We start from the raw sequence: 55,663 nt of genomic DNA, 5'->3' as shown, positions 1-55,663 counted from the left end.
GCTCCCGGTTCGAGACCTACCTGATCGCCGGCGAACGCGGCAGCGGCGTCATCGGGGTGAACGGCGCGGCGGCCCACCTGGCCGAGGTCGGCGACACCGTCATCGTCATCTCCTACGCCCAGCTCGACGACGCGGAGGCCCGCACGTTCGAGCCCACGGTGGTGCACGTCGACGGCGCCAACCGCATCGTCGCGATCGGTGCCGACCCCGCGGAGGCGCTCGCCGAGGGCGTCAGCGCGCCCCCGTTCGCGGTGCCGGCGGCGGCCGGCGGAGCAGCACCCGTCACCGCCGGTCCCGCGTGACCTACCGCGCCACCGAGCGCCTCCACCCCATCGAGGGGCAGCGCATCGAGCTGGAGGCCGAGGTGCCGTTCGCGACGCTGCGCGCCGCCTTCGAAGCGGAGGTCCCCGAGCTCGACCACGACCTCCTGCGCCGCCTGCTCGACTCGGGGGCCGACTGGACGACGCTCGCACGCTCGCTCGCCGGCCCGGGATCGCACGGGTTGGTGCGCTTCTGGCGTGGTGAAGTGACCGCGGTAATGCGTGTGGGCGGGGTCGACCTCCCGGGCGTCGGCTACCTCGTCGGCGACTACGCGACGGCCGCGCGGATGTACCGTCACGACGCGGGCACCACGCTCTACACGCCGTTCCGCGTCGAGCTGCACGCGTCGGGGGAGGGACGGACGGTGCTGAGCGCCGACCAGCCCAGCGCGCCGCTGCGGGGCTTCGGCAACAACAAGATCACGCAGGCCGGCTACGAGCTCGATCGCATGCTCGGCGACCTCCTCGAAGACCTCGGGCTTCCGCGCCCGAGCGTGCTGCGGCGGTAGCAGGATCCGGTCCTGGCAGGATCGGAGCATGGAGATCGCGGCGCTGCAAGACGAGGTGGAGGCGGTGTCGGCGTTCTATGCGGAGCGCCACGACATCGCCCGGACGGACGACTGGTTCCTGCTCAAACTCGGCGAGGAGGTCGGCGAGCTGATGCAGGCGTACCTTGCGAGGTCGGGTCGGGCGCGCGACAAGGGTCGCAGCGAGCCGCAGGTCGAGGAGGACTTCCGTGCCGAGCTGTCCGATGTGCTGGCGCAGGTGCTGCTGATCGCCCGGCGGTTCGACGTCGACCTCGAAGCGGAGGTCGCTCGCAAGTGGCTGGTCTGGAAGCCGGAGCAGTCCGGCGCCTGATCTGAGTGCGCCGCACGGGCCTCAGGGCTCGCGGAGGCCCCAGCGCTGGCCGTAGCCGCCGTCGGCCTCCGAGCGCTCCATGAGCTCCAGGAACGGGCGGGCGGGGAAGGCCTCGGGGCCGCGGACACCGGAGCCCGACCAGGTGCCGTTCGCGAGGAGCTCCAGCGCGATGACCGGGTTGAGCTCGGTCTGCCAGACGACGCACTGCGCGTCGTACTCGCGCATCGTCCACTCGTTGTCGCTCACGTGGTACAGGTACACGCTGCGGGGGAGCCCGTCTTTGCCGGTGCCGGTCACCCAGACACCGGCGCAGGTCTTGCCGGTCATCCGCGGGCCGATGGTCGCCGGGTCGGGGAGGGCGGCCGCGACGACATCGCGCGGGGCGACCTCCACGGGGCCGGAGGCCGAGCGCACCCGGAGCGGCACGGTCGAGTCGAGGCCGAGCAGATGGAGGGTGCGCAGCACGCCGATGAACTCCTCGCCGAGGCCGTACTTGAAGGTGACGCGCTTGGCATCCAGCCAGCGCGGCATGAGGAGGACCTCCTCGTGCTCGACGTTGACGCACTCGACCGGGCCGATGCCCTCCGGGAAGTCGAAGACCTCCGGCTCGCTGAACGGCGGCGTCGTGTACCAGCCGCCGTCCTCCTCGCCGACCCGCGACTTGTCGAAGATCACCGGAGGGTTCAGACACTCCTCGATCGTCGTCCAGATGCTGAAGGAGGGCGCGAAGATCTCGTTGCCGTCGTCGTCGCGCACGACGAGGTTGGCGCCGTCGCGGGTGCCGAGCTCGTCGATCTCCGAGAAGAGCTCGTCGGCGGCGTACCGGGCGAAGACGTCGGAGAGGCCGGGCTCGACGCCCATGCCCACGAGGGCGAGGCGGCCGGCGGCCTCCCACCGCTGATTCTCGGCGAACTGGGCGTCGCCGAGCTTGATGCCGGGTCGGCTGTACGGGTCGGTCTCGTGCGGGTGCGACAGGCTCATGGCCATGTCGAGGTAGTCGGCCCCGGCGGACAGAGCGCCGGCGAAGATCGACTCGACGAACTTCGGTTCGACCGCGTTCATGACGTGGGTCGCCCGGTGCTCGCGGGCGACCGCGGCGACCGAGCTCGGGTCGGAGGCGTCGATGCGGGTCGCCGTGAAGCGGGCGGCGACGTGCTCGCCGTGCCGTGCCCGGATCCACTCGACGGCGGCCTCCGCCCTGGCCTGGTCGTAGTCGCTGACGACGAACGCCTCGTAGAAGGAGCGGCGGGCGGCGATCTTCGCGATGGCGTTTCCGACGCCACCGGCGCCGATCAGCAGGATGCGCATGGTGCTCATTGTGCTCGGTTCGGGCGCGCGGCGGCAGTGCGCTGCCGACGGCATCACCCCGGCCTATCCGCCCCCGTCGATGACGCCGACCCGATTGACCAGTATCCTTGATGAATGGAACTCCGTCAGCTCGAGCACTTCGTCACCGTCGCCGAAGAACGGCACTTCACCCGGGCGGCCGAACTGCTGCAGATCTCGCAGTCCGGTCTATCGGCCTCCATCAGGTCGCTCGAGCAGGAGCTCGGCACCTCCCTCTTCATCCGCAGCACGCGCCGGGTCGAGCTGACGACGGCCGGCCAGGCGCTGCTCGCCGACTCGGTGCGCACGCTCGCGAGCGCGGCCGCCGCGCGCAACGCCGTCGCCGCCGTGCGCGGACTGCTGCGCGGCCGGCTGACCATCGGCGCCGAGCCGTGCCTCGGCTCGGTCGACCTGCCCGCCGAGCTCGCCTCGTTCCGCACGGCGAACCCGGGCGTGGAGGTGCGGCTGCGGTACTCGGGTTCGGAGGAACTGGTGGACGCGGTCGCCGGCGGCCGCGCCGACGTCGCCGTGGTCGTCGACACCGGGCATGTGCCGAACGGCGTGCGGCTGCGCGCGCTGAGCACGCAGCAGCTGCTGGTCCTCTGCCACCCCGACCACCGCTTCGCGGCCGAGGCCAGCATCCCGATCGATGCCCTGCGTGGCGAGCCGCTCGTCGGCTTCCAGGACGGCTGGGGAGCGCAGGCGCTCGCCCGCCGGGCGTTCGCGGCGGCCGGATTCGACTACCGCGCGGCGATGGAGGTCAACGACGTCCATCCGCTGCTCGACCTCGTCGGCTACAACCTCGGTGTGGCGGTCGTGCCGCAGAGCTTCGCCCGCAAGCGCCCGGACCAGCTGCGCGCCGTCGCGCTGAGCGGGGACGTGCCGGAGTGGACGGTGGCCGTGGCCGTCTCCGACGAGCCGAGCCCGGCCGCCGCGGCGTTCCTGCGTCAGCTGGCGCGCGTCGAGACGCCGGCGCCGCCCGCGCCCGCCTCCGCCTCCGCCGAGCCGACCCCGCAACCCGCCTAACGCGCCTCTGGCGACGACGAAGGGCACGTCGTTGTCACTTTTCATCGGGGAAAGTGACAACAACGTGCCCTTCGGTGTCAGGCGGCGTTGAGGCGATCGAGCTCCTCGGGGGTGAGCTCGACGTCCACGGCCGTGACGGAGTCCAGGATGGTCTCCGGCCGAGACGAGCCCGGGATCGGGATGACGTGCGGGCTCTGCGCGAGATGCCAGGCCAGCGCGACGACCTGCGGGCTGATCCCGCGTGCGGACGCGATCTCGGCGAAGGGAGCGAACCGGTCGCCGAGGTCACCGGCATGGCTGATGCCGCCGAGCGGGCTCCACGGCAGGAAGGCGATGCCGAGCTCGTCGGCGAGCCGCAGTTCGGGCTCGCTGGAGCGGAACGCCGGCGAGAACTGGTTCTGCACCGATGCCAGCCGGCCGCCGAGGATGTCCTGCGCCTGCCGGATCTGCTCCGGGTTCGCGTTGGAGATTCCGGCCAGCCGGATGACGCCCTCGTCGAGGAGGTCGCGGATGGCGCCGACCGAGTCCTCGTACGGCACCGACGGGTCGGGGCGGTGGAACTGGTAGAGGCCCAGCGCGTCGCCGCCGAGGCGGGCGAGGGAGGCCTTGGCGGCCTCCTTGAGGTACTCGGGGCGGCCGTCGACGTACCAGCTGCCGTCGCCCGGGCGCAGGTGGCCGCCCTTGGTGGCGACCAGCACGGTGGAGGCGTCGCCGCTCCAGGTGCGGAGCGCCTCCGCGAAGAGCTCCTCGTTGTGGCCGACCTCGTCGGCGTGGAGGTGGTAGGCGTCGGCCGTGTCGAGCAGCGTCACGCCGGCGTCGAGCGCGGCGTGGAGCGTGTCGATGGAGCGCTTGCGGTCGGGTCGCCCCTCGATGGACATGGGCATGCCGCCCAGGCCGATCGCGGAGACCTCCACATCGCCGATTCTGCGGTTCTTCACTCGCGGTCCTTTCGTTACCAGGCGTAGTGCTCGGGCGCTGTCTTGTGGCCCGGGAAGATCTCATCGAGACGGGAGAGCGCGGCGTCGTCCAGCCGGACGTCGAGCGCGCGGATGCCGGCCTCCAGCTGCTCGCGGGTGCGCGGGCCGATGATCGGGCCGGTCACCCCCGGTCGGCCGAGCAGCCAGGCGAGCGCGACGTCACCGGGCTCGTGGCCGAGGTCGGCGGCGAACGCCTCGTAGGCCTCGATCGCGTCGCGGTGGGTGGCGAGCGTTTCCGCCGCGCGGCCCTCCAGCCGGCGCCGGCCCTCGTTCTGCTTGCGCAGCACTCCGCCGAGCAGTCCGCCGTGGAGGGGCGACCAGGCGATCACGCCGACGCCGTTGGCCTGCGCGGCGGGCAGCACCTCCAGCTCGACCTGCCGGGTGAGGAGGTTGTAGATGGACTGCTCGCTCACGAGACCGAGGAAGTCGCGCTTGCGGGCCTCCGCCTGCGCCGTGGCGATGTGCCAGCCGGCGAAGTTGCTCGAGCCGGCGTACAGGATCTTGCCCTGCGCGACAGCCACCTCGATCGCCTGCCAGATCTCGTCCCACGGGGTGTCCCTGTCGACGTGATGGAACTGGTAGATGTCGATGTAGTCGGTCTGCAACCGCTTCAGGCTGGCGTCGAGCGCGCGGCGGATGTTGAGCGCCGACAGCTTGCCCTCGTTAGGCCAGTCGCCCATGGCGCCGTAGAGCTTGGTGGCGAGCACCGTGCGGTCGCGCCGTCCGTCGCCCTTCGCGAACCAGTCGCCGATGATCGTCTCGGTGGCGCCGTGGCCCTTGCTGCGTCCGTAGACGTTGGCGGTGTCGAAGTAGTTGATACCCGCTGCGTGGGCGGCGTCCATGATCTCGAAGGAGTCCTCGGCCGTGGTCTCCGGCCCGAAGTTCATCGTGCCGAGCACCAGCCGCGACACCGACAAGCCGGACCGGCCCAGGTGGGTGTACTGCATGTCTGTCATGGCGCCAGCCTCCGCCCGAACCGTCGAGAAGTCCAACAGGAGGTCGTGATGGGATTGTGCGGTTCTGGTGATGGGTCGCGTCGTGGGACGGCGCCGTGTCTCAGAGAGCGAGGAACCGCCCGGCGTCGCGGATCACGTCGGCGGCGATCCCGAGGTCCGGGCCGCCCATGAAGCCGTGCGCGGCTCCGGGGACGATGCGGAGACGTGCCGGAACGCCCGTGCTCTCGGCGGCGCTCACCAGCCGACGGGCATCGGGGAGGAGCGAGTCGTCCGCGCCGACGGCGACGAAGAGCGGCGGCAGGCCGCGAGTGTCGGCCGCGAGATCGGGGGCGTCAGCAATCGTCCCGCCGCCGGCCCAGCGGGCGAACGACCACTCGGACAGTTCGCGACCCGGTCCTCCCGGGGCGTCGTCGTCGTAGGAGGCGAGGGACAGGTCGACGGTGGGGTTGGTCAGCACCAGCGCGTCTGCGCGGGCGTCCCGGGCGGCGGCCAGGGCGACGGTACCTCCCGCGGAGTCGCCCCAGAGCACGAGCCGTTCGAGACCGGACGCGCGAAGTGCCTCCGCCCCCGCGACCGCGTCGGCCGCCGACTCGGCGAGCGTGACCTCCGGTGCCAGGCGATACGCGACGGAGAGCACGGTGATGCCGAGCGTGCCGGCGATGCGGCGGCAGTAGCCGTCCTGCAGCTCCAGGTCGCCGAAGAGGCCGTAGCCGCCGTGGAGGAAGACGACGCCGGCCCCGGATGCGATGAGCGCGGGCTCGTACCAGCGTGCCGGGAGCCCGGCCTCCCCGAGTGTGCTGTCGCGCACCCTGCCGTCGAACGGGACGCGCGGCCGCGTGAGCGCGCGCTCGTGGGCTTCGCGACGCAACTCGTCGATGTCAGGAGGCTGCACGCGGACTAGCATCCCACTCATGCGCGAAGTGATCCCGGGCGTCCACCGGTTGACCTCGACCCGTGGCGGCAACGCCTACCTGATCGAGGAGGGTGACCGGGCCGTCCTGGTCGACACAGGGCTGCGTTCGAGCGCGGAGGCCGTGGTGGCGGAGCTGGCCGCCGCGCGCATCCCGAAGCTCACCGACGTCGTGCTCACCCACTACGACCCCGACCACGTCGGAGGCGCGGCCGCCGTCCAGCGGGCGACCGGCGCCCGGGTCTGGCTCGGCGCCGCCGACATCCGCATCCTGCGCGGTGAGCAGGAGCCGCCGACGCGGACGCGCCGCGCGATGTTCCGATCGGGGTGGCTGGGGCGCGCGGAGCTTCCGGAGCTGATCGCGCTGCCCGACGACGCCGACCAGGAGATCGCTCCGGCGGTGGTCGCGCTGCCCGCTCCCGGTCACACGCCGGGCCATCACATCGTGCGCTGGCGCGGGGTCGCGTTCATCGGCGATGCCGCCCGGGTCGCGAAGGGCAGGCTGGTGCACCTCCCGGGCTTCCTCATCAGCGACCGCGCTGCTGCCGACGCGACGCTCGCGGCGATCGCAGCCTCGACGCCGAGGCTCGGCTGCCCGGGCCACGGCTCTCCCGCGCGCCTGGGCGAAAGCTAGACCGCCAGCGCGGCCTCGAGCTCGGCGTCGCTCGGCTCGACGAGGTGGCGGCCGTCGGGGAACACGATCACCGGGATGTTGGTGCGGCCGCTGATCGCCTGGGCGCGGTCGGCCTCTTCGGGGCGCGCGACGAGGTCGATGTACTCGTATTCGGTGCCGAGACGCTCGAGGAGGGCCTTGGAGCGGATGCAGTCACGGCACCAGTCGGCGCCGAACATGGTGACGGTATCGATGGAGGAAGTCATTGCTCCAGCCTAAGCAGCGGCGACTGGGAGTCCGCCGTCCACGACCAGTGCGGCGATCGCGGCCGTCGGCTCGATGAGGAGGGCGTTCGCGCCGTCGACGTCCGTCGCCCACGCCCGGGCGGCCTCCGGGGTGCGGCCGTGCCGGACATGTCTTTCGACGAGCCTCCGCAGCCGTTCCTCCTCCGGTGTCGCGACGAACCAGCTCTCGGCCAGCAGGCTCCGGATGCGCGCCCACGGCTCGGCGGCCGCCAGGAGGTAGTTGCCTTCGGCGACGACGAGCCGGACCTCGGGACCGATCGCGATGCTGCCGGCGATCGGCTCGCCGACCGCGCGGTCGAACGCCGGTGCGTACACGGTGTGGTCGCGTTCGGTGCGCACGCGTTCCAGCAGCGCGACGAAGCCCCAGCCGTCGAACGTGTCGATCGCGCCCTTGCGCTCGCTGCGACCCAGAGCCTCCAAGGTCGCGTCGGAGAGATGGAAGCCGTCCATCGGGAGGTAGGCCGTGACCGCCGCGCCGGCCTGTTCGTTCGCGGCCGCGACGACCGCGTGGGCCAGCGTCGTCTTACCAGAGCCCGGGCTTCCTGCGATGCCGACGATCGCCCGCCCCGCTGCCGGGTCGAGGGCCGCGGCGAGGGCGAGCGCTCGGCGAGCGAGGGCGGCCGGGTCTGTGCGCGAGCGGTCGGAGTCCATGTCGACCATTCTCCGTGCAGATCGTCGCCGACTCGACTTCCCTCTCTATAGTGTCCTGACGACAGTAGATGTTATGCTCGCGACAACAGATCGTCGTTCGAAGGAGAACCGACCCATGTCCGAGCTCGACCAGCACCGCGGACCGCTGCAGGACCCGCCCATCGAGTTCCGCCCCGAACTGCGCTGGTGGCTGGCGGAGGGCCTCCACACCGACCGCACCCTGCGGTTCGAGATCGACGCCGCGCACCGCCTCGGCTTCGGCGGCATGGAGTTCCTGGCGATGGACGAGGAGGCGATCGACCACTCCCGGTACGGCTGGGGCTCCGAGGAATGGGTGCACGACTCGCAGATCGTGGTGGAGGAGACGACCGCCCGCGGGATGTCGGTGAGCTTCACCTCCGGGACGAACTGGTCAAACGCGAACCTGCCGACGATCGACCCCGACCACCCCGCGGCGGCCCGGGAGCTGAACTACGTCGTGGAGGACGTGCAGGCGGCGACCGGACGTCACGGCGTCCTCCCGCGCATCGAGCTCGACGCCGAGCGCGAGGAGAGCCTGCTGCCCGGGCACCGGATCGCACCCAAGACGCAGGAGTTCGTTGCCGCGGTGGCCGTCCCCGTCGTCGAGCAGGGGGCGGAGGGCGCGGCGCCGGTGCTCGACGCGGACGCAGTCCTCGAGCTGACCTCCCACGTCGTCGACGGCGCGCTCGACTGGGCGCCCGACGACGACCGCGCCTGGAAGCTCTTCGTGTTCTGGTCGCACGGCACCGGGCAGACGGCTTCCCCATCGGCCAGTGTCAACTACACCGTGAACTACCTCGACCGCGCGGGCGTCGACGCGGTCATCGACTACTGGGGCTCGACCGTGCTCACGCCCGAGCTGCGCGCGCTCATCGCCCGCAACCCGCGCGCGCAGATGTACATGGACTCGCTCGAGCTCAACACCTGGGGCGAGGGCGGTCTGTTCTGGGGCGCGTCGGTCGCGCGCGACTTCCGAGAGCGCCGCGGCTACGACATCACCCCGTGGCTGCCGTTCCTCACGCGCAGCGTGCTGCTGATGGCCTCCGCCACCACCTACCGCTACGAGCCGACCGCCGCGCAGCGGCTCACCGTCGAGAAGGTGCGCCACGACTACGTCGAGACGCTGACCGACCTCTACATCGAGAACATGCTGCGGCCGTTCGCCGCGTTCCTGCACGAGAACGGGATTCTGCTGCGCTCGGAGATCAGCTACGGGCTGCCGTTCGAGCTGACCCGGCCGGGCCCGGAGGTCGACGGCATCGAGACCGAGTCCCTCGAGTTCGGCTCGCAGATCGACGCCTACCGCCTGCTCGCCGGGCCGGCCCACCTGTTCGGCAAGCAGTACTCCTCCGAGACCGGCGCCACGACGCGCAACCACATGCTCGATCACCGGTTCTACGACCAGATCATCGCGACGCAGCTGGCCGCCGGCATCACCAAGACCGTACTGCACGGCTGGGCGAGCACCGCGGGGGCGGAGGGCGCGACCGAGTGGCCAGGGCACGAGGGCATGTGGCCCGGCTTCTCCGAGCGGTTCGACCTCCGCCAGCCGGCCAGCGAGTTCTACCCGCAGTGGAACGCGGCGATCGGCCGCATCCAGTACCTGCTGCGACAGGGGCGCCCGCGGGTCGACGTCGGCATCCTGCGCACCGACCATTTCGTCGACAACATGTCCGGGATGTACTTCCTCGACCACGACGGCAGCCGCATCCCCGACGAGGTCGCCTACGGCACGATGTGGATGCGGAACCGCGAGAACCACTGGTGGCAGGACCTCGGCATGCAGGACGCCGGATGGAGCTACGAATTCTTCGACGGTTCGCTGCTGCAGCACGAGGACGTGTCGTTCGCCGACGGCCTCGTGCAGCCCGACGGCCCCGGCTACCAGGCGCTGATCGTCTACCAGGAGGCGTTGAACGCGGACGTCGCGCGCCTGCTGCTCGACGGGGCGCGGGCCGGCCTCCGCGTGCTCATCGTCAACGGCGCCCGCGAGCTGAAGCTGCTGATGACCGGCGAGCACATCCTGAACACGCACGCCGCCTCCCGCACCCCTGGCCTCGACGGGCGCGACGACGAGCTCGCAGCGACGATGGCCGAACTGCGTGCGCAGCCGACGGTGGCGGAGGTCGACGACCCCGCCGAGACCGTCGCCGCGCTGCGCGGCCTGGGCGTGACCGGCCGCGCCGAGTTCGCGACCGAGAACCGCACCGTGCTCGGCTACCTCCGCGAGGAGGGCGAGCTGCTTCACGTGTACCTCTACAACTTCCTCTACGAGACCGGCGAGGACACCGTCGTGGAGGTCGCCCTCCCGGGCCTCGGAACGCCCTACCGCATCGACCCGTGGAGCGGCGCCGTCGCCGAGCACCGGGGCGTGCACATCGAGGGCCATCGCACGCTCGTGTCCGTCGCGCTCGCTCCGGGCGAGATCGCGCTGCTCACCGTGGACCGGTCGCAGCGGCCCGAGTCGTCGGATCCCGCCGAGCGCGAGGTCGTTCAGGAGGTCGACGGCTGGAGCATCACGGTCGAGAGCTGGGATGCCGGGGAGAACGAGCTGATCGTCGAAGACCGCGGCCTCGGCTACGAGAGCCGGGAGGTGCGACCGACGACCGCGGTGACCACGATCGCCGTCGAGGGCTCCGAGCTGCGGCCGTGGACCGAACTCGCGGGCGTCGGCGCGGAGGTGTCGGGTGTCGCGGAGTACCGCGCGTCGGTGGAGCTCGACCGGGCCGCGGAGCCCGGCACGCGCCTCCTGCTCCACCTCGGCTCGACGGCGGGCGGACTCGGTTCAGTGGTCGTCAACGACGCGGACGCGCGCGGCTTCGACACCTCGCGGCCGGTCGTGGACATCACCGACCTGGCCCGCACCGGGCACAACACGATCGTGGTCCGGGTCGCCAGCTCGTTGAACAACCGGCTCATCGCGCGCGGCTACTACGATGACATCCCCGACATGGGCACGATGCTGGTGGGTCGCCAGGAGGCGCACGTGACGGTGGTGCGGCCGCACGGCCTCCTGGGTCCGGTGACGATCGTCAGCGAGCGCTGAGCCGGCGCCGGTGGATACGGCGCGCCTGAGATACTGAGCAGCACGCCGAACAGAGGAGGTGGCAGCGTGTCGGACGACCCCGACCTCTCGCCGGTGATCGAGCAGGACCCGCTCGACCTCAGGCTGTCGATCGCGTCGATCGTGCACTGGGCGGACAGCCGCGAGGTTCGGGTGCGGGTGATGGAGAAGATCGGGTTCCCGGTGGACGACATCCCGATGTTCGTGGTCGTCAACCAGCTCGCCTACCGTGGCGCCCTGCGCCCGACCGACCTGGCGGCGACGCTCGGAACGGGCAAGGCCAACATCTCGAAGATCGTGCGACGGCTGGAGGAGATCGACCTCGTCGAACGGGTGCCCGCACCGCGCGACGAGCGCAGCGTGCTGGTCGCGCTCACCGCCGGCGGCCGCGCGCTCGGCGAACGCATCATGGAGGTCGCCCAGGCGCAGGTCGACGAGGTCACCCTCGGCTGGGACCCGCAGGAGGTCGAGAACCTGCGGCGCTATGTCGCGCGCTTCGCCCGCCACGCGTTCGCGGGGCTGGCGATGACGCCGGGGCTGCGGGAGCGGTAGGGGTCAGTCCGTGGGGAGGTCGTACGCCCGCTCGGCCGAGCGGGTGAGCACGTCGTCCCGCTCGGCTGGCGACAGGCCCGCGAGCAGTTCCTCCGTCGTCGCCCAGGTCTCCGCGTAGGGGCCCGCGAGCGTCGACACCGGCCAGTCGCCTCCGTACAGCACGCGCGACGCGCCGAACACGTCGAGCGCGTGCTCGACGTACGGTCGCAGCCGAGTCGCGTCCGCGCCGCCGCCGAGCGTCGTCAAGCCGGAGAGTTTGACGAAGACGTTCGGGCGGCGAGCGAGCTCGGAGAGCAAGCCCGACCACGGTTCGGCGGATGGGGCGCCCACCGGCGGGGTGCCGAGATGGTCGACGACGAGGCGCAGAGAAGGCAGCTCGTCCGCCAGGGCCACCGCGTGCTCCAGATGCCGCGGGAGCACCCCGATCACATCGAAGCTCAACCCCCGCTCCGCGAGCAGCCCGAGCGACTCGTGAACCTCGGCTCGGCCGAGCCAGTCGGGGTCGGGCTCGTCGTGGATGAGGTGCCGCACGCCGACGAACGACGGGTGCGCAGCCCACTCCTCCAGCTGGCGGGAGGCCGCGGCCGGGTCGAGCAGGTCGACCCAGGCCACGACTCCGGCCACCAGTGGGGAGGACACGGCGAACATTGCCGCCGAGTCCTCCACCGAGTTCGCAGCCTGCACCAGGACGACCCTGTCGACGCCCGCCCGCTCCAGCTGGGGCTGCGCCTCCGCGAACGTGAAGGTCCGGTTGATCGGCGCCAGCGCGTCGGTCAGCCACGGGTACGCGACCCCCTCCAGGTTCCAGAGGTGGAGGTGGGCGTCGATCGTCATCGTCAGGCCGCCAGGTCGAAGCGGATCAGGGTCGGGCCGGCGACCGCGGGCTCCGGCACGGTGACCGCGAGGGCGTCGCCGTCGCGGGAGACCGCGATCGGCGTGCCGTCGGCGAGCCGGGCGCTCGCCGCATCCACCCCCGCGGAGGCGGCGATGCGCACCGGACCCGTCGCGTCCACGAACGCGTTCGCGGTGTCGCCGGTGCGCGTCCAGCGCACCCACGGTTCGTCGGATGCCGGTGCGATCGACGTGTCGAGCGTGGTCGAGGCGAAGACGGCGTCGCCGTTCACGGCGTTCCAGGCGGCGAGGTGCTCGAGCGTCCTGCGCTGCAGGTCGGGAACGGTTCCGCGTGCGGTGAGGCCAACGTTGAGGAGCAGGTTGCCCCCGCGCGAGACGATGTCGACGAACGACTTCACGGCGTCCGGACCATTCAGCAGATGGGACTCGTCCTCGACCTGGTTGTAGCCGAACGAGAAGCCGATGCCGCGGCAGTTCTCCCAGGCGCCGGAGGCCTCCACGTCGGTGCCCTGCTGGTACTCGCTGGTGCGGAAGTCCCAGTGCGTCTCGCCCCAGCGGTCGTTCGAGACGCCGTCCGGACGCGCCGCGTAGAACTTCTCGAACAGCTTCTCCATGCTGAACGGGCCCGAGGGCTTGCCGGCATCGGGCCACTCGATGTCGCCCCAGAGGATGTCGGGGGAGTAGCGCTCGATCAGGTCGTCGACGTGCCGGTAGGCGTACTCCGCGTAGGCCGCGTCGACGGGGCGGCCGAACGCCTGGCCTTCGGAGGTGATCGGCGGCAGCTGCGAGAAGTGCCAGTCGAGGCCTCCCGAGTAGTAGACGCCGAAGCGGAGGCCCGCGTCGCGGGTAGCCTTCTCGAACGCGCCGACCAGGTCGCGGCGCGGTCCGCGCGCGACGGTGTTGCGGTCGTCGGTGCCGGGCGCGTCCCACAGGGTCACGCCGTCGTGGTGCTTTGTGGTCGGCACGAAGTAGCCGGCGCCGGTGCTCTTCACGAGGGCGATGAACTCGTCCGGGTCGAACTCGGCCGGGTCCCACTGGTCGAGGAAGTCGTCGTACGGCGCTCCTCCGTAGACCTCGCGCTGGTGCTCGGCCGCCGGGCTGTCCTCGATGCGGATGGTGTTGTAGTACCACTCGGCGTACGGGTTGTGCTTGAACCAGTACTCCTTCTCGATGGTCCCGAGTTCGCCGATCGGCTCCGCCCAGGCGGGCACGGAGTACGGCCCCCAGTGCACGAAGATGCCCAACTTGGCGTCGCCGAACCACTGCGGCACATCGCGCTCGAACCGGCGATAGTTCTCGGGGCGGACGGGGTCGTCTTTGAACATGGCCACGCTGAGCTTCTCCTTCTTCTTTGAACGGATGAGGTCGACGGAACGATTGTGGATCGACCAGACACCACATATCCTATAGGCAATAGGCATTCGCTGAAAAGATCCGCGACCCACTCGAAGGAGAGTTCGTTCCGTGACCCCCACACTCACCACTGTGCCCGACTCTTTCGCGCGCACCGACCTCGTCCGGCTGCCGGGCGGCGAATGGTTCACCGGAGCAGGCTTCGGTCTGTTCGTGCACTGGGACCACGCCAGCCAGCAGGGCATCGAGATCTCGTGGCCGCTGGTCGGTCGTTCCATCATCCCGGGTTCCGACGGGGTGGAGGACACTGTGACCGTCGAGCAGTACCAGTCGACCGCGGCGACGTTCGATCCCGTCGAGTGGGACGCCGTCGCTCTGGCCGCGCTGGCCAAGCGGGCCGGAGCGCGCTACGTGGTCTTCACGGCCCGCCACCACGCGGGCTACTCGATGTTCCACACCGCGCACTCCGACTTCGGCATCCAGAACTCGCCGTTCGGTCGTGACATCACGCGCGAGTTCGTGGAGGCGATCCGCGCGGAGGGCATCCGCGTCGGCATCTACTACAGCCTCCCGGACTGGAACCACCCCGACTACCCGGCGTTCGAGATGAGCGATCGCCCCTACCCGCTCGAGCACTGGCCGGCGGCGGGCGATCCCGCCAACGCGGGCACCCCGGTCGCCGACGACCGGCACCGCCGTCCGACGCCCGAGCAATGGGCGCGCTACCAGGAGTACCTGCGGGGGCAGCTGACCGAGCTGCTCACCGGCTACGGCACCATCGACCTGCTCTGGTTCGACGGGGAGTGGGAGCGCTCAGAAGACGAGTGGGACAGCGCCGGTCTGCGGGCGCTCATCAAGTCGCTGCAGCCCGACGTCGTCATCAACGACCGGCTGCTCGGCCAGGGCGACTACAAGACGCCGGAGCAGGGCTTCCCGGTGACGGCGCCCGAAGGTCCGTGGGAGCTCTGCCTCACCATCGGTCAGATGTGGGCGTGGCGGCCGGGCGACACGAAGAGCAAGAGCACGGTGTCGCTGCTCACCACCCTGATCGAGGTCGCCAGCCGCGGCGGCAACCTCCTGCTCAACATCGGGCCGAAGGGCGACGGGAGCCTCAACGAGTCGCAGGTGCGCACGCTGGAGGAGATCGGCGCGTGGATGGATACGCACGCCGAGAGCGTCGTCGGCGTCTCGCCCACCACGGGCGTCGACTACTACGGGCCGTCCACCGCACGGGAGGGCACCCTGTACCTGCATCTCGTGATGCGGCCGATCGAGCAGATCGTCGTGCGCGGCATCCCGGTCGGCCGGGTGCGCGCGGTGCGGCTTCTCGCGACCGGCGACGAGCTGCCGTTCGAGGTCAACGTGGAAGTCCACGAGCAGGCGGAGCAGGGCGGCGAGGAGCTCGGCGAGCTGCGGATCCCGGCGCCGGCGGCATCCGGAGCGGCGATCGATGTGATCGCGATCGACTTCGAGCCGGGCTCCGGCGACTAGACCGCTTCGACTACTTGAAACCTATATCAAACACCCTATAGGATCCAGCCACACGGCGATCACCTTGATGAATCCAATGGAGGAGGCACAGCAAGTGACACCACGAACCAAGCGCGCGGCGGTACGGGCCGGTACAGCCATTCTGCTGGCAGGAGCGCTCACCGCGCTCGCCGGTTGTGCGGGCGGAGGAGGCGGCAACGCCTCCGGCGGCCCGATCACCATGTACACCTGGGTCAGCAGCCAGAGCGACCGCGACCAGTGGCAGGGGTTCATCGACCTCGGCAAGAAGGTCGACCCCAAGCTCGACGTGACGATCGAAGGCCCGAGCTTCAACGACTACTGGACCAAGGTCAAGACCCGGCTGAGCGGATCCAACCCGCCCTGCCTGCTCACCACTCAGGCCGCCCGGGCGCAGGAGCTCTCGGGGCTGCTGATGCCGCTGACCGACCTGATCAAGAAGTACAAGCTCGACACCTCGAAGTTCGACGCGTCCATGCTCAAGGGCATGACGGTGGACGGCAGCATCCGCGCCATCCCCTACGACGCCGAGCCGATCGTCCTCTACTACAACGCGGACGCGTTCCAGAAGGCCGGGCTCGCACTTCCGAGCGCGACCTACACCCGTGAACAGTTCCTCTCCGACGCGAAGAAGCTGACAACGGGCGACCACAAGGCTCTCGCGATCGAGCCGGGCTTCTTCATCCCGAACGCCTGGGCCATCGCCGACGGCGCCGAGGCGGTCAAGGGCGGAAAGCTCGACCTGACGAACTCCAAGCTCGTCGACTCGGTGCAGTCGTACTTCGACCTGGTGTCGAAGGAGGGCATCGCCAAGGCGCCGGAGGCCGCCGACGGCTCCGACGTCGGCCAATCGGCGTTCACCTCCGGCGCGAGCGACATGCTGATCGAGGGCCCGTGGATGTACGGCACCTTCGCCGCGGCGGCCAAGTTCAAGCTGGGCGTCACGATCGTCCCGACCGAGTCGGGCGACGCCAAGGGCATGACGGCCGGCTCGGGCTTCGGCATCGCGAAGAACTGCAAGGACCCGGACAGCGCGTTCAAGGCGATCATGGCCATGACCGACACCAGCGTGCTGAAGGGTCAGGCCGAGAAGCGCGGCATCGTCCCGTCCCGTCCCGACGCCCAGTCGGCCTGGGCCGAGGGCAAGTCCGCCGAGGCCTACACCGCCGTGCAGGCGCTCCTCAAGGACGCGAAGGCGCAGCTGACCACTCCGACGTGGAACCAGGTCGAGACGCTGTTCACCCAGTACGGAGTCGAAGGCTACCGGGGTGACAAGACCGCCAAGGACGTGCTGACCACGATCCAGAACTCGGTGGGGCAGTAGGCGGATGTCCTCGCCACTGATCACGGGCGCCGTCGTCTCGGAGGAGACGGCGGCGCCCGCCGCGCCCCCGACCCGCCCGTTCCACGTCCCGCATCCGTCGCCGCCGCGCGGCGCGAAGAAGCGCAAGGGCGACGGCCTGGCGGCACTCGCCTACCTGTGGCCCGGGCTCGCCGGCTTCACCTTCTTCATCCTGGTGCCGCTGCTCGGCTCGCTGGTCATCAGCCTCTTCGAGTGGCCGCTGTTCGGCTCGCCGACGTTCGTCGGCTTCGCCAACTACGCCAAGCTGTTCAGCGACCCGACCTTCTACACGGTCCTGCTCAACACGGTGATCTTCGCCTTCGTCTACACGGCGCTCAACCTCGCGCTCGCGCTCGTCGTGTCGCTGTGGCTGAACACGCGCGTCAAGGGCGCCGGCTTCTGGCGGGTCATCTTCTTCCTGCCGGCGATCACGCCGATGGTCGCGAACGCCCTGGTGTGGAGGCTGCTGCTGAGCGACAACGGCATCGTCAACTCCGCGCTTCACTCGATCGGCATCGACGGCCCGAGCTGGCTCTCCGACTCCCGGTTCGCGCTCGCGTCGGTGATCGCGATGTCGGTGTGGCAGTCGTTCGGCTATAACGTCATCGTGCTCTCGGCGGGCATCGCCGGCATCCCGAAGGAGCTGCTGGAGGCCTCTCGGATGGACGGCACGAATGCCTGGCAGCGGATGCGCTCGATCATCCTCCCGATGATCTCGCCCGCGCTGTTCTTCACCATGACCATGACGATGATCGGCGCCTTCCAGGTGTTCGTGCAGCCGCAGATCCTCACGCAGGGCGGCCCGGGGGAGTCCACGAACACGTTCGTGCTCTACCTGTACCGCAACGGCTTCGTGTTCGACCGACTCGGCTACGCATCCGCTCTGGCGTGGATGCTCTTCATCGTCGTGATGCTCATCACCGCGCTGCAGTTCGCGGGACAGAAGAGGTGGGTCAACTATGACAAGTGATGTGCAGACCAGAGGCGCGACAGCCGCCAGGCGTCCCCGGCCCCGGCTGCGCCCGGCGCAGAAGGTGACCGTCGCCAAGACCTGGCTGAACACCGGAGCGGTCGCCGTCGTCGCGCTGCTGTTCACGTTCCCGTTCATCTGGATGTTCTTCTCGGCGCTCAAGCCCGAGTCGGAGGTCTTCTCGCCGACGCCGTCGTTCATCGGCTCCGAGGTCAAGTGGTCGAACTTCGTCGACGCGTGGACTCTGGTCCCGTTCGGCCGGTTCATCTTCAACGGCTTCTTCGTCGCGATCTGCGGAGCGCTGCTCTCGGTGATCGTCGCCGTGCTGTCGGCCTACGCGTTCTCGCGGCTGCGGTTCAAGTACCGCGACCGGCTGTTCCTGCTCTACGTGCTCACGCTCGTGCTGCCGCAGGAGGTGCTGGTCGTGCCGCTGTTCATCATGATGAACCAGCTCGGGCTCGTCGACACGTACGTCGCGCTCATCATCCCGTTCGCCTTCACGGCGTTCGGCACGTTCCTGCTGCGGCAGTTCTTCCTGACCATCCCGATCGAGTTCGAGGAGGCCGCCATCATCGACGGCGCCTCCCGGTTCCGCACGCTGTGGTCGGTGCTGCTGCCGCAGCTCGCCGCACCGATCTCGGTGCTCGGCGTCTTCTCGTTCGTCGGGTACTACAACTCGTACCTCTGGCCGCTCATCATCATCAACAGCCAGGACCTGGCGACCGTGCCGCTCGGCCTCTCGATGTTCACGGGGGAGCACGGCACGCAGTGGAGCCTGATGATGGCGGCCTCCACCATCGCCATCATCCCGTCGCTGATCATCGTCGCCGTGCTCCAGCGCCAGCTCATCAAGGGCGTCGCGCTCGGCGGCTTCGGCGGGCGCTGACCCACAGCAACCGCGTCCCTCACCGGCACCACGGCCTCCACCAGAAAGCAGGACCTCCATGACTCTCGCCCCGCCCACCTCCCGCACCGCCGTCGACGGCACGATCGTCAGCGCCGAGGCGTGGCTGAGCGACCTCGAGGTCGAGACCGTCCGCACCGACGCCGTGCAGTCGTTCCTCAAGCAGGAGACGATCTTCGTCCGGATCCGCACCGCGGGCGGCGTGGAGGGCCTCGGCTACAGCTACACGATCGGCACCGGCGGCGAGGCTGTGCTCAGCCTGCTGCGCACGTGCCTGCTCGACGTCCTGGTCGGTATGGACGCCAATCGTCCGGAGGCCGTGTGGCGCGCTCTCTTCTCGGCAACGCGGGCGACAACAGTCGGCGCGATCACGTCGCTGGCGCTCGCTGCCGTGGACACCGCCGTGTGGGATGCGCGCTGCACGGCCTCCGGGCTTCCTCTCTGGGTCGCCGCCGGCGGCTCACGGCCGAGCATCCCGCTCTACGACACCGAGGGAGGCTGGCTGCACTTCGACACCGACGACCTGGTCGCCCAGGCCGTCGAGTCGCAGCGACGCGGGCTGAACGGCGTCAAGATCAAGGTCGGCAAGACGCGCGGCCACGAGGACGCCGAGCGTCTCGCGGCGGTGCGTGCCGCGGTCGGCCCTGGCATGGACATCATGGTCGACGCCAACCAGTCGATGACGGCGGCCGAGGCGATCCGCCGGGCGGCGCTGTTCGAGCCGCTGGACATCTTCTGGTTCGAGGAGCCGCTGCCGGCGGAGGACGTCGCGGGCCACCGCCGGCTGGCCGAGTCGACGACGCTGCCCGTCGCGGTGGGCGAGTCGATGTACTCGGTCGGGCACTTCCGGGAGTACCTGCAGGCCGGCGCGGCCTCCATCGTCCAGGTCGATGTCGCCCGGGTCGGCGGCATCACCCCGTGGCTGAAGGTCGCGCATCTCGCGGAGTCGTTCAACGTGGCGGTGGCGCCGCACTTCCTGATGGAGCTGCACGTGTCGCTCTGCTGCGCGGTGCCGAACGCGCTCTACCTCGAGCACATCCCGCAGCTGCGCGCGGTGACGAAGCGCGAGCTGGTCATCCGGGACGGCCACGGCGTCGCGCCCGACGCGCCGGGGCTCGGGATCGACTGGGACCTCGACGCGATCGACGACCGGCGGGTGGCATGATGACGACCGCTCCCGGAGGCCCGGCGCAGCGCGGCCCGATCGGTTACGGGGTCGCGGCGCTCGGCAATCTGTACAGCGCGCGGCCCGACGACGTCTGGCCCGCGATCGTTCCCGCGGCGTGGGAGGCCGGGATCCGGTACTTCGACACCGCGCCGCACTACGGGCTGGGCCTCGCGGAGGAGCGGCTCGGCGAAGGCCTGCGCGGCCTCCCGCGCGACGAGTACGTCGTGTCGACGAAGGTCGGCCGCCTCCTGGAGCCGAACCCCGACTACCGGCCGGGCGACACCGACATCGCGAACCTCTTCGACGTGCCGTCGACGCGGCGGCGCCGGTTCGACCTCTCGCGCGACGGCGTGCTCCGGTCGGTCGAGGATTCGCTGACCCGCCTCGGCCTCGACCGGATCGACATCCTGTTCGTCCATGACCCCGACGAACACGAACGCGAGGCGTTGGAGGGCGCTTTCCCCGCGCTGGAGGAGCTGCGCTCGCAGGGAGTGATCCGGTCGTACGGCGCCGGGATGAACCAATCGGCCATGCTGACCCGGTTCGTGCGCGAGACCGACCTCGACATCGTGATGTGCGCGGGCAGGTACACGCTGCTGGACGGCGCGGCTGCCTCCGATCTGCTGCCCGCCGCGCAGGAGCGCGGGGTGGAGGTCGTGGTCGCAGCGGTCTTCAACTCCGGCATCCTCGCCACCGACCGCCCGGCGGCCGGCGCGACCTTCGACTACGGGGCCGCCCCGGCCGCGCTGATCGAACGCGCGGGCAGAATCGCCGACGTCGCGGCTCCCTACGGCGTCACTCTGCCGCAGCTGGCCGTGCAGTTCCCGCTGCGGCATCCCGTGGTCTCCACCGTCGTGCTCGGCGCCGACAGCCCCGAGCAGATCGTCCGCAACGCGGGACTGGCCGCTCCCGTGGTTCCCGATGCGCTGTGGGCGGAGCTGGAGGCGGAGGGTCTGACGCCGCACGGCGATCCTGCATCCTCTTTCCTCTTTTCAGCGGACTCGCAAGCCTAGGATGTGCACATGAGCATCGAACCTTCCCTCGGCGAACACTTCCTGCCCGCTCGGCGGGCACTGGCCGACGACGTCTACGACGCCGTGCTCGGTCTGCTGATGGACCAGGTGATCGAGCCGGGCAGCCGGGCCAGCATCGACGGCATCGCCCGCCAGCTCGGCGTCTCGCCGACGCCGGTGCGCGAGGCGCTCGCGCGCCTGGAATCCGAGGGCCTGGTCGTCAAGAAGGCGCTCAAGGGCTACACCGCGGCCCCGCTGCTCGACAGCGAGGGGCTCCGGGAGCTGTTCGAGATGCGGCGCCTGCTGGAGCCCTACGCCGCCAGCCACGCCGCCGGCGAGATCGACGCCGCGACGCTGGATCAGCTCGAGCGGCTCTGCGAGGACATGCATCGCAGCGGCGAGGCGTCGCAGACCGGCGACGACCGGTTCAAGGACTACAAGGACTTCGCCAACCAGGACGCCGAGTTCCACCGCTTGATCGCCGTGCACTCCGGCAACGGGCTGCTGGCGGACGCCATCGTGCGACTGCGCCCGCACATGCACCAGTACCGCATCTACTTCAAGCACGGCGTTGTCGACGAGACCTCCGGCGAGCACGAGGCCGTGCTGGAGGCGCTGCGGGCCGGGGATGCCACCCGGGCCGAGAAGGCGATGCTCGACCACATCACCAAGTCGTACAAGCGCATCTCGTCGAGCCTGGAGTAAGCGGGCGAAATAGTCCCCCGCTGTTCGCGGTTCCGAACGAGGAGACGCCCACGTGCCTGACCACGTGGGCGTCTTCGCGTCTCCGGATCTCCGTGTCTTCGGAGGCCGTTCGACTGGCGCGACCCTGGCTATATCCAATAGGATGTTGCCTATGAGTACCGTGATCGGCTTCGAGACCCTGGACGTGCGCTTCGAGACGTCGGCGCTCCTCGACGGCTCCGACGCGATGAATCCCGACCCGGACTACTCCGCCGCCTACCTCCGCGTGAGCACCGACGCTCCGGACGGGCTGGAGGGCCACGCCTTCGTATTCACGATCGGCCGCGGCAACGACGTGCAGGTCGCGGCCATCGAGGCCGTCGCCCACCGCGTGATCGGTCGCGACGTGGAGGCGATCCTCGACGATCTCGGCGGCTTCTGGCGCGAGTTCGTGTACGACTCCCAGCTGCGCTGGCTCGGCCCCGAGAAGGGCGTCATGCACATGGCGATCGGGGCCGTGGTCAACGCCTTCTGGGATCTGAAGGCCAAGCGCGCCGGCCTCCCGCTGTGGCAGCTCCTCGCGCGCATGACGCCGGAGGAACTGGTCGACCTGGTCGACTTCCGCTACCTGACCGACGCCCTGACGCGCGAGGACGCCCTCGCGATGCTGCGAGCCGCGGAGCCCGGCCGGGCCGCTCGCGAGGCCGAGCTCCTGGCGACCGGCTATCCCGGTTACACCACCACGCCCGGCTGGCTCGGCTACTCCGACGACAAGCTGCGGCGGCTTGCGCGGGAGGCCGTCGACGAGGGCTTCCAGCAGATCAAGCTCAAGGTCGGCGACCGGCTGGAGGACGACCTCCGTCGCCTGCGGATCGCCCGCGACGCGGTCGGCCCCGACATCCGGATCGCCATCGACGCCAACCAGCGCTGGGACCGCGATCAGGCCATCGAATGGATTCGCGCGCTCGAGCCCTTCGACCTCGCGTGGGTCGAGGAGCCGACCAGCCCCGACGACGTGCTCGCCCACGCGGCCATCGCGCGCGCGGTGGCGCCGGTGCGCATCGCGACGGGGGAGCACGGGATGAGCCGGGTGCTGTTCAAGCAGCTCCTGCAGGCCGATGCCGCGGCTATCGTGCAGATCGACTCGACGCGCGTCGCCGGGGTCAACGAGAACATCGCCATCCTGCTGCTCGCCGCGAAGTTCGGCGTGCCGGTGTGCCCGCACGCGGGCGGTGTCGGCCTCTGCGAGGCGGTGCAGCACTTCTCGATGTTCGACTTCGTGGCGGTCTCCGGCAGCCGGGAGGGCCGGATGATCGAGTACACCAAGCACCTCCACGAGCACTTCGTGGCGCCGGTCGAACTGGTCGGCGGCCGCTACCGCGCCCCGCTCGCGCCGGGCATCGGCATGGAGATGCTGCCCGAGTCGCTCTACGCGCACCGGTACGAGCCGGCGCTCGTCGTTCCCACTCCCTGACGGAGAACGCCGAAGGGCACGTAACCGCCCCTAAAACTCAGTTTTAGGGGCGGTAACGTGCCCTTCGGCTGTTGCGTGGTGCGCTACCGGCGCGGGCGGAGGGAGTACATCCCGCCGTCGACGGCGAGGATGACGCCGTTCGTGGAGGCCGACCGCGGCGACGCCAGGTAGGCGACCGCGTCCGCGACCTCCTGCGGCTGCACCAGCCGGCCGCTCGGCTGGCGGGCCTCCAGGGCGGCGCGCTCGGCGTCGGGATCGGCGGCGCTGTCGAGCAGCCTGCCCACCCACGGGGTGTTCGCCGTGCCGGGTGCGACCGCGTTGACGCGGATGCCGAGCGGGAGGCAGTCGGCGGCGATCGCGAGGGTCATCGCCGAGATCGCGCCCTTGGAGGCCGAGTAGAGCACGCGCTGCGGGAGGCCGGCCCACGCGGCGATCGAGCTCGTGAAGACGATGGCGGGCGAGGGCGACGCCTTCAGGTGCGGCAGCGCATGCCGGACGGTCCGGGCTGAGCCGATGACGTTGACGTTCAGGACGCGCATCCATTCGGCGTCGTCGTTGGCCTCCACGTCGCCCTGCGCGCCGATGCCCGCGTTGGCGATCACGATGTCGAGGCGGCCGGCGTCGGCGAGCACCTCCGCCATCGCCGAGCGCACGCTCTCGTCGTCGCCGATGTCACAGCGGATGCCGGTGTGCGGTGCGGCGACGGCCTCCACGTTCAGGTCGAGCGCATAGACGCGGGCGCCGCGACCCGCGAGCTCGTCGGCGATCGCCTTGCCGAGGCCGGATGCCCCGCCCGTGACCGCGGCCACGAGCCCTTCGAAATCGGACAACGTCGTCTCCTTCTCGTCTTGTCGGATGGGTTGCTTGTGGGGCGCTCAGTGCGCAGGACGAACGGTGGACGCCTGTTCACCGAGACCGTCGATCCCCAGGCGCACCTCGTCGCCGGCGCCCAGATACGGGAACCGGCCGGAGAGCCCGACGCCCTCCGGCGTGCCGGTGTTGATGAGGTCGCCCGGCTCGAGGACGGTGAACTGGCTGAGCCGGTAGACGATCTCGGCGACGCCGAAGATCAGGTCGGAGGTGGAGGAGTCCTGGCGCAGCTCGCCGTTGACCGTCGACCAGATGCGCAGACCTGAACCGTCGCCGACCTCCGCCGTGGGCACGAGCCAGGGGCCCAGCGGGTTGAACGTCTCGAAGCTCTTGCCCTTGCTCCACTGGCCCAGCGAGCGCTGCAGCTGATACTCGCGCTCCGATACGTCGTTCGCGACGGCGAAGCCCGCGATGTGCTCCAGTGCCTCCTCGGGCGACGAGAGGTAGCGCGCGCGACGGCCGATGACCGCGGCGAGCTCGACCTCCCAGTCGGTCGTGGTCGAGCCGGGCGGAAGCAGGATGTCGTCGTTCGGCCCGACGACCGTGTTGGGGTGCTTGTAGAAGACGACGATGTCGCTCGGCGGCTCGGAGCCGGACTCCCGGGCGTGCGCGGCGTAGTTCATCCCGATGCAGATGACCGCCTGCGGGCGCGCGATCGGAGCGCCGATGCGCAACCCTGTCGTGTCGACCGTCGGCAGCTCGCCCGCGAGCACGGCCGCCTCCGCTCGGGTCAGCCCGTCGGACGCGAGGAAGGCTCCGTCGATGTCCGGGGTGAGCGGGAGCAGGCTCCAGGAGGTCTCGCCGTCGCTGACGACAGGGATCTCCGTGCCGACGGCGCCGAGTCGCAGGAATCGCATGGGGGTCCTTTCGCAGAGGCTTTCAGCCTATTACTATTTCCTATAGGAATCCAAGATCGATCCGGGAAGGAACGCCGATGCGCGTCGCCCTGCACTCCGTCCTCCGCGACGGCCACGAAGCGGCCTACGACGAGGCGCACACCGTCATTCCTGACGACCTCGCATCGTCGTTCGAGCGGCTCGGCATCCACGACTGGTCGATCTGGCGGAGCGGTCGCGACCTCTTCCACCTGGTCGAGTGCGACGACTTCGCGGCGGCCATGCGTGCGCTCGACGACGATCCCGCCAACCAGCGGTGGCAGGCGTTCATCAACACGCACGTCGACCACTTCGTCACCACCGCCGACGGCCCGGACGGGATGGTGCTCGGCGAGGTCTGGCGGCTGAAGGCGCAGCGCGAGCGGGCCTGAACAGGCTCACCGCGGCGTCGTGCTCGCCCGGACGACGAGTTCGGGCTGATAGCGGATGTGCCGGGGCTCGAGCGACCGGTCGTCCGCCTCCTCGAGGAGGATCTGGACGGCTGTCTCGCCGATGAGGTGGCTCGGCTGGCGCACCGAGGTGAGCGGCACGACGGAGGCCCCGGCGAAGAGGATGTCGTCGTAGCCGACGAGGGCGATCTCGTCGGGCACGGCCAGCTTGCCGTCGATCAGCAGCGATTGCAGGAGGCCGATGGCCAGCAGGTCGTTGGCGGCGAAGACCGCGTCCGGGCGGTCGGCGGCTGCGCGGTCGGCGACGGCCTGGCCGATCCTGCGGCCCTCGAGCACGGTGAGCGCGTCGCCGAACACGACCTCCAAGGTCACGCCGGGGTGCTGGTCGACGACCGACCGGGCGCCCGCGAGGCGGTCGCTCACCTGCTGGATGGCGGCGGGGCCTCCCGCGAACAGCAGGCGTGTGCGCCCGGTGTCGATGAGGTGCTGGGCAGCGAGCGCGCCTCCCGCGACGTCGTCGACGGACACCGAGCTGAACGAGCTGTCGGTGCTCTCGCGGTCGACCAGCACGATCGGGATGTCGCGGTCGCGCATCCGGCGCAGGCGCGGCGCCACGTCGCCGACGGGGGCGAGCAGGACACCGCGCACCCGGAGCTCCTCGAACAGGTTGAGGTAGCCGGCCTCGCGCTCGCTGCGCTCGTTGCTGTTGCCCACGATGACCTCGTAACCCGCCTCGGAGGCCGCATTCTCGGCGGCCACGGCCACATCGGTGAAGAACGGGTTGGCGCCGCTGAGCGAGATCAGACCGATGGCCTGGCTGTGCCCGAGGCGCAGCTGGCGGGCCGCCTCGTTGCGCACGTACGAGAGCTTCTCCATCGCGAGATGCACGCGCTCGACGGTCTCGGGGGAGACGATGTCCGGCCGGTTGAGCACGTTCGACACCGTCCCGACCGACACCTGAGCCAGCGCGGCGACGTCTTTGACGCTTGCAGAAGCCATGTGGTGATCCCTCCCGCGGGACATCGTAATCGATGCGTGCGTTGAAACGAAACAATTTTCAATCGATCCGGACGGTTCGAGAACTCTCACGAATCAATGTCGCAGAAAATAGCTGATCAAATACCGTTTCTTAAAGAACGAGGAGCGCCGATCGCAATTGAACGGACGATTCACCGGCCTCTTGACGGCTCGTTACTGAATCGACACAATTTGTTCTTGACGTACTCCGCCAGAGGACTTATCTTCATGTGAAGCGTTTCAAAACACCCCACGCACCCAGGGGCGGAAACGTCCCGAATACAAGGAGGTATTTGATGTTCTCTCGCAGGACGACGACCAAGGTCGTCGCCACACTCGGCGGCATCGCCATCGCGGCGCTCGCGCTCGCCGGTTGCAGCTCGTCGGGCGGCAACTCGAACGGCCCGGTCACCATCTCGCTGCTCGCCGCCGGCAACGACCCCGCCAGCACCAAGTTCGCGAACGATCTCTCGACCGCGTTCCACAAGGCCAACCCGAAGATCACCGTCAAGGTCGAGACCCGTCCGACGGGCACCGACGGCGACAACCTCATCAAGACGCGCCTCTCCACGGGCGAGATGAACGATGTGTTCCTCTACAACTCCGGATCGCTCTTCCAGGCGCTGCACCCGGACACGCAGCTCCAGCCGCTCACCGACGAGTCGTGGGTGAAGGACATCACCTCCGACTTCAAGAAGACCGTCAGCACCGACAAGGGCACCTACGGCGCCCCGACCGGCACGACGTTCGACGGCGGCATCATGTACAACAAGAAGGTCTACGAGAAGCTCGGCCTGTCCGTGCCGAAGACCTGGAGCGAGTTCATCTCCAATAGCGAGAAGATCAAGGCCGCCGGAATCGTCCCGGTCATTCAGTCCTACGGCGACACCTGGACCAGCCAGCTGTTCGTCCTCGGCGACTTCGCCAACGTCAACGCCGCCGACTCCAAGTGGGCCGACGACTACACGGCGAACAAGTCGAACGCTAAGTACTCGAAGGAGCCGGCTCTGGCGGGCTTCACGCACACGCAGGAGGTCTTCGACAAGGGTCTGATGAACAAGGACTACGCGTCGCTTACCAACGTCAACGCGCTCAAGATGCTGGCCACCGGCCAAGGCGCGCAGTACCCGATGATCACCACCGTGATCAGCAACGTTCTGCAGTCCAACCCCGACCAGATCAACGACATCGGCTACTTCGCGATGCCGACCGACTCGGGTGAGCCGCACGCGACCGTCTGGGAGCCGGGTGGCGCGTACGTCCCGAAGACGACCACCGGAGACAAGCTGGCCGCGGCCAAGAAGCTCGTCGCCTTCATCAACTCGCCCACTGGTTGCGACATCCAGAACAGCGCAGGCACCCCCGCCGGCCCGTTCGCGATCAGCACCTGCAAGGTCCCCTCGAACGCCCCGGCGCTCGTGCAGGACGAGCTGAAGTACCAGGACGACAAGAAGACGGGCCTCGCGCTCGAGTTCCTGTCGCCGATCAAGGGCCCGAACCTGGAGAAGATCCTGATCCAGGTCGGCTCGGGCATCTCCACCGCACAGCAGGGCGCAGCCCTGTACGACCAGGATGTGAAGGCCCAGGCCCAGCAGCTCGGTATCAAGGGCTGGTGAGCCCGCGCCTGGGCCGGCGTTCCCCCCGCCGGCCCGGGCGGAACCTCACCTCAGGAAGACTCGACGAGGAGCAGACAATGTCGACGGCCACACCCGCGGCCGCTGTCCAGGCGGCCGACATCATCACCGAGGGCCGAAGCCCCGGTAGCACCAAGCCCAGGAAATCGCGGATGCGGTCGCACTACCCGACCTGGTTCTTCATCCCCGCGCTCGTCCTCTACGCGATCTTCTTCGCGGTCCCGACGATCTCGTCGTTCTACTTCTCGCTGACGCGGTGGTCGCTGTTCGACTCGACCTTCATCGGGTTCCAGAACTACGTCCAGTTCTTCCAGGACCCGCAGCTCTACACCAGCTTCATCCACACGCTCATCTACGCGGTGCTCACCTCGGGCGCCAAGGTGATCATCGGCTTCCTGCTGGCTCTGCTGCTGACGGCGCCGGTCGTCGGACGCGGTTACCTGCGAGCGGTCGTGTTCTTCCCGGTGCTGCTGTCGACCATCGGCGTCGGCATCCTCTGGAAGTCGCTGCTCGACCCGTTCCACGGCATGGTGAACGCGGTGCTCGGCTTCTTCCACCTCCCGCAGCCGGGCTGGTTCACCGACCCGAACCTCGCGCTCTACACGATCGCCGGCGTGGACATCTGGAAGGGCGTCGGCATCGCCACCCTGATCTTCATGGCCGGTATCGTCGCCATCCCGAACGAGTACTACGAGGCGGCCCGTATCGACGGCGCCGGGTACATGCAGATCCTGCGGCGCATCACGATCCCGCTCAGCCGCGGCGCGACCGCGACGGTGATCATCCTGTCGCTGATCGGCGGCCTCCGCTCGTTCGACATCATCTGGGCCACCACCGGAGGCGGCCCCGGCTTCACCAGCGATGTGCTGGCCTCCGTGATCTACAAGCAGTACCAGGCCGGCTTCTACGGTCTCTCGACCGCGGGCAACGTCGTCCTGTTCCTCGTGGTGACGGTCATCATGGTGCCGCTGTCGTTCGTCCTCAACAGAAAGCAGGTGGAGCTGTGACCCGCGCCAAGACCCGCGCCTGGATCGTCGGTGTCATCGCGATCCTCATCTCCGTCGTCATCTTCCTCGTGCCCCTCGCCTTCGTCGTGCTGCAGGCCGCGAAGACTCCCGACGAAGCCTCCAGCCTCGCCTTCTCCTGGCCGAAGGAATGGCACTTCTTCGACAACCTGATCGCCGTGCTTCAGAGCGGCGACGGCCTGATCTGGAGGGCGTTCCTCAACTCCTTCATCCTCACGCTCGGGTCGGTGATCCTCATGGTCGTGCTGTCGGCGATGGCCGGCTATGTGCTCGCTCGCAAGCGGAGCAAGTGGGGCCCCGTGGTCAACTTCTTCGTGCTCGCCGGACTGATCGTTCCGCCGGCCGTGGTGCCCACCATCTGGGTGCTGCAGGGCGTCGGGCTCTACAAGACGATGCCGGGCATGATCCTGATCGAGACGACCTTCGGCCTCTCCTTCTGCATCCTGCTGTTCCGGGCGTTCTTCAACACGGTGCCGCGGGAGCTCGACGAGGCGGCGGTGCTCGACGGCGCCGGCCGGGTGCGGCTGTTCTTCCAGGTCATCCTGCCGCTGCTGCGGCCGGTGATCGTGACCGTGATCGTCGTGCAGTCGGTGTTCGTCTTCAACGACTTCGCCGGACCGCTGTACTTCCTCCCCGGCTCCGACAACGCCACCGTGCAGACCACGCTCTACACGTTCTCCGGGCAGAACCTGAGCTTCTACAACCTGCTCTTCATGGACATCCTGCTCATCACCATCCCGCCGCTGGTCGCTTACATCTTCTTCAACCGGCAGATCGTCGCGGGCATGACCAGCGGCGCCGTCAAGGGCTGACGCAGACCGCTGCCCGCATCGACCGCACACATCGAACACGAAGACCGAACGAAACGAAACCGGAGACGGAAACTATGACTTGGCACGCCCAGATGATCGCCGCGGACGAGGACTTCGCCGGGGCTCCGCTGCTGCGGAGGGAGTTCTCGCTCGAGGACGGCCACGGCGCCGTCACCCGAGCCACCCTCGCACTCAGCGCCCAGGGGGTGGTGGAGGCCTGGCTGAACGGCCGCGCCGTCTCCGACGACGTGCTCACGCCGGGCTGGAGCAGCTACGAGTGGCGCCTGCGCTACGCGACCTACGACGTCACCGCGCTGGTGGAGGCGAGCGCCGGTGAGGGCTCGACCGTGCTCGGCATCGCGCTCGGCAAGGGCTGGTTCGGCGGCCGTCTCGGCTGGTCGGGCGGCGGCTCCTGGTACGGCGACGCGATCGGCGCTTTCGCACAGCTGGAGGTCGAATTCGCCGACGGCAGCACTCAGCTCGTCGTCACCGACGACAGCTGGGCTAGCGGTCCGAGCGCCGTGCTCGCGAACGACCTGTACGACGGCGAGACGATCGACGCCCGCCTCCGGGACGACGCGTGGAAGAAGCCCGGCTTCTCCGGCGAGGGCTGGACCGGCGCGCACGCGCTCGAGTTCGACGCCGCGAAGCTGGAGCCGTACATCGGCCCGTCCGTGAAGCGCTGGGCGAGCCTCCCCGTGCAGGAGATCAGCACCTCCCCGTCGGGCAAGACGCTCGTCGACTTCGGGCAGAACCTCGTCGGCTGGATCAAGGTGCGCGTGCAGGGCCCGGCGGGCACGGAGGTGACCATCCGGCACGCGGAGGTGCTCGAGCACGGCGAACTGGGCGTGCGGCCGCTGCGCTCCGCGAAGGCCACCGACCGCTACATCCTGAGCGGAGGCACGGACGAGTTCGAGCCCACGTTCACCTTCCACGGCTTCCGCTACGCGGAGGTCTCGGGCTGGCCGGGCGAGCTGAAGGCCGAGGACCTGACGGCGATCGCGGTCGGTTCGGAGCTGACCCGCATCGGCGAGTTCAGCACCTCCGATCCTCTGCTCAACCAGTTCCACGAGAACGTGGTCTGGGGGATGCGCGGCAACTTCCTCGACGTGCCCACCGACTGCCCGCAGCGCGACGAGCGCCTGGGCTGGACCGGCGACATCGCGGCGTTCGCGCCGACGGCGGCGTTCCTGTACGACGTGGACGCGTTCCTCTCCGACTGGCTGGTCGATCTCGACCTCGAGCAGCAGCACCACGACGGGATCGTCGGCTTCGTCATCCCGGATGTGCTCAAGTACCACGACCGCGACCGCTCGTCGGAGTTCGGCGAGCCGGACTCGACGGCGATCTGGTCGGACGCCGCGGTGTGGGTGCCGTGGACGCTCTACCAGGCGTACGGCGACACCGCGGTGCTCGAACGGCAGTTCGGGTCGATGACCTCGCACGTCCGCCGCGTGAAGTCGCTGCTCTCGCCGAGCGGCGTGTGGGACGCGAACTTCCAGTTCGGCGACTGGCTCGATCCGGACGCCCCGCCGGAGAACCCCGCCGCCGCGAAGGCCGACAAGGGCGTCGTGGCGACCGCGTGCGCCTACTACTCCGCGCGGGTCGTGGCGGACACGGCCGCACTGCTCGGCCGCCCTGACGAGGAGGCGGAGTTCCGCGCCATCGCCGATGGCCTCCGGGAGGCCTTCGACCGCGAGTACGTGCGGGACGGAATCGTGAAGAGCGACTGCACAACGGTGTACGCGCTGGCGATCCAGTTCGGGCTGCTCGACGCGGCCGACGAGGAGGTCGCGGGCGACCGGCTCGCGGAGCTCGCGGCCGAAGCCGGCTACCGCATCTCGACGGGCTTCGCCGGCACGCCGTTCATCGCGGACGCGCTCACGAAGACCGGCCGCACCGACGTCGCCTACCGGCTGCTGCTGGAGAAGGAGTGCCCGTCGTGGCTCTACCCGGTCACCATGGGCGCGACCACGGTCTGGGAGCGCTGGGACTCGATGCTGCCGGACGGCACCATCAATCCGGGTGAGATGACCTCGTTCAACCACTACGCGCTCGGTGCGGTCGCCGACTGGATGCACCGCGTCGTCGGCGGGCTCGCCCCGCTGAAGCCGGGCTACGCGTCGGTGCTCGTCGCCCCGCAGCCCGGAGGAGGTCTGACCGAGGCGGCCACCTCGCTCGAGACCCCGCACGGGCGGGTCTCGGTGCGCTGGAGTCTCGACGGCGACCTCCTGACGGTCGACGCCGAGCTCCCGGAGGGCGTGGAGGGCATCCTGCGGCTGCCCGGGCGCGAAGACCAGCAGTTGAGCGGTGGGCCGGTCTCAGTCACCGCGGAGATTCCCGCATCCATCGGCGCGATGCGCTGAGCGATCGGGAGGTGATCGGCATGCGGCGCGGACGTCTCTGCTCGACGACCGCGCCGCGTGCTGCTTCGCACACTGTGTTATCCTTTGAATCGATTCATCTTGAATCGATTCAGAACGACGAGGGAGTTGACGTGGAACGGGTCTGCTTCACGATGCGGCTGAAGCCGGAGCGCGTGGACGACTACCTGGCCGCGCACGAGACCGTCTGGCCGGAGATGCTCGATGCGCTCCGCGAGAGCGGCTGGTCGAACTACTCGCTCTTCGTCGATCCGGAGGCGGCACTGGTCGTCGGCGTCGTGGAGACCGACGACTTCGAGGGCGCGATCGCCGCGATGAACGAGCACGAGGTCAACGCGCGCTGGCAGGCGACCATGGTCGGCTACTTCGCCGAGGAGGCCGCTCCCGACTCCACCATGAAGCGGCTGACCGAATACTTCCACCTCCACTGAGCGGCCTCGCACGCCGCCCCACATGCATCAGGACAACGACGAAAGGGAGACCATGACCCTCACCGACGACATCCGCTCGCAGCTCGCGCTGCAGGCGATCGAGCTCCCTTCGTGGGCGTTCGGCAACTCCGGCACGCGCTTCCGCGTGTTCGGCACGCCGGGCACGGCCCGCGACCCGTACGAGAAGATCTCGGACGCCGCCCAGGTGCACAAGCACACCGGGCTGGCGCCCACGGTCGCCCTGCACATCCCGTGGGACAAGGTCGACTCCTACGCCGATCTGCGCAAGCACGCCCAGGACAACGGGGTCGAGCTCGGCACGGTGAACTCGAACACGTTCCAGGACGACGACTACAAGTTCGGCTCGGTCACCCACTGGGACGACCGCATCCGTCAGAAGGCGATCGATCACCACTTCGAGTGCATCGACATCATGAACGAGACCGGGTCGCGCGACCTGAAGATCTGGCTCGCCGACGGCACGAACTACCCGGGCCAGGACTCGATGCGCGCCCGGCAGGACCGCCTGGCCGACAGCCTCCAGAAGATCTACGAGCGCATCGGCGAGGGCCAGCGGCTGGTGCTGGAGTACAAGTTCTTCGAGCCGGCGTTCTACCACACCGATGTTCCGGACTGGGGGACCAGCTACGTGCAGACCGCAGCTCTGGGCGACCGTGCGGTCGTGTGCCTCGACACCGGTCACCACGCGCCGGGCACCAACATCGAGTTCATCGTCATGCAGCTGCTGCGCCTGGGCAAGCTCGGCTCGTTCGACTTCAACAGCCGCTTCTACGCCGACGACGACCTGATCGTGGGCGCCGCCGACCCCTTCCAGCTGTTCCGGATCATCTTCGAGGTGATCCAGGGCGGCGGCTACGCCAACCCGGACGTCGCGTTCATGCTCGACCAGTGCCACAATCTGGAGGCGAAGATCCCGGGCCAGATCCGCTCGGTGCTCAACGTCCAGGAGGCCACCGCCAAGGCGCTGCTGGTCGACACGGAGGCCTTGGCCGCCGCCCAGGTCGCCGGCGACGTGCTCGCCGCCAACACCGTGTTCATGGACGCGTTCAACACCGACGTGCGCGCCGACCTGGCCGCCTTCCGTGAGTCGCGCGGCCTCCCGGCCGACCCGATGGCCGCCTACAAGGCCTCCGGCTACCAGCAGAAGATCGAGACCGAGCGCGTCGGCGGCACCCAGGCCGGCTGGGGCGCCTGAGCGCCGACCATCACCGAAGGACACACGCAGAATGACGAACGAGACCGTCGCGGCCCTCCTGGCCCGGTCGAACCGCCTCGGCGCCGACCCGAAGAACACGAACTACGCCGGGGGCAACACCTCCGCCAAGGGCACCGAGACCGACCCGGTGACCGGTGAGCCGGTCGAGCTGCTGTGGGTCAAGGGCTCAGGAGGCGATCTCGGCACCCTGACGGAGGCCGGGCTCGCCGTGCTGCGGCTCGACCGCCTGCGCGCCCTCCAGAACGTGTACCCGGGCGTGGAGCGCGAGGACGAGATGGTCGCCGCGTTCGATTACACGCTGCACGGCAAGGGCGGAGCCGCACCGTCGATCGACACGGCCATGCACGGCCTGGTCGACGCCGCGCACGTCGACCACCTGCACCCGGACTCGGGCATCGCGATCGCGACGGCCGCCGACGGGGAGGCGCTGACCGAGAAGGTGTTCGGCGGCAAAGTGGTGTGGGTGCCGTGGCGTCGTCCGGGCTTCCAGCTAGGCCTCGACATCGCCGCGATCAAGGCGGCGAACCCGGACGCGATCGGCACCGTGCTCGGCGGGCACGGCATCACGGCGTGGGGCGACACCTCCGAGGAGGCCGAGGCCAACTCGCTGTGGATCATCCAGACGGCCGCCGACTACATCGAGGAACACGGGCGTCCCGAGCCGTTCGGCCCGCGCATCGCGGCCAACGAACCCCTCGCCGCCGCCGAGCGCCGCGCGAAGGCCGCCGCGCTGGCGCCGACGATCCGCGGGCTGGCGTCCACGGACAAGCCGCAGGTCGGCTCGTTCACCGACGACGACGTCGTGCTCGACTTCCTCGCCTCGGAGGAGCACTCGCGGCTCGGCGCGCTCGGCACCTCCTGCCCGGACCACTTCCTGCGCACGAAGGTCAAGCCGTTGATCCTCGACCTGCCGGCCGACGCCTCCGTGGAGGAGTCGATCGAGCGGCTGCAGGTGCTGCACGAGCAGTACCGTGCCGAGTACACCGCCTACTACGAGCAGTACGCGACGCCCGAGTCGCCCGCGATGCGCGGCGCCGACCCGGCGATCGTGCTGATCCCGGGCGTCGGGATGTTCTCCTACGGCAAGGACAAGCAGACGGCCCGCGTCGCCGGCGAGTTCTACATCAATGCCATCAACGTGATGCGCCGCGCGGAGGCGCTGTCGACCTACGCTCCGATCTCCGACGCGGAGAAGTTCAACATCGAGTACTGGTCGCTCGAGGAGGCCAAGCTGCAGCGGATGCCGAAGCCCAAGTCGCACGCGGGCCGCATCGCGCTCGTCACCGGCGCGGCTTCCGGCATCGGCAAGGCCATCGCCACCCGGCTCGCGGCCGAGGGCGCCTGCGTGGTCATCGCCGACCTCGACCTCGAGAAGGCGCAGGCCGCCGCGGCCGAGCTCGGCAGCACAGACGTCGCGATCGGCGTGGCGGCGAACGTCACCAGCGAGAAGGACATCGCCGACGGCATCCAGGAGGCGCTGCTGCAGTTCGGCGGCCTCGACCTGATCGTCAACAACGCCGGTCTTTCGATCTCCAAGCCGCTGCTGGAGACGACCGAGGCGGACTGGGACCTCCAGCACGACGTCATGGCCAAGGGCTCGTTCCTCGTCTCGAAGGCGGCCGCGAAAGTCCTCATCGAGCAGGGCCTCGGCGGCGACATCGTCTACATCTCCTCCAAGAACTCGGTCTTCGCCGGCCCGAACAACATCGCCTACTCCGCCACCAAGGCCGACCAGGCCCACCAGGTGCGGCTGCTGGCCGCCGAGCTCGGCGATTACGGCGTCAAGGTCAACGGCATCAACCCCGACGGCGTCGTGCGCGGCTCCGGCATCTTCGCCGGTGGCTGGGGCGCCAAGCGCGCCGCCGTCTACGGCGTGCCCGAGGAGGAGCTGGGTAAGTACTACGCGCAGCGCACCCTGCTGAAGCGGGAGGTGCTGCCCGAGAACGTCGCCAACGCGGTCGCCGTGCTCACCTCCAGCGACCTCGACCACACCACCGGCCTCCACATCCCCGTCGACGCGGGCGTCGCGGCGGCCTTCCTCCGATGAACGGGACCGTGCGATGAGTGCCGGAGCTTCCGCGTCGGGCGCGGTCGCCGCGGTCGACCTCGGCGCGACCAGCGGGCGCGTCATGCACGCCCGCGTCGGGGCGAACACCCTCGAGCTCACCGAGGCGGCACGCTTCGTCAACACACCCGTGCGGCTGTGGGAGGGGGGCCGTGCGGCTCTGCACTGGGATCTGACCGGGCTGTTCTCCCGCGTGCTGGAGGGGCTGGGCGCGGTCGCCCGGTCCGAGCCGGGCCTCGCGAGCGTCGGCGTCGACGCGTGGGCGGTCGACTACGGGCTGCTGCGCGCCGGCCGGCTGTTGGGTGAGCCGTACCACTACCGCGACGAGCGCACAGAGGAGGGCGTCGCGCTGGTGCACGACCGGGTGTCGCCGGAGGAGCTGTACCGGGAGGGCGGCCTCCAGTTCCTCCCCTTCAACTCGCTGTACCAGTTGGCGCACGACCAGGAGACCGGGGTGTCGGAGGCGGCCGACGGGTTCCTGCTCGTCCCCGACCTCGTCACCTACTGGCTGAGCGGGCAGGCGATCGCCGAGCGCTCCAACGCCTCCACGACCGGGCTGCTCACCGCGGACGGGACGTGGAACGACCCCCTCATCTCGCGGCTGGGGCTGCGGCGCTCGCTGTTCGCGCCGCTGGTCGACGCCGGAACGGCCGTCGGCTCGCTGCTGCCGGCGCTCGACCTCCCGTTCGGCGGCGCCGGCCCCGCGGTCACCGCGGTCGGATCGCACGACACTGCCTCGGCCGTCGTCGCCGTGCCGATGGAGGCCTCCCGCGCCGCCTACATCTCGTGCGGAACCTGGGGCCTGGTGGGCGTCGAGCTGTCGCATCGGGTCGTCAGCGACGAAGGCCGCGCCGCCAACTTCACGAACGAGGGCGGCGTGGACGGCCGCATCCGCTACCTCCACAACGTGATGGGGCTGTGGTTGCTGAGCGAGTCCATCCGCGAGTGGCAGCGGCGCGGCCTCCACGTGAGTCTGGAGAGCCTGCTCGCCGAGGCATCCGAGCTACCGCGTCCGTCGGAGCTGTTCGACGCCGACGACCCGCGTTTCCTGGCGCCGGGCGACCTCCCGTCGCGTATCGGAGGCTGGTTCGCCGAGCGCGGCCTCCGTGCCCCGGCGAGCCCGGCCGGCATGGTGCGGGTGATCATCGAGAGCCTGGCGGAGGCGTTCGCCGCTTCGGTGCGCACCGCGTCCGAGCTGTCGGGTGTGCCGGTGGAGACGGTGCACATCGTCGGAGGGGGAGCGCGCAACGCGCTGCTCTGCCAGGCGACGGCCGACCGCAGCGGGCTGCCGGTACTGGCCGGGCCCGTGGAGGCGACCGCCCTCGGCAACGCCCTCGTGCAGGCGCGATCCGCAGGCCTGCTCTCCGGCGACCTGGAGACGCTCCGAGCCCTGGTCGCGCGCAACTACGCGCCGGTGCGGTACGAGCCCGCGCACGTGAGCGTGCGCTGATGGAGCATCACGAGCGGGCGATCGCCCGCTATGTCGCCGACGTGTCGGCCGACCCCGAGGTGCTCGCCGTCATCGTCAGCGGCTCGGTCGCGCGCGGAGCGGAGCGCCCGGATTCGGACGTCGACCTCTACCTCGTGGTCACCGAGGAGCGCTGGAGCGAAGCGTACGCGGCGCGGCGGCTGATGTTCACGAGCACCGACGGCATCGGCTACGACGAGGGCTACTTCGACATCAAGCTGGCGACGCTCTCCTACCTCGACGACGCCGCCGAGCGCGGCGACGACCCGGTGCGCGACTCCTTCGCGTCGGCGCGTGTGGTGTTCAGCCGGGTGCCCGACCTGGAGGCGCGTCTCGCGCGGGTCGTCGAGCTGCCGGCCTCCGACTGGGAGGACCGCGTCGCCGGCTTCGTGGCGCAATGCCGGCTGCACGGCGGCTACTTCCTCCAGCAGGCGTACGAGCACGGCGACCCATTGCTGCTCGCGCACGCGTCGGTGCACCTGGTGACCTCGGCGGCGCGGGCGCTGCTCGCGCGGGAACGGGTGTTCTTCCCCGGGCCGAAGTACCTGCGCGCGCGGGTGGAGGGGCTGGCGTCGGCGCCTCCCGGGTTCGCGGCGCTGCTGGACGCGGTGATCGCGTCGCCGTCGCCATCGACGGCGGGCGCACTCCTCGCCGCGGTGGAGGCCGCGGTCGGCGACGCGCTGCCGCACGACGAGACGCTGTCGCGCTTCGTGCTCGACAACGAGCTCGCCTGGCGCTACCGCACCGGGCCCCCCGAGTACTCGTAGCGCTCCTAGCGCTCCTAGCCCCGGGGCGCTGAGATTTCCGCCGAATGCGGCGATACAGCGTGCACAACGCATCATTTGCGGCAAATGTCGGAGAGGCACTAAGCTCGCGCACGGTTCGAAACCACCGGAGGAGGTGAGCACAGTGATCGCACACACGCACGGGTGCTCCCCGTCCCCTGAACTATCGCGCGACTGACCGACGTCGCCGGGAGCGCCGCTCAGGCTTCTTCCGAAAGGCGACATCATGAACCTCTTCACCGATGATTCCACCGACGACGGCGTGCGCCGTCGCGGCTTCCTCGTGGACGGCGTCCCCGGCGTCCTCTGGACCTCACCCTCACCCACGCCCGGCGCGCCGCTGATCCTCTCGGGGCATGGCGGCGGCCTCCACAAGGAGGCCGCAGGGCTCGTCGCCCGCGCGCACAAGCTGGTCCGCGACCTCGGCTATGCCGTCGCCGCGATCGACGCGCCTGGCCACGGCGACAGACCGCGGTCGGCACGCGATCAGCAGTGGGTCGACGAGATGCTCGGCGCGCGCGACCGCGGCGAGCCCCTCGACCCCGTCATCGCCGAGTACAACGGCTCGCTCGCCGACCGTGCGGTGCCCGAGTGGCGGGCGACGCTCGATGCGCTGCAGCAGTGCGACGAAATCGGCGCCGGCCCGGTCGGCTACACCGGGATGACGCTGGCGTCGGCCATCGGCATCCCCCTCGCCGCTGCCGAGCCGCGCATCGGCGCTGCCAGCTTCGGCGGCATCGGCGCCCACCCCTTCGTGCTGGAGGCCGCCCGGCAGGTGACGATCCCGCTCGAGTTCCTGTTCCCGATAGATGACCCGGAGATCTCACGCGCCGACCAGCTCGCACTGTTCGACGCGTTCGCGTCCACGGAGAAGGCGCTGCTCGGGTTCCCCGGCAGCCATTTCCGCGTGCCCGCCGAGCGCTTGGACACGCGGCTCTTCCCGCGCACCTTCGGGTAGCGGAGGCGTCGCCAACGGAGGAGACCGGCCCGCCAGCGGCGTGGATCTCCTCCGTTGACGGCCGACGCGCCGTCGCAGCCGAAGAACATCCTCCGTTGCCGGCGCGCCCGCCGCGGAGTAAGTTCACGCCGCGGAGTACGTTCGCGCCACGGGAGAGGAGGGAAATGCCCGAGACCGTCACCTATGAGGTGCGCCCCCTCGACCCCTCCACGTGGGAGGCGTTCGTCGCACTGTGCGATCGGCATGGCGGCGGCGGCTTCGGCGGCTGCTACTGCACGTGGTTCCACCGCGAGACGCACTCGGCGCCGGAGTCGGCGCCGGAGCGGCCGGCCGACTTCACCAAGGAGTTCAAGCACGACCTGGTCGAGCGCGGTGAGGCGCACGCCGCGCTCGTCTTCGACGGCGACCGGGCAGTCGGCTGGGCGCAGTACGGCAGCCCGGAGGAGCTCCCCGGCATCTACCACCGCAAGCAGTATCTCGAGACCGCGGAGGCCCTCCCGGACTACCGCATCACGTGCATCTTCGTCGACCGCGCCTACCGTGGTCGGGGCGTCGCGCGCATCGCTATCGCGGGCGCGCTCGAGCTGATCGCGGAGGCCGGGGGAGGGACGGTCGAGAGCTATCCGCGGCAGACGGACAAGCGCATCTCGCCCTCCTTCCTCTACAGCATGACGCGCACGGTGTTCGAGGAGGCCGGGTTCGAGTACGACCGCCCGAAGGGCACGGTCAACTGCGTGATGCGCACGACGGTCGCGGCCCGCTGACCCGCCGCCGCGCGCGTCGCCAAGGGAGGAGAACCTGCACGAGGGAGGCCGGATATCCTCCCGCAACTGCCGACACGCCGTCGGCGCCCCCGCATCTCCTCCGTTGCCGGCAGCACCCGCGCCCACGCACAGCCGGTCAGCTGGCCCGCGTCGCGGTCGCCTCGGCCTCCTCCAGCTCCTCCCGGGCCTCCTCGCGCGGCGTGAGCACCACGCGCGGCCGCAGCCCGGTGAAGCGCACGCGCATCCCGCGGTACTTCACGAGGTAGAAGACGCCGACGAGGGCAGCCGCGAATCCGCTCGCCGCCCCGACGCCCATCGCCCAGCGCGGGCCGAACGCGTCGGCGACCCAGCCGACGATCGGCGCGCCGATGGGCGTGCCGCCCATGAAGATCGCCATGTAGATCGCCATCACGCGTCCTCGCAGCACCGGGTCGGTCGTCATCTGCACCGTGCCGTTCGCCGTGGTCATCAACGTCTGCGACGAGATGCCGATGATGATGAGCGCGATCGCGAACAGCCAGTACGTCGGCATGACCGCGGCGATCGCGCAGCCCGCACCGAAGAAGGCTGCGCCGGCGAACAGCATCGAGACCCGCGGCCGCTCACGGCGGGCGGAGAGCAGCGCACCGGCCACCGAGCCGATCGCCATGATCGATGAGAGGAGGCCGTACTCGCCCGCGCCCTGGTGGAAGACGCTCACCGACATCGTCGAGATGAAGATCGGGAAGTTGAGACCGAAGGTTCCGATCAGGAACACCATGACCAGGATGACCACGAGGTCGGGCCGCCGCCGCACATACCGGAAGCCGTCGACCAGGCCGCCGCGGGACCGCTTGGCGCGCTCGGATCGATACAGCTTCTCCTTACGCAGTGTCATCAGCGACAGCAGCACGGCCCCGAAGGTGGCGGCGTTGATGAGGAAGACCCACCCAGCGCCGACCGCGGCGACGAGGAGGCCCGCGACGGCCGGTCCGAGAAGCCGCGCGGCATTGAACGACGCCGAGTTCAGGGCGACCGCATTCGACAGGTTCGGGCCTGCGACCAGCTCGGACACGAAGGTCTGTCGCGCGGGCGCGTCGAACGCCGCCACGACACCGAGCGCCAGCGCGAACAGGTAGACGTGCCACAGCTGCACGGACCCGCTGACGGTGAGGACGCCGAGCCCGAGCCCGAGCAGCCCCATCAGCCCCTGCGTCAGCATCAGCAGGCACCGACGGTCGAGGTGGTCGGCCGCCCATCCCGTCACCGGCAGCAGGAGCAGCTGCGGCGCGAACTGCAGCGCCATCACGATGCCGACGGCCGAGGCGTTGTTGTGGGTGAGCTGAGTGAGGACGATCCAGTCCTGCGCCGTGCGCTGCATCCAGGTGCCGACGTTGGAGACCAGCGCCCCCGCCGCCCAGATGCGGTAGTTGACGCCGGCGAGCGATCGGAACATCGCGCTCACGAGTCGGCGAGCTCTCGGATGATCGCGGCGGCCTCGGCGAGGGTCTCGCGCTGCTCGGGGGTCAGCGTGCGCAGCCGCTGGTGCAGCCAGGCATCGCGGCGGCGCCGCGTCTCGGTGACGAGCCGCAGGCCCGACTCGGTGGGGACGACGACCACCTTGCGTCCGTCGACCGCGTCCGCGGTGCGGCGCACATAGCCGGCCTCCTCGAGGCGGTTGACGGTGCGGTTCATGGAGGGCGGGGTGACGCGCTCGTGCTCGCTCAGCCTCCCGATCGTGCCGGACCCCTCGCGCACGAGGAACGCCAGCGTGGAGGTCTGGGTGTCGCTCAGCTCGTCGTCCGCCTTCTCGGCGCGCAGGCGGCGTGAGAGACGGGCGACGGCGATGCGCAGCGCGCTGCTGAGGTCGTGCGTCGAGAGTCGTCCCATAGATAGTTAGCCTAACAAATTAGGCTGGCTAAATAAACTCCATTCGCTCTCCGCGTACGCCAGAATGAGCGCGTGCAGCGAGAGTTCAGCGCCGACGACGGCCTCCGTATCTTCTTCGACGTGTACCCGGTCGACCGGCCGCGAGCGGCGGTGCAGATCGCGCACGGTGTGGGGGAGCATGCCGGGCGCTACCGCGAGCTCGCCGAGCACTTGGTGGCCGAGGGGTACCTCGTCTATGCCGACGACCACCGCGGCCACGGGCGCACGGGGATGGAGCAGTGGCACGGCGACGCCTCCAAGCTCGGGAGGCTCGGCCCGGGCGGTCTGCGCGCCGCGCTCCGCGATCTGCGCGCGTTCACGCGCCTGATCCGCGACGAGAACCCCGACCTGCCGCTCGTGTTCGTCGGGCACAGCTGGGGGTCGCTGATGGGGCAGATGACGCTCAACCACCACTCGGCCGACTACGACGCCGCCGTGCTCTCCGGCACCGCGTACCGGATGATCGGTTCGATGAACGGCGGCGACCTCAACAAGCGCCACGCGAATCTCGGCAGCACCGGCGCCGAGTGGCTGAGCCGCGACCCCGCCGTCGCGCAGGCGTTCATCGACGACCCGCTGTGCACCCTCGTGCCGCTGCAGAAGCTGTTCGGGATGGCCGACGCCGCCCGACTGCTCGGCCGCCCGGCCCGGCACCTGTCGCGCGACCTCCCGCTGCTCATCCAGGTGGGCGACGACGACCCGCTCGGAGGGGAGGCCTCCGCGCGCAAGCTCGAGCATTCGTATCGCACGCGCTCGGGCCTCAGCGATGTGACGACGATCGTCTACCCCGGCGCGCGCCACGAGATCTTCAACGAGACCAACCGCCTCGAGGTCTACGCCGACCTCACCGCCTGGCTCGACCCGCGCCTCCCCGCCCGCACCTAGCCGCCGCGGATCTAGGCTGGGGGCATGCATGGTGAGTACAAGGTGCCGGGTGGCAAGCTCGTCGTCGTCGACCTGGAGGTCGTGGACGGCCTGATCGCCGGATTCCGGCTGGCGGGCGACTTCTTCCTCGAGCCCGACACAGCGTTGGAGGCCATCGACGCCGCCGTCAACGGCCTCCCGGCCGAGAGCGACTCGAAGGCGATCGCCGCCGCGGTCAAGGAGGCCCTGCCGGAGGGCGCCCTCCTGCTCGGGTTCTCGCCGGAGGCCGTCGCGGTCGCCGTGCGCCGTGCACTCGCCCGCGCCACCAGCTGGCGCGACTACGACTGGCAGATCGTGCACGCCAAGGCCGTCTCCCCTCAAATGCACCTGGCACTCGACGAAGTGCTGACGACGGAGGTCGGCGAGGGGCGCCGCGGCCCGACCCTCCGCATCTGGGAGTGGGACGAACCGGCCGTCGTGATCGGCAGCTTCCAGTCCGTGAAGAACGAGGTCGATCCCGTCAACGCCGAGAAGTACGGGGTGCAGGTCGTCCGCCGCATCACGGGAGGCGGCGCGATGTTCATGGAGGCCGGCTCGGTCGTCACCTATTCGATCTACGCGCCGGCCGACCTGGTGCAGGGGATGAGCTTCGCCGACAGCTACGCCTTCCTCGACGAATGGGCCATCGTCGCACTCAAGTCGCTCGGGATCGATGCCAGCTACGTGCCGCTGAACGACATCACCAGCCCGAAGGGCAAGATCGGCGGCGCCGCGCAGAAGCGCCTGGGCTCCGGCGCCGTGCTGCACCACGTGACGATGAGCTACGACATGGACGGCCAGAAGATGACGGAGGTGCTCCGCATCGGCCGCGAGAAGATCAGCGACAAGGGCATCACGAGCGCGGCGAAGCGGGTAGACCCTTTGCGCAGTCAGACCGGTCTGAGCCGCGCGGAGATCATCGAGCAGCTCAAGCTGACCTTCCGCAATCTGTACGGCGCCACCGAGGGGGACATCACCGAGGCCGAGTACGCGGAGGCCGAGCGTCTGGTCGTCGAGAAGTTCGCGACCGACGAGTGGCTCTACCGCGTGCCCTAGGTCCGTCCCTTGGTCCGTCCCTTGGTCCTTCCTGTGCGTCCGCCGAGCCTCCCGCGGGTCTCCGGTAACCTATACGGGTGAATTGGTGGGTCCTGGTCGTCGTGGGCGTGCTCGTCGTGGCGATCGTGATCGGCGCGAAGCTCGGCTGGATCGACCTCTCCAACAAGGCCGCCCGCGGCTCTGGAACGATGAGCGGCGCGATCGGCGGCTCGTTCGACGAGATCTTCGCGCCCACGAGGCACGAGGCCCAGCAGGAGCTCGACCGGCAGTCCTTCCTCCCGGCCCCCGCTCCGCTTCCCGGCGACGGCGAGAAGGGCGTCTGGGAGGCCGGCAAGATCACGATCGACGTCGGCACGGCCGGTCGCGGCCAGCGCGCCGAAGGCCGCGCGCCTTCCGAGGAGGGCCGCGCCACCACGCGCAGGTCGGCCTCCCACCGCGCCTGACGCCGCCGTGCCCCGGCCGGGGTCAGCGGCGCTGCAACGCCTGGTACTCGGGGTGGTCCTGCAGCCAGCGCCGCACGTACGGGCAGGTCGCGACGACTCGGAGGGAGGTGCGGTCGCGCACGTCGTCGAGCGCGGTCTGCACCAGTTCGGACGCCATGCCGCGCTCGCGCTTCTCGGGGTCGACCTCCGTGTGGGTGAACACGATCGCGTCGTCGCGGAGCTCGTATTCGGCGATGCCGATCACCTCACCGTCCTTCAGCAGGGCGTAGCGGGAGCGATCGGGCTGCTTCTCGACGGTCAGGGTCATGCCGCCAGGCTACCCTCCGCCCGCGCGGCGACCGCCCATGCGCGAGAATGGACCCATGTCCGAACCCGCTGCCGCCCCACCCGGGTCTCTGTGGCAGCCGGACGGCCCGAGCACCGTCGTGCACGCCGACAACCTGGAGGTCGTCACCGGCCTCCCGTCCGGCGCCTTCCAGCTCATCTACCTCGACCCTCCTTTCAACACCGGGCGTCCGCAGGCGCGCCGGCGCACGAAAGCCGTGCGCGCGGAGGCCGGTGCCGGCAGCGTGATCGGGTTCCAGGGCCGCAGCTACGAGCGCATCAAGGGCGACCTCCTGAGCTACGACGACCGGTTCGAGGACTACTGGGGCTTTCTCGAGCCGCGGCTGATCGAGGCCTGGAGGCTGCTCGCCGACACCGGCACGCTGTACCTGCACCTCGACTATCGGGAGTCGCACTACGCGAAGGTGCTGCTCGACGCGCTCTTCGGGCGCGAGTCGTTCCTCAACGAGATCGTGTGGGCCTACGACTACGGTGCCAAGCCCAAGAACCGCTGGCCCGCGAAGCACGACACCATCCTCGTGTACGTGAAGAACCCGGGGGCCTACTACTTCGACTCTGCGGCGGTCGACCGCGAGCCGTACATGGCGCCCGGGCTCGTCACGCCCGAGAAGGCCGAGCTCGGCAAGCTGCCCACCGACGTGTGGTGGCACACCATCGTGTCGCCGACCGGGCGCGAGCGGACCGGCTATCCCACGCAGAAGCCGGAGGGGGTCCTCCGCCGCATCGTGCAGGCGTCGAGCCGCGAAGGCGACTGGGTGCTCGACTTCTTCGCGGGCAGCGGGACGACCGGGGCGGTCGCGGCGGCTCTGGGCCGCCGGTTCCTGCTGGTCGACAGCAGCGCGGACGCGATCGCGGTGATGCGTGGCCGGTTCGCGGAAGCCGTCGAGGGCGTCCGCTTCGTCGGCTGACGTCAGCTCGCGCGCTCGACGTGCGCCTTGAGCGCTTTCATGGTGCGTGCGCTCTCGGCGGCCGCCATCCGCACGAACATCGGCTCCACCATGCGGTAGACGCCGTGCGTGGTCAGCTCGCCGACACGGGTGACCGTCGTGCGGCCTCCCGCGTCGGTGACGTCGTAGACGATGAGGGCATCGACGCGCCCTGACCGCTTCGCCTGATGGAAGCGCAGCTCCCGGTCGGGCACCTCCTCGATCAGCTCGCCGCGCATCCGCCCGATCATGGTGGAGTCCTCGTAGGTCGGGTAGGCGTCTGGCGGCGTCGCGGGCGCGCGCGTGCCGCGATAGACCATGGAGTGCCGCAGCCACGCGGCGTAGCCGTCGACCGAGCGCAGGGCCAGGTAGACATCGTGCGCCGGTGCCTCGATGTCGATCGTGTTGGTGAAGCTCTTCATGAAATTCGTCCTACACCGTGCGCCCGGCGCGCGCACCAGCGCAAAGCGCACGAGCCGGTGGTGCGGGGATTCTCGTGCCGGGCTTTCCGGGACTTCCCGGGAACGGTGTGGAAGGGTTGATGACTATGCGAACCGCCGTGCTCCGTGCCCTCCCGTTCGTCTGGGGCGCGCTCGGTACGGCCCTGCTCTTCGTCGCCGTGTACCTGTTCTTCGTGCGCAGCTACATCGGCCAGGTCATCGACGAGCGGTCGTTCGCGGGCGCCAACGCGTGGAAGGGCGACCTCATCGACTTCGCCCAGTCGTTCCTCAACGCCCTCCCGGTCGCGGCCGTCGTGATCGGTGCGGTCGCGGCCCTGATCATCGTGCTCGTGCGACGCAACTGGCTCGTGTTCGCGATCGCCGCCGGAGGCGCGATCGCGGCGAACGTGAGCACCCAGGTGCTGAAGTACTCCGTGCTGTCACGTCCGGCGAAGGGCGTGGACACCGGGCTCGCGAACTCCCTGCCGTCGGGGCACACCTCCGTGGCTGCCTCCGCCGCCGTGCTCGTGTTCCTGGTGACGGCGCCGCGTTACCGCCCGCTCGCCGCCGTGCTCGGCGCGCTGTTCACGGTCGCGGCGGGAGCCTCCACGCTGGTCGAGCAGTGGCACCGGCCGTCCGATGTCATCGCCGCCATGCTCGTGGTCGCGTTCTGGGCATGCATCGCCGGGATCGTGCTCGCCGCCTTCCGGCTGCGACCCGCCGACCCGCCGGTGCGCTCCAAGCTCTGGGCGCTGGTCTGGCTCGCGGCGGCGTGCGGCGTCGTCGCCGCCGTCGCACTCGTGGTCACCTACAACTCCACGCAGAACGGCACCGAGCACCTGTTCATCGCGTACGCGGGAGGCGTCTCCGCCATCGCCACGACCGGCTTCGCGCTCGCCGTGGTCGGCAACCGCCTCTACCGCCGCCTGGCCTGAGCCGCGCCCGACCGGCCGGCGTCAGGCGCTCTGGCGGACGACCAGCTCGGTCGGCAGCAGCGTCACGCGGTCGACGGGCTCGCCCGCGAGACGGCGCACGAGCACGCGGGCCATCGCCTCGCCGAGGCCGATGGACGGCTGGTGCACGGTGGTCAGCGGCGGAGTGGCGGTGAGCCCGAAGTTGTCGTCGTCGAAGCCGACCACCGCGATGTCGCCCGGGATGTCGAGCCCGGCCTCGTGGATGGCCGAGTAGGCGCCCGCGGCCATCTGGTCGTTCGCGGCGAACAGCCCGTCGATCGGCCGGCCGGTCGCGAGCAGCCTCCGCATCGCCTCCATGCCGGAGTAGGGGGAGAAGTCGCCGTACTCGACGAGCGACGTGTCGAGGCCGTGCGCCCGCAGCGCGTCATGCCAGCCGGTGAAGCGGTCGAGACCGGCCGGCATGTCCTGCGGGCCCGTGATGAGCGCGATGTTGCGGCGACCCCGGGCGATCAGGTGCTCGGCAGCCCCTGCCGATCCGGCCACGTTGTCGACGTCCACGAAGTACGACTCGTGCTGCGACTCGCTCACCGGCCGGCCACCGAACACGATCGGGAGGGTCGAGCCCAGCTGGGCGTACGAGTGGTCGCCCGAGTGGTGCGAGACAACGAGGGCCCCGTCCACGTTGCCGCCCATGAGGTACCGGCGGGTCTTGTCGGGGTTCGTCTCCGACGAGATCACCATGTTGAGGGTGTACTCGGTGTCGGCGAGGCTCAGCGCGACGCCCTGCACGATGGAGGCGAAGAACGGGTCGGCGAAGACCTTCGCGGTCGACTCCGGAACCACCAGCGCGATCACCTGCGTGCGCCGGGAGGCCAGCGAGCGGGCGGCCCGGTTGGGAACGTAGTTGAGGTCGGCGATGGCGCGCGTCACCGCCGCCGCCACCTCCGGAGTCACCTTGGTGGAGCCGTTGACGACGCGGGAGACGGTCGCGCGCGACACGCCTGCGCGTGCGGCCACGGCCTCCAGGGTCGGCGCGGAGCGGCCGTCCACCTGTTCCGTCGTCATGGTTCCTCTTCTCGATGCGTCGGGTTCTCGGCGCTTCAGGGGGTCGGGCGCCGATGATGACGCCCGACCCATGTTAGGCGCGAGCCGCGGCAGATCCAGTGGCCACGCCCACCGCGTCGCCCGCTCCACCGGCCGCCTCGGCGATGATGCGGGCGTAGGCGCGGCCCGAGTCCTTCACCGTGCGCTGCTGGGTGTCGTAGTCGACGTGGACGATCCCGAACCGCTTGGCGTAGCCCCACGCCCACTCGAAGTTGTCGAGCAGCGACCAGACGAAGTAGCCGCGCACGTCGGCGCCGTCGGCGATGGCCTCCCGCACCGCGTCGAGGTGCGCGACGATGTACGCCTCGCGCTCGAGGTCGCGGATGCGGCCGTCGTCGTCCACGGTGTCGTCGTACGAGGCGCCGTTCTCGGTGATGTACAGCGGAGGGAGCGCTGGGTACTCGGCCGTGAGCCGCACCAGCAGTTCCCGGAGGCCGCTCGGGTTGACCTCCCAGCCCATGGCGGTCGTCGGCAGGTGGCGGGACGGGAATGTGACGAACTCGCTGCCCACGAACGGAGACGACGTGGGCCGGTCGGTCGGCACCGGAGCGAGGACAACGCCGGCGGGCGCGGGATGACCGCTGACGTTGTCGTCGTGGTAATGGTTGACGCCGAGGAAGTCGATCGGCTGTCGGATCGCACCGAGGTCGCCGTCGTGCACGAGCTCCTCGAACCGGTAGTCGCGGAGGTCCTCCAGCACGTCCGCCGGGTAGGTGCCCTCGAGCAGCGGGTCGAGGTACATGCGGTTCCAAAGACCGTCGATGCGGCGGGCGGCGTCGAGGTCGACGGCGTCCTTCGGGTCGTTCGGCACGGCGTTCGTCAGGTTGAGCGTGATGCCGAGGCGCAGCTGCTCCGCGCGGCCGTCGTGCTCCGCCGCGAGGTCGCGGATCGCGGCGGCGGCGAGCCCGTGTGCGAGGTGCTGGTGGTGCAGGGCGGCCAGCGCGGCGCGCGGCTCCCGGCGGCCCGGCGCGTGCTCGCCGGCGGCGTACGCGATCAGCGAGGAGCAGAGCGGCTCGTTGAACGTCGTCCAGTGCGAGACACGGTCGCCGAGCGCGTCGTACACCGCGACCGCGTAGTCGCGGAACCGGTACGCCGTGTCGCGGTTCGCCCAGCCTCCGCGCTCCTCCAGCGCCTGCGGCAGATCCCAGTGGTACAGGGTCAGCCACGGCAGGATGCCCGCGCCCAGCAGCTCGTCGACCAGGCGGCTGTAGAAGTCCAGACCGGCGCGGTTGACCTGCCGGTCGCCCGGATTGATGCGCGCCCACGACGTCGAGAAGCGGTACGACTGGAGGCCGAGCTCCGCCATCAGTGCGACGTCCTGCGGCATCCGGTGGTAGTGGTCGACGGCGCGCTCCGGGGTGTCCCCACCGGCGATGGCCCCGGGGACGCGTGCGAAGGCATCCCAGATCGAGTCCTCCTTGCCGTCCTCGTGCGCGGCGCCTTCGATCTGCGCGGCCGCGGTGGCCGAGCCCCACAGGAAGCCGGCAGGCCAGCCGTGCTCGGACGGCGCAGCGAGGCCCCGGGAGATGTGGTCGTCGGTCATTCTTAGCCTTTCACCGCGCCGGCCATGATGCCGGAGACCAGCTGCCGGCCGGCGAGCACGAAGAGGATGAGCAGGGGGATGGTCGCGAGCACCGCGCCGGCGAGCACGATCGAGTAGTCGACGTACTTGGCCGACTGCAGCTGGCTCAGGGCGACCTGCAGGGTCGGGTTCTGCGGGGCCACGAGCAGCGGCCACAGGTAGTCGGTCCACGCGGTCATGAAGGTGAACAGGCCCAGGATCGCCATGGCCGGCCGTGCCGCCGGGACGCCCACGTGCCAGAACGTGCTGATCATGTTCGCGCCGTCGACGCGGGCGGCCTCGATGAGCTCCTCCGGGATGACGTCGACCAGGTACTGCCGCATGAAGAAGACGCCGAACGCGGTGACCAGGGTCGGCACGATGACCGCGCCGAGGGTTCCGGTCCAGCCGAACTGCTTCATCGCCATGAACAGCGGGATGATGCCGAGCTGCGTCGGAACGGCGAGGGTGGCGATGACGAAGACCATCAGGCCGCTGCGGCCCCGGAAGGGGAGCTTCGCGAACGCGTAGCCGGCGAGCGTCGAGAAGGCGACGACGGAGACCGTGATGACCGTCGAGACGATGATCGAGTTGCCGAGCGCCTGCCAGAACGGCACGGTGTCGAGCACCTGGCCGATGTTCGTCCAGAACTGGCCGCCGGGGAGCAGGGGAGGCCAGGTCGCCGTGAGCACGGTGCTGTTGCTCGAGCCGGCGACGAACGACCACCACAGCGGGTAGGCGCCGCCGATGAAGATGGCCAGCAGGACGCCGTAGGTGAGGAAGCCGGGGCGCCGATCGATGCCGAGGGCGCGGCGGCGCGGGTCGCGCTGCTTCGCAACCGGGGACGGCGCGCGGGTCGCGGTGGTCATACGTTCTTCTCCTCGCTCGCTGCGGTCAGCGCCAGGGCGCCTTCGGCGCTCGCGTCGGCGTCGGCGTCGGTGGACTGGACTCGGCTCGTCGCCAGCCGGCGCGCGGTCCTCCTGCGGTGCACGCGGGCCTCCGTGGAGGCGATGCGCCGCGAGATCAGGAAGTTGAGCACGCCGAACAGCACGATGATGAGGAACAGCATCCACGCGATCGCGGAGGCCTTTCCGAAGTTCTGGCGGTTGAACGCCATGTCCCACAGGTAGAGCACGGTCGTCTGGTACTGCCGTTGCGGGCCCCCCGGCACCGCGCTGGACGGGTTGAACAGCTTCGGCTCGGTGAAGATCTGGAGGCCGCCGATGGTCGCCGTGATGATGACGAAGATCATGGTCGGGCGGATGCTCGGCAGTGTGATCGAGAAGAACCGGCGGAACTGGCCGGCCCCGTCGAGCGCGGCGGACTCGTGGATGTCGCGCGGCACCGCCTGCATCGCGGCGAGCAGGATCAGCGCGTTGTAACCGGTCCAGCGCCAGTTGACCATCGTGGCGATCGCCAGGTGAGACGGGAAGACCTCCGTCTTCCACATCACCGGGTCGAGGCCGACGGCCTGGAGGATGTTGTTGATGAGTCCGTATTTCTCGTCGAACGCGCTCGAGAAGATCAGGGTCACCGCGACCGGGGTCACGACATAGGGGAGCAGCACGCTCATCCGCCAGAAGGTCTTGGCCCGGATGTTCTGATCGAGCATCGCCGCGATGAAGACGGCGGCGATCAGCTGCGGGATGGCGGAGAGCAGGAAGATGCTGACCGTGTTGAAGAGCGAGTTCCAGAAGAACGGGTCCTTCAGCTCGGCCAGGTAGTTGGCGAAACCCACCCAGTCACCGGGGCCGGTGAGGAGGTTCCAGTTATTGAGCGAAACGACGAACGTGTAGACGAGAGGGAACAGGCCGACGAGGGCGAACAGCACGAAGAACGGCGCGACGTAGAAGTACGGGGAGGCTTTGACGTCGAAGCGGCTGAGCTTCTGCTTGAAGGTGAGCGCCCGGCGGTCGTCGCGATCGCGCCGGGTGGCCGCGGGTGCGGCGTCCGGGGTGCGGGTGACGGTGGTCATGCGGTTCTCCGGGGGTCGGGAGGTGTTCGGGCCCCGCCGCCTGCAGCAGCGGGGCCCGACTGGTGAGGTGTACTACTTGTTGACGACGAGCTGGTTCAGCAGCGTGATCGCGTTGGCCCAGGCCTGATCGCCGTTCGCCTTGCCGGAGTCGAGCTGCTGCACCGACGGTCCGAACACCTGCGACTGGATGACCGAGTCGTCCGGGCCCTTGTACTGGGCGACGACGCCCTTCGCTCGCTCCGACAGGATCTGGCCGACCGGGGCGTTGTTGAAGAACTTCGTCAGGTCGCTCGCACCGGTCACGCCCGGGTCGGACTGCGCCGCGGTGACCGAGGGGAACGTGCCGGCCGCCTGGAAGGTCGCGACCTGCGACTTGGCGGTGGTCAGCCACGCGGCGAGGGCCGCGGCCTCCTTCGGGTGCTTGGACTGCTTCGGCACGGTCAGGAACGAGCCGCCCCAGTTGGCCGCACCGCCCGGGAAGACGTTGGCGAAGTCCCAACCGGTGGAGGCGTCGCCGCCGCCGGCCTTGACCTGGCCCTGCACGACGCCGAGCATCCAGCCCGGGCAGACGAACGTGGCGAACGAGCCGTCGGTGAACGCCTTGCCCTTGCCCCAGTCCCACTGGGTCTGGTTGGAGGAGAGGCCCGCTGCCGCGCCGCCGGCCAGCTTGCTCCACAGCGCCTTGAGGTCGCTGTTGTTCTCGATGTTGAGCTTGCCGTCCTTGGTGTAGTAACCCTCGGGCTGCTGGTTCACCATCGCGTTCCAGATGAAGCCGGACTGGTCGTAGAAGGCCTTGCCGGTGGCGGCCTTGTACTGCTCGCCGACCTTGAAGAAGTCGTCCCAGGTGGCGTTGTCGCCGCCGAACAGCTTGGCGACGGACTCGCGGTCGCTCGGCAGGCCCGCCGCGGCGAAGAGCTTGCCGTTGTAGCAGAGGCCCTCCGGTCCGATGTCGGTGCCGTAGCCGATGATGCGGCCGTTCTTGTCGGTCGCCTGCTTCAGCTTCCAGTCGACCCAGCGGCTCTTGATGTCGCTGGCGCCGTAGTCCTTGAGGTCGTTGAACTGGTCGGAGACCTGCATGACCTTGGACAGCCAGCCCTCTTCGACGGCCTGGACGTCGGGGAGTCCGCTGCCCGCGGCCTCCTTGGTCTGCCAGTCGGTCAGGGCGTTGTCACCGGTGTCGATGTTGGTCGCCTTGATCTTGATGCCCGGGTGCTCCTTCTCGTACTGCGAGTAGAGCTTGTCGAAGCCCATCGTGCCGAACGTCGTGACGGTCAGCGTGATCGGATTCGAGCTGGTCCCCGCATCGCCGCCGCTCGATGAGCAGCCGGCCGCGAGGAGGGCGAACGAGGCCGCGCCGGCGATTGCCGCCGCGACCTTGGTGCGACGTGAAAGCTTCACGGATCACTCCCTTGTGCGTGTGAGTTGTTGGGTCTGGTGAGTCTGTGAGAGCGCTCTCTTCGGGTGGTGTGAGAGCGCTCTCACGGATCGAGAGTGAATGTAGAGCGGCAGCGACGGCGTTGTCAAGACGCAGTGTGATCGCGCTCTCATCGTTGAAAATCCGGGATCTACGAGATCGCGACGCTCCACCGCGGAATCTCGCGGGCGATCACCCTCCGCCGTAATCGAACCGTGATCTTCGCGAAGTGAATTTTAGATAGACTGACCTACCTAGATAACAGGGAGGGCGCCGTGGCCGAGCGACCGCGCAACTCGGGTGCGCGCACCGGCGGAGCCCGCCGTCGCATCCTCGAGTCGGCCATCCGGAGGTTCTACACGGACGGCATCGCGGCCACCGGAATCGACGCCATCACGGCCGACGCGGGCGTCGCCCGGATGAGCCTCTACAACAACTTCGCCTCCAAGTCGGCGCTCGTCTCGGCCTCCCTCGAGGCACGTCACGCGGAGTGGCTCGCGCTCTACGCACGGCGTGCCCGCCGGGCGCCCGACCCGGTCACGCGTGTCCTCGCCGTCTTCGACGCCTATCTCGACCAGGCCGCCCTCGCGCCGGAGCCCGGGTATCGCGGTAACGCCCTGCTGAACGCCGCAGCGGAGCTGCCGCTCGGCGACCCGGGGCGCGAGATCGTCCGTCGGCACAGCGCGGAGGTCGACGCCATCCTCGCCGCGGGCCTCCGGGAGCTCACCGACCGCGTGCACGCCGACCGCACCGCCCAGCACCTCTCGTACGTGCTGCACGGCGCGCTCGCGCGCTCGGGCCTGGAGGCCGACCGCCGCCGCCTCCGCGACGCCCGCACCCTGGCCCTGGACCTCCTCACCGCTCTCTGACCCACCTGTCTCGTTCGGCCCTCGTCCGCCGAGGGGCACGTCGTTGTCGCTTTCGGCGCCCGAAAGCGACAACAACGTGCCCTTCGATCCTTGGCGGGCGAGGGGATGTGGGGACAGACTGAGCGCGAGCGCAGCGAGCCACGAGCAGCGAGCGGGGAGGAGGGGCGGATGCCGGTCATCATCCTCGTCGGCCTCGCCGCGGTGGCGTTGTGGTCGCTGGTCGCTCGCCGGTTCGAGCGCTTCGGCATCGCCGGGCCGGCTGCGCTCGCCGTGCTCGGGGCGCTCGTCGTGCTCGTCGACGTGCACGGGTTCACGGAGGCGATCGACAGCGACATCGCCCAGCACGTCGTCGAGCTCATCCTGGCGGTACTGCTGTTCGTCGACGCCTGCGAGGTGCGCGGCGGCATCTTCGGGGGAGAAGGGCGCAGCCTCTCGCGGCTGGTCCTGATCGCCCTCCCGCTCTCGCTGCTGCTCGTCGTCGTGGCGACCGGCTGGCTCCTGCCCGAGCTGAACGTCTTCGTGCTCATCGTGATCGCCTGCATCGTGATGCCGACCGACTTCGCGCCGGCGACGGCTCTGCTGCGCTCCGGCCGCGTGCCCGCACGCGTACGCCAGATCCTCAACGTGGAGAGCGGCTACAACGACGGCCTCATCTCGCCGCTGTTCAGCATGTCGCTCGCGATCGCCGTCGCCCTGCCGACGCTCATCAAGGTCGCGAACACCGGCGAGAAGATCACCGGCGCCACCGAGAAGGAACTCGAGAAGAACCTGTCGGAGGCCGTCTACGCGTTCTTCGGAGCGATCCCGGCCACCCTGTTCGCGATCGTCGTCGGCGTCGTCGTGGGCGCGCTGCTCGGCGTGCTGACGCGCTGGGCCACCGCTCGCGGCTGGGCGGACGCCTCCGGCATCCGCTTCGTGATGCTCCTCGCGCCCCTGCTGACCTACGGGATCGCGACGCTGCACGACGTCGCCGCGAACGGCTTCGTCGCCGCGTTCGTCGCCGGCGTCATGTTCCGCGTCCTCCGCACGCGGCGCAGCGACCTGGAGGCGGTGCCCCACGACGAACTGCTCCTCGTGGAGGAGGCGAGCACCGTCGCCGCGAACTTCGTCTGGTTCATCCTGGGCGGCATGACGACGGCCGTCATCATCGACGGCATCGACTGGCGCATCCTCGTCATCGCGGTGCTGGCGCTCACGGTCTTCCGCGCTGTGCCGGTCTACGTGTCGATGCTCGGGTCCCCTGTCAGCTGGCGGGAGCGCTCCTACATCGGGCTGGTCGGCCCGCGCGGAACGGCGACGATCGTCTTCGGCCTGCTGGCGTTCAACCACCTCCCGGACAGCGATAGCGCCGACGTACTGAGCGTGACCGTGCTCACGGTCGTCGGCAGCATCCTGCTGCACGGTGTCGTGACGCCGCTCGTGCTGCGGCGGGTGGCTGTGCGGGACGGCGGAACGGCCGCCGCCCCGGTGGGCGACGGCCGTTCCGTCGGTGAGGTGGACTGAGGTCCGGTCGACCTAGTCGATAGCGGGCCGCGGTCGCTGCGCGGCGACCGACGCGGTGTCGACGACCGGCTCGATGAGCGCGCCGGTCTCGCCGGCCACTCGGCTCGCGATGAGCCCCAGGTCGGTCTCCTCGAGCTCCTCGCGCTCGGCGGCGTCGGACGCCACAGCGCCCGCCGGCACCGGCTGGCGCTCCCCGGCCGCTGCCGCCTCGGCTGCCGCAGCGTCCGACTTCGCGTCCGCGGCCTCCTGAAGCGCCGACTTGGCGCGCAGCGGCGGGGTCTTGAAGAACAGCGACAGCACGAACGCGATCAGGACCACGATCATCGCGACCCAGTAGACCTGCACCGCGGAGGCGTTGAAACCGACGAGGAACGGCTTGGAGAGCCGCGGGTCGGCGTTGTTCAGGAACGACGTGTCGTTGGTGGCCGAACTGTCGCCGGACCCGTTCGCCTTGTCGAGCTGCGCCTGCACAGCGGGCACCGATGCGTCGACCACGGCCTTCCGCTGGTCCGCGTTCGAGAAGTCGATGGGCGCGGGCGGCACTTTCTGCTCGGCGACGTCCTGCGGCACGCCCTGCGCGACGAGCTGCTGCACGCCGGTGGCGTGCGCCTTCGCCTGCGCACCCTTCTCGATGGGGTCGACGATCTTGTTGTAGATCTGGTCCATGATCTGCTTGTTCTCAGGTGCGGCTGCCACCGAGGGCGTCAGAGCGGCATCCA

At 69.7% G+C, this 55,663-nt stretch carries 55 protein-coding genes (2 of these 55 running past the window's edge); 34 read left to right on the top strand and 21 right to left on the bottom strand.

Features of this window, described 5'->3' with window-relative positions; all coding sequences use genetic code 11:
* The 3 genes in view from panD to ASF88_RS17120 are tightly spaced (at most 28 nt apart) and all read left to right on the top strand, a layout consistent with a single transcriptional unit that may run on beyond the window.
* Positions 1–302, top strand: partial view of an aspartate 1-decarboxylase gene (panD, locus tag ASF88_RS17130; protein WP_055921592.1) — the 3' portion only. 154 nt of this gene lie to the left of the window's left edge; only the last 302 of its 456 coding nucleotides appear in the window; the start codon falls outside the window, past its left edge; its stop codon occupies positions 300–302.
* The gene (locus tag ASF88_RS17125; RefSeq protein ID WP_055921589.1) at positions 299–829 is read left to right on the top strand and encodes a hypothetical protein; all 531 of its coding nucleotides are present in this window, start codon (positions 299–301) and stop codon (positions 827–829) included. Before panD ends, ASF88_RS17125 begins: the two co-directional genes overlap by 4 nt.
* A 28-nt stretch (positions 830–857) precedes the next feature.
* Positions 858–1,178 carry a MazG nucleotide pyrophosphohydrolase domain-containing protein gene (locus tag ASF88_RS17120; protein ID WP_055921586.1) on the top strand — a complete coding sequence of 107 codons (321 nt, stop codon included), beginning with the start codon at positions 858–860 and terminating at the stop codon, positions 1,176–1,178.
* A 21-nt stretch (positions 1,179–1,199) separates the two neighbouring features.
* Here the strand turns inward: ASF88_RS17120 and ASF88_RS17115 are convergent, their stop codons facing one another.
* Entirely contained in the window at positions 1,200–2,486 is a 1,287-nt protein-coding gene (locus ASF88_RS17115; RefSeq protein ID WP_055923031.1) for a saccharopine dehydrogenase family protein, read from the bottom strand.
* A 114-nt stretch (positions 2,487–2,600) separates the two neighbouring features.
* On the opposite strand from ASF88_RS17115, the gene ASF88_RS17110 reads away from it, so the two are divergent.
* The gene (locus ASF88_RS17110; protein ID WP_055921583.1) at positions 2,601–3,530 is read left to right on the top strand and encodes a LysR family transcriptional regulator; all 930 of its coding nucleotides are present in this window, start codon (positions 2,601–2,603) and stop codon (positions 3,528–3,530) included.
* Between the two features lie 77 nt (positions 3,531–3,607).
* Here ASF88_RS17110 and ASF88_RS17105 read toward each other — a convergent pair whose 3' ends face one another.
* The 3 genes from ASF88_RS17105 to ASF88_RS17095 all read right to left on the bottom strand — a co-directional run bounded on the left by ASF88_RS17105 (position 3,608) and on the right by ASF88_RS17095 (position 6,355).
* Positions 3,608–4,468: an aldo/keto reductase gene (locus ASF88_RS17105; RefSeq protein ID WP_055921580.1), complete on the bottom strand. Its 861-nt coding sequence runs from the start codon at positions 4,466–4,468 to the stop codon at positions 3,608–3,610.
* Between the two features lie 14 nt (positions 4,469–4,482).
* The gene (locus tag ASF88_RS17100; protein ID WP_055923028.1) at positions 4,483–5,454 is read right to left on the bottom strand and encodes an aldo/keto reductase; all 972 of its coding nucleotides are present in this window, start codon (positions 5,452–5,454) and stop codon (positions 4,483–4,485) included.
* A gap of 109 nt (positions 5,455–5,563) precedes the next feature.
* Positions 5,564–6,355 carry an alpha/beta hydrolase gene (locus ASF88_RS17095; protein ID WP_162242593.1) on the bottom strand — a complete coding sequence of 264 codons (792 nt, stop codon included), beginning with the start codon at positions 6,353–6,355 and terminating at the stop codon, positions 5,564–5,566.
* A 19-nt stretch (positions 6,356–6,374) separates the two neighbouring features.
* On the opposite strand from ASF88_RS17095, the gene ASF88_RS17090 reads away from it, so the two are divergent.
* A complete protein-coding gene (locus ASF88_RS17090; protein WP_055921574.1) occupies positions 6,375–7,007 on the top strand; it encodes an MBL fold metallo-hydrolase in 633 nt (210 codons plus the stop codon).
* Here ASF88_RS17090 and ASF88_RS17085 read toward each other — a convergent pair.
* Positions 7,004–7,252 carry a glutaredoxin family protein gene (locus ASF88_RS17085; RefSeq protein ID WP_055921571.1) on the bottom strand — a complete coding sequence of 83 codons (249 nt, stop codon included), beginning with the start codon at positions 7,250–7,252 and terminating at the stop codon, positions 7,004–7,006. The genes ASF88_RS17090 and ASF88_RS17085 overlap by 4 nt on opposite strands.
* A 9-nt stretch (positions 7,253–7,261) precedes the next feature.
* Positions 7,262–7,942, bottom strand: coding sequence for a nucleoside/nucleotide kinase family protein (locus ASF88_RS17080; protein ID WP_055923026.1), 681 nt, complete (start codon positions 7,940–7,942; stop codon positions 7,262–7,264).
* A 115-nt stretch (positions 7,943–8,057) separates the two neighbouring features.
* On the opposite strand from ASF88_RS17080, the gene ASF88_RS17075 reads away from it, so the two are divergent.
* Together ASF88_RS17075 and ASF88_RS17070 are read left to right on the top strand one after the other, a co-directional pair.
* On the top strand, positions 8,058–11,009 hold the full coding sequence (locus tag ASF88_RS17075; RefSeq protein WP_055921568.1) for a glycosyl hydrolase: 2,952 nt from the start codon (positions 8,058–8,060) through the stop codon (positions 11,007–11,009).
* Between the two features lie 66 nt (positions 11,010–11,075).
* A complete protein-coding gene (locus ASF88_RS17070) occupies positions 11,076–11,579 on the top strand; it encodes a MarR family winged helix-turn-helix transcriptional regulator (RefSeq protein WP_055921565.1) in 504 nt (167 codons plus the stop codon).
* Positions 11,580–11,582: 3 nt separating this feature from the next.
* On the opposite strand, the gene ASF88_RS17065 is transcribed toward ASF88_RS17070, so the two are convergent.
* Positions 11,583–12,413, bottom strand: coding sequence for an amidohydrolase family protein (locus ASF88_RS17065; protein ID WP_055921562.1), 831 nt, complete (start codon positions 12,411–12,413; stop codon positions 11,583–11,585).
* 2 nt (positions 12,414–12,415) lie between these two features.
* A complete protein-coding gene (locus ASF88_RS17060) occupies positions 12,416–13,756 on the bottom strand; it encodes an alpha-L-fucosidase (RefSeq protein ID WP_235493583.1) in 1,341 nt (446 codons plus the stop codon).
* Positions 13,757–13,895: 139 nt separating this feature from the next.
* Between ASF88_RS17060 and ASF88_RS17055 the strand changes: the two genes are divergently transcribed.
* From ASF88_RS17055 to ASF88_RS17020, 8 genes are all read left to right on the top strand, one after another.
* On the top strand, positions 13,896–15,275 hold the full coding sequence (locus ASF88_RS17055) for an alpha-L-fucosidase (protein ID WP_055921556.1): 1,380 nt from the start codon (positions 13,896–13,898) through the stop codon (positions 15,273–15,275).
* A 94-nt stretch (positions 15,276–15,369) separates the two neighbouring features.
* Complete coding sequence (locus ASF88_RS17050; protein WP_235493538.1) at positions 15,370–16,617, top strand: extracellular solute-binding protein; 1,248 nt, start codon at positions 15,370–15,372, stop codon at positions 16,615–16,617.
* A gap of 4 nt (positions 16,618–16,621) precedes the next feature.
* Positions 16,622–17,605 (top strand): carbohydrate ABC transporter permease, encoded by a 984-nt coding sequence (locus tag ASF88_RS17045; protein ID WP_055921554.1) that lies wholly within the window; start codon positions 16,622–16,624, stop codon positions 17,603–17,605.
* A complete protein-coding gene (locus ASF88_RS17040; protein WP_055921551.1) occupies positions 17,595–18,491 on the top strand; it encodes a carbohydrate ABC transporter permease in 897 nt (298 codons plus the stop codon). Before ASF88_RS17045 ends, ASF88_RS17040 begins: the two co-directional genes overlap by 11 nt.
* Positions 18,492–18,549: 58 nt before the next feature.
* Positions 18,550–19,674 carry a mandelate racemase/muconate lactonizing enzyme family protein gene (locus ASF88_RS17035; protein WP_055921548.1) on the top strand — a complete coding sequence of 375 codons (1,125 nt, stop codon included), beginning with the start codon at positions 18,550–18,552 and terminating at the stop codon, positions 19,672–19,674.
* Positions 19,671–20,690, top strand: a complete 1,020-nt coding sequence (locus ASF88_RS17030) for an aldo/keto reductase (protein ID WP_055921545.1) — start codon at positions 19,671–19,673, stop codon at positions 20,688–20,690. The genes ASF88_RS17035 and ASF88_RS17030 overlap by 4 nt, the downstream gene beginning before the upstream one ends.
* A gap of 9 nt (positions 20,691–20,699) precedes the next feature.
* The gene (locus tag ASF88_RS17025) at positions 20,700–21,395 is read left to right on the top strand and encodes a GntR family transcriptional regulator (protein WP_055921542.1); all 696 of its coding nucleotides are present in this window, start codon (positions 20,700–20,702) and stop codon (positions 21,393–21,395) included.
* Between the two features lie 151 nt (positions 21,396–21,546).
* Entirely contained in the window at positions 21,547–22,848 is a 1,302-nt protein-coding gene (locus ASF88_RS17020) for an enolase C-terminal domain-like protein (protein ID WP_055921539.1), read from the top strand.
* Between the two features lie 83 nt (positions 22,849–22,931).
* Here the strand turns inward: ASF88_RS17020 and ASF88_RS17015 are convergent, their stop codons facing one another.
* Together ASF88_RS17015 and ASF88_RS17010 are read right to left on the bottom strand one after the other, a co-directional pair.
* Positions 22,932–23,678, bottom strand: a complete 747-nt coding sequence (locus ASF88_RS17015; protein ID WP_055921536.1) for an SDR family NAD(P)-dependent oxidoreductase — start codon at positions 23,676–23,678, stop codon at positions 22,932–22,934.
* A 45-nt stretch (positions 23,679–23,723) separates the two neighbouring features.
* Complete coding sequence (locus tag ASF88_RS17010; protein WP_200935317.1) at positions 23,724–24,575, bottom strand: fumarylacetoacetate hydrolase family protein; 852 nt, start codon at positions 24,573–24,575, stop codon at positions 23,724–23,726.
* Between the two features lie 77 nt (positions 24,576–24,652).
* Here ASF88_RS17010 and ASF88_RS17005 point away from each other — a divergent pair, with 77 nt between their 5' ends.
* Positions 24,653–24,985 (top strand): L-rhamnose mutarotase, encoded by a 333-nt coding sequence (locus tag ASF88_RS17005; protein WP_055921533.1) that lies wholly within the window; start codon positions 24,653–24,655, stop codon positions 24,983–24,985.
* A gap of 6 nt (positions 24,986–24,991) precedes the next feature.
* On the opposite strand, the gene ASF88_RS17000 is transcribed toward ASF88_RS17005, so the two are convergent.
* Entirely contained in the window at positions 24,992–26,002 is a 1,011-nt protein-coding gene (locus ASF88_RS17000; RefSeq protein WP_055921530.1) for a LacI family DNA-binding transcriptional regulator, read from the bottom strand.
* Between the two features lie 314 nt (positions 26,003–26,316).
* Here ASF88_RS17000 and ASF88_RS16995 point away from each other — a divergent pair, with 314 nt between their 5' ends.
* The 11 genes from ASF88_RS16995 to ASF88_RS16945 all read left to right on the top strand — a co-directional run bounded on the left by ASF88_RS16995 (position 26,317) and on the right by ASF88_RS16945 (position 39,583).
* Positions 26,317–27,636, top strand: coding sequence for an ABC transporter substrate-binding protein (locus ASF88_RS16995; protein WP_055921527.1), 1,320 nt, complete (start codon positions 26,317–26,319; stop codon positions 27,634–27,636).
* 77 nt (positions 27,637–27,713) lie between these two features.
* Positions 27,714–28,661, top strand: a complete 948-nt coding sequence (locus ASF88_RS16990; protein WP_055921524.1) for a carbohydrate ABC transporter permease — start codon at positions 27,714–27,716, stop codon at positions 28,659–28,661.
* Complete coding sequence (locus tag ASF88_RS16985) at positions 28,658–29,491, top strand: carbohydrate ABC transporter permease (protein WP_055921521.1); 834 nt, start codon at positions 28,658–28,660, stop codon at positions 29,489–29,491. The genes ASF88_RS16990 and ASF88_RS16985 overlap by 4 nt, the downstream gene beginning before the upstream one ends.
* 74 nt (positions 29,492–29,565) lie before the next feature.
* A complete protein-coding gene (locus ASF88_RS16980; protein WP_055921518.1) occupies positions 29,566–31,857 on the top strand; it encodes an alpha-L-rhamnosidase in 2,292 nt (763 codons plus the stop codon).
* A gap of 131 nt (positions 31,858–31,988) precedes the next feature.
* Complete coding sequence (locus ASF88_RS16975; RefSeq protein ID WP_200935316.1) at positions 31,989–32,306, top strand: L-rhamnose mutarotase; 318 nt, start codon at positions 31,989–31,991, stop codon at positions 32,304–32,306.
* A gap of 52 nt (positions 32,307–32,358) precedes the next feature.
* A complete protein-coding gene (gene rhaI, locus ASF88_RS16970) occupies positions 32,359–33,522 on the top strand; it encodes an L-rhamnose isomerase (protein ID WP_055921514.1) in 1,164 nt (387 codons plus the stop codon).
* Positions 33,523–33,553: 31 nt separating this feature from the next.
* Complete coding sequence (locus ASF88_RS16965) at positions 33,554–35,590, top strand: bifunctional rhamnulose-1-phosphate aldolase/short-chain dehydrogenase (protein ID WP_055921513.1); 2,037 nt, start codon at positions 33,554–33,556, stop codon at positions 35,588–35,590.
* A gap of 13 nt (positions 35,591–35,603) precedes the next feature.
* Positions 35,604–37,058 (top strand): rhamnulokinase, encoded by a 1,455-nt coding sequence (locus ASF88_RS16960; RefSeq protein ID WP_055921511.1) that lies wholly within the window; start codon positions 35,604–35,606, stop codon positions 37,056–37,058.
* Positions 37,058–37,843: a nucleotidyltransferase domain-containing protein gene (locus tag ASF88_RS16955; RefSeq protein WP_055921508.1), complete on the top strand. Its 786-nt coding sequence runs from the start codon at positions 37,058–37,060 to the stop codon at positions 37,841–37,843. The genes ASF88_RS16960 and ASF88_RS16955 overlap by 1 nt, the downstream gene beginning before the upstream one ends.
* Positions 37,844–38,087: 244 nt before the next feature.
* Positions 38,088–38,819: a dienelactone hydrolase family protein gene (locus tag ASF88_RS16950; RefSeq protein ID WP_055921505.1), complete on the top strand. Its 732-nt coding sequence runs from the start codon at positions 38,088–38,090 to the stop codon at positions 38,817–38,819.
* 164 nt (positions 38,820–38,983) lie between these two features.
* Positions 38,984–39,583, top strand: a complete 600-nt coding sequence (locus ASF88_RS16945) for a GNAT family N-acetyltransferase (protein WP_055921502.1) — start codon at positions 38,984–38,986, stop codon at positions 39,581–39,583.
* Positions 39,584–39,719: 136 nt separating this feature from the next.
* On the opposite strand, the gene ASF88_RS16940 is transcribed toward ASF88_RS16945, so the two are convergent.
* Together ASF88_RS16940 and ASF88_RS16935 are read right to left on the bottom strand one after the other, a co-directional pair.
* A complete protein-coding gene (locus tag ASF88_RS16940) occupies positions 39,720–41,018 on the bottom strand; it encodes an MFS transporter (protein WP_055923020.1) in 1,299 nt (432 codons plus the stop codon).
* Between the two features lie 5 nt (positions 41,019–41,023).
* The gene (locus tag ASF88_RS16935) at positions 41,024–41,452 is read right to left on the bottom strand and encodes a MarR family winged helix-turn-helix transcriptional regulator (RefSeq protein ID WP_055921498.1); all 429 of its coding nucleotides are present in this window, start codon (positions 41,450–41,452) and stop codon (positions 41,024–41,026) included.
* A gap of 72 nt (positions 41,453–41,524) precedes the next feature.
* Here ASF88_RS16935 and ASF88_RS16930 point away from each other — a divergent pair, with 72 nt between their 5' ends.
* The 3 genes from ASF88_RS16930 (at position 41,525) to ASF88_RS16920 (ending at position 43,893) form a co-directional block, all read left to right on the top strand.
* Entirely contained in the window at positions 41,525–42,376 is an 852-nt protein-coding gene (locus ASF88_RS16930; protein WP_055921495.1) for an alpha/beta fold hydrolase, read from the top strand.
* Between the two features lie 24 nt (positions 42,377–42,400).
* A complete protein-coding gene (locus ASF88_RS16925) occupies positions 42,401–43,450 on the top strand; it encodes a lipoate--protein ligase family protein (protein ID WP_055921492.1) in 1,050 nt (349 codons plus the stop codon).
* 77 nt (positions 43,451–43,527) lie between these two features.
* Positions 43,528–43,893 carry a hypothetical protein gene (locus ASF88_RS16920; RefSeq protein WP_200935315.1) on the top strand — a complete coding sequence of 122 codons (366 nt, stop codon included), beginning with the start codon at positions 43,528–43,530 and terminating at the stop codon, positions 43,891–43,893.
* 22 nt (positions 43,894–43,915) lie between these two features.
* On the opposite strand, the gene ASF88_RS16915 is transcribed toward ASF88_RS16920, so the two are convergent.
* Positions 43,916–44,200, bottom strand: a complete 285-nt coding sequence (locus ASF88_RS16915) for a GNAT family N-acetyltransferase (RefSeq protein ID WP_055921489.1) — start codon at positions 44,198–44,200, stop codon at positions 43,916–43,918.
* A gap of 55 nt (positions 44,201–44,255) precedes the next feature.
* On the opposite strand from ASF88_RS16915, the gene ASF88_RS16910 reads away from it, so the two are divergent.
* Positions 44,256–45,146 carry a DNA-methyltransferase gene (locus tag ASF88_RS16910; RefSeq protein ID WP_055921486.1) on the top strand — a complete coding sequence of 297 codons (891 nt, stop codon included), beginning with the start codon at positions 44,256–44,258 and terminating at the stop codon, positions 45,144–45,146.
* Between the two features lie 2 nt (positions 45,147–45,148).
* Here ASF88_RS16910 and ASF88_RS16905 read toward each other — a convergent pair whose 3' ends face one another.
* The gene (locus tag ASF88_RS16905; RefSeq protein ID WP_055921483.1) at positions 45,149–45,586 is read right to left on the bottom strand and encodes an SRPBCC family protein; all 438 of its coding nucleotides are present in this window, start codon (positions 45,584–45,586) and stop codon (positions 45,149–45,151) included.
* 119 nt (positions 45,587–45,705) lie between these two features.
* Here ASF88_RS16905 and ASF88_RS16900 point away from each other — a divergent pair, with 119 nt between their 5' ends.
* Positions 45,706–46,539 carry a phosphatase PAP2 family protein gene (locus ASF88_RS16900; protein WP_235493536.1) on the top strand — a complete coding sequence of 278 codons (834 nt, stop codon included), beginning with the start codon at positions 45,706–45,708 and terminating at the stop codon, positions 46,537–46,539.
* A gap of 21 nt (positions 46,540–46,560) precedes the next feature.
* Here ASF88_RS16900 and ASF88_RS16895 read toward each other — a convergent pair whose 3' ends face one another.
* From ASF88_RS16895 to ASF88_RS16875, 5 genes are all read right to left on the bottom strand, one after another.
* Complete coding sequence (locus tag ASF88_RS16895) at positions 46,561–47,583, bottom strand: LacI family DNA-binding transcriptional regulator (protein WP_055921478.1); 1,023 nt, start codon at positions 47,581–47,583, stop codon at positions 46,561–46,563.
* 73 nt (positions 47,584–47,656) lie between these two features.
* Positions 47,657–49,165, bottom strand: a complete 1,509-nt coding sequence (locus tag ASF88_RS16890) for a GH1 family beta-glucosidase (RefSeq protein ID WP_055921476.1) — start codon at positions 49,163–49,165, stop codon at positions 47,657–47,659.
* Between the two features lie 2 nt (positions 49,166–49,167).
* Positions 49,168–50,052, bottom strand: coding sequence for a carbohydrate ABC transporter permease (locus tag ASF88_RS16885; RefSeq protein ID WP_055921474.1), 885 nt, complete (start codon positions 50,050–50,052; stop codon positions 49,168–49,170).
* Positions 50,049–51,158 carry a carbohydrate ABC transporter permease gene (locus ASF88_RS16880; RefSeq protein ID WP_055921472.1) on the bottom strand — a complete coding sequence of 370 codons (1,110 nt, stop codon included), beginning with the start codon at positions 51,156–51,158 and terminating at the stop codon, positions 50,049–50,051. The genes ASF88_RS16885 and ASF88_RS16880 overlap by 4 nt, the downstream gene beginning before the upstream one ends.
* A gap of 72 nt (positions 51,159–51,230) precedes the next feature.
* Positions 51,231–52,556, bottom strand: a complete 1,326-nt coding sequence (locus ASF88_RS16875; RefSeq protein ID WP_055921468.1) for an ABC transporter substrate-binding protein — start codon at positions 52,554–52,556, stop codon at positions 51,231–51,233.
* 291 nt (positions 52,557–52,847) lie between these two features.
* Between ASF88_RS16875 and ASF88_RS16870 the strand changes: the two genes are divergently transcribed.
* Complete coding sequence (locus tag ASF88_RS16870; RefSeq protein WP_055921465.1) at positions 52,848–53,441, top strand: TetR/AcrR family transcriptional regulator; 594 nt, start codon at positions 52,848–52,850, stop codon at positions 53,439–53,441.
* Positions 53,442–53,609: 168 nt separating this feature from the next.
* Positions 53,610–54,944 carry a cation:proton antiporter domain-containing protein gene (locus tag ASF88_RS16865; RefSeq protein WP_055921462.1) on the top strand — a complete coding sequence of 445 codons (1,335 nt, stop codon included), beginning with the start codon at positions 53,610–53,612 and terminating at the stop codon, positions 54,942–54,944.
* A gap of 12 nt (positions 54,945–54,956) precedes the next feature.
* Here ASF88_RS16865 and ASF88_RS16860 read toward each other — a convergent pair whose 3' ends face one another.
* Positions 54,957–55,663, bottom strand: the final stretch of a protein-coding gene (locus ASF88_RS16860; RefSeq protein WP_055921459.1) for an MDR family MFS transporter. The gene runs 1,369 nt beyond the window's last position; 707 of the gene's 2,076 nt are visible here — the last part of the coding sequence; its start codon lies off the right edge, out of view; the stop codon is at positions 54,957–54,959.

The sequence above is a fragment of the Leifsonia sp. Leaf336 genome (assembly GCF_001423695.1).
GTDB lineage: Bacteria > Actinomycetota > Actinomycetes > Actinomycetales > Microbacteriaceae > Leifsonia.
This window is presented reverse-complemented; position numbering and strand designations above follow the sequence as displayed.

Excerpts from the sequence above, each read along its gene's own strand:
- ASF88_RS17120 (WP_055921586.1), top strand. The coding sequence starts at position 858 with ATGGAGATCGCGGCGCTGCAAGACGAGGTGGAGGCGGTGTCGGCGTTC.
- ASF88_RS17115 (WP_055923031.1), bottom strand. The coding sequence starts at position 2,486 with ATGCGCATCCTGCTGATCGGCGCCGGTGGCGTCGGAAACGCCATCGCG.
- ASF88_RS17110 (WP_055921583.1), top strand. The coding sequence starts at position 2,601 with ATGGAACTCCGTCAGCTCGAGCACTTCGTCACCGTCGCCGAAGAACGG.
- ASF88_RS17100 (WP_055923028.1), bottom strand. The coding sequence starts at position 5,454 with ATGCAGTACACCCACCTGGGCCGGTCCGGCTTGTCGGTGTCGCGGCTG.
- ASF88_RS17090 (WP_055921574.1), top strand. The coding sequence starts at position 6,375 with ATGCGCGAAGTGATCCCGGGCGTCCACCGGTTGACCTCGACCCGTGGC.
- ASF88_RS17085 (WP_055921571.1), bottom strand. The coding sequence starts at position 7,252 with ATGACTTCCTCCATCGATACCGTCACCATGTTCGGCGCCGACTGGTGC.
- ASF88_RS17080 (WP_055923026.1), bottom strand. The coding sequence starts at position 7,942 with ATGGACTCCGACCGCTCGCGCACAGACCCGGCCGCCCTCGCTCGCCGA.
- ASF88_RS17075 (WP_055921568.1), top strand. The coding sequence starts at position 8,058 with ATGTCCGAGCTCGACCAGCACCGCGGACCGCTGCAGGACCCGCCCATC.
- ASF88_RS17065 (WP_055921562.1), bottom strand. The coding sequence starts at position 12,413 with ATGACGATCGACGCCCACCTCCACCTCTGGAACCTGGAGGGGGTCGCG.
- ASF88_RS17060 (WP_235493583.1), bottom strand. The coding sequence starts at position 13,756 with ATGTTCAAAGACGACCCCGTCCGCCCCGAGAACTATCGCCGGTTCGAG.
- ASF88_RS17045 (WP_055921554.1), top strand. The coding sequence starts at position 16,622 with ATGTCCTCGCCACTGATCACGGGCGCCGTCGTCTCGGAGGAGACGGCG.
- ASF88_RS17040 (WP_055921551.1), top strand. The coding sequence starts at position 17,595 with ATGACAAGTGATGTGCAGACCAGAGGCGCGACAGCCGCCAGGCGTCCC.
- ASF88_RS17035 (WP_055921548.1), top strand. The coding sequence starts at position 18,550 with ATGACTCTCGCCCCGCCCACCTCCCGCACCGCCGTCGACGGCACGATC.
- ASF88_RS17030 (WP_055921545.1), top strand. The coding sequence starts at position 19,671 with ATGATGACGACCGCTCCCGGAGGCCCGGCGCAGCGCGGCCCGATCGGT.
- ASF88_RS17025 (WP_055921542.1), top strand. The coding sequence starts at position 20,700 with ATGAGCATCGAACCTTCCCTCGGCGAACACTTCCTGCCCGCTCGGCGG.
- ASF88_RS17020 (WP_055921539.1), top strand. The coding sequence starts at position 21,547 with ATGAGTACCGTGATCGGCTTCGAGACCCTGGACGTGCGCTTCGAGACG.
- ASF88_RS17010 (WP_200935317.1), bottom strand. The coding sequence starts at position 24,575 with ATGCGATTCCTGCGACTCGGCGCCGTCGGCACGGAGATCCCTGTCGTC.
- ASF88_RS17005 (WP_055921533.1), top strand. The coding sequence starts at position 24,653 with ATGCGCGTCGCCCTGCACTCCGTCCTCCGCGACGGCCACGAAGCGGCC.
- ASF88_RS17000 (WP_055921530.1), bottom strand. The coding sequence starts at position 26,002 with ATGGCTTCTGCAAGCGTCAAAGACGTCGCCGCGCTGGCTCAGGTGTCG.
- ASF88_RS16995 (WP_055921527.1), top strand. The coding sequence starts at position 26,317 with ATGTTCTCTCGCAGGACGACGACCAAGGTCGTCGCCACACTCGGCGGC.
- ASF88_RS16990 (WP_055921524.1), top strand. The coding sequence starts at position 27,714 with ATGTCGACGGCCACACCCGCGGCCGCTGTCCAGGCGGCCGACATCATC.
- ASF88_RS16980 (WP_055921518.1), top strand. The coding sequence starts at position 29,566 with ATGACTTGGCACGCCCAGATGATCGCCGCGGACGAGGACTTCGCCGGG.
- rhaI (WP_055921514.1), top strand. The coding sequence starts at position 32,359 with ATGACCCTCACCGACGACATCCGCTCGCAGCTCGCGCTGCAGGCGATC.
- ASF88_RS16965 (WP_055921513.1), top strand. The coding sequence starts at position 33,554 with ATGACGAACGAGACCGTCGCGGCCCTCCTGGCCCGGTCGAACCGCCTC.
- ASF88_RS16960 (WP_055921511.1), top strand. The coding sequence starts at position 35,604 with ATGAGTGCCGGAGCTTCCGCGTCGGGCGCGGTCGCCGCGGTCGACCTC.
- ASF88_RS16955 (WP_055921508.1), top strand. The coding sequence starts at position 37,058 with ATGGAGCATCACGAGCGGGCGATCGCCCGCTATGTCGCCGACGTGTCG.
- ASF88_RS16950 (WP_055921505.1), top strand. The coding sequence starts at position 38,088 with ATGAACCTCTTCACCGATGATTCCACCGACGACGGCGTGCGCCGTCGC.
- ASF88_RS16945 (WP_055921502.1), top strand. The coding sequence starts at position 38,984 with ATGCCCGAGACCGTCACCTATGAGGTGCGCCCCCTCGACCCCTCCACG.
- ASF88_RS16940 (WP_055923020.1), bottom strand. The coding sequence starts at position 41,018 with ATGTTCCGATCGCTCGCCGGCGTCAACTACCGCATCTGGGCGGCGGGG.
- ASF88_RS16935 (WP_055921498.1), bottom strand. The coding sequence starts at position 41,452 with ATGGGACGACTCTCGACGCACGACCTCAGCAGCGCGCTGCGCATCGCC.
- ASF88_RS16925 (WP_055921492.1), top strand. The coding sequence starts at position 42,401 with ATGCATGGTGAGTACAAGGTGCCGGGTGGCAAGCTCGTCGTCGTCGAC.
- ASF88_RS16915 (WP_055921489.1), bottom strand. The coding sequence starts at position 44,200 with ATGACCCTGACCGTCGAGAAGCAGCCCGATCGCTCCCGCTACGCCCTG.
- ASF88_RS16910 (WP_055921486.1), top strand. The coding sequence starts at position 44,256 with ATGTCCGAACCCGCTGCCGCCCCACCCGGGTCTCTGTGGCAGCCGGAC.
- ASF88_RS16905 (WP_055921483.1), bottom strand. The coding sequence starts at position 45,586 with ATGAAGAGCTTCACCAACACGATCGACATCGAGGCACCGGCGCACGAT.
- ASF88_RS16900 (WP_235493536.1), top strand. The coding sequence starts at position 45,706 with ATGACTATGCGAACCGCCGTGCTCCGTGCCCTCCCGTTCGTCTGGGGC.
- ASF88_RS16895 (WP_055921478.1), bottom strand. The coding sequence starts at position 47,583 with ATGACGACGGAACAGGTGGACGGCCGCTCCGCGCCGACCCTGGAGGCC.
- ASF88_RS16890 (WP_055921476.1), bottom strand. The coding sequence starts at position 49,165 with ATGACCGACGACCACATCTCCCGGGGCCTCGCTGCGCCGTCCGAGCAC.
- ASF88_RS16885 (WP_055921474.1), bottom strand. The coding sequence starts at position 50,052 with ATGACCACCGCGACCCGCGCGCCGTCCCCGGTTGCGAAGCAGCGCGAC.
- ASF88_RS16880 (WP_055921472.1), bottom strand. The coding sequence starts at position 51,158 with ATGACCACCGTCACCCGCACCCCGGACGCCGCACCCGCGGCCACCCGG.
- ASF88_RS16865 (WP_055921462.1), top strand. The coding sequence starts at position 53,610 with ATGCCGGTCATCATCCTCGTCGGCCTCGCCGCGGTGGCGTTGTGGTCG.